Source organism: Peribacillus sp. NPDC101481, assembly GCF_044767165.1.
In the GTDB taxonomy this organism is placed as follows: domain Bacteria; phylum Bacillota; class Bacilli; order Bacillales; family DSM-1321; genus Peribacillus.
The window spans coordinates 1-57114 of the sequence record NZ_JBIWNJ010000009.1 but is presented as its reverse complement, the minus strand read 5'-3'; the positions used below and the strand labels follow the sequence as shown (position 1 = coordinate 57114).

Below are 57114 nucleotides of genomic sequence, written 5' to 3'. Positions count from 1 at the left end.
GAAATGTTTGACTTGCTCATTTGCTTTTTTGATAGTGTGTGCTCACTTAAAATTTAACGTTGGCGCTTTGTTTTGTTCAGTTTTCAAAGAGCAATGTCTTTCGGAACAGCTTATTTATAATAACATTTTCATTACTGCAAGTCAACAACTTTTTTAAAACTTTTTAAAGTTTGTAATCTGTTTGCAACTCGTTCGTAACGACAGATATAAATATAACACCATTACGTTAACTGCGCAATACCTTTTATAAAGTTTTTTTAAGATAATGTTGTTTTTCTTATAAACCCTAGAATCCACTGTATTGAAAGACATGAAATTATAATTAAAAAACAAAAACCGAATTGGACTTACCAGGATCAAGAGCTACGCCCATGATCCCGGCCATCCGAATTCGGCCCTGCAATCAAAACTCATTTTTGCTTATATTAGCGATGTCTCATTAAAGGGAATAACAGGACGTCACGTATAGAAGGAGAATTGGTCAATAGCATAACCAAACGGTCAACACCAATTCCCAGTCCGCCTGTCGGCGGCATTCCGTATTCTAATGCCTCCAAGAAATCTTCATCCATTTCATGAGCTTCATCATTACCTTGCTCTCGTTCTTTCAATTGAGCTTCAAAGCGTTGACGTTGATCAATGGGATCATTAAGTTCAGTGAAGGCATTTGCGTGCTCCCTACCTACAATGAATAACTCAAAACGATCTGTGAAACGGGAATCTTCCGGATTTTTCTTTGCTAAAGGAGAGATTTCCACTGGATGCCCGTAGATGAATGTAGGTTGAATTAACTTATCTTCGACCTTTTGTTCAAAGAATTCATTTACGATATGGCCGAACTCCATGGATTCCTTAACTTCAATCCCATTTTCTTTAGCAAGCTGCTGGGCTTCTTCTTTACTCATTTCAGTCCAGAAGTCCACACCAGTATATTCTTTTACAGCGTCAACCATGTGAAGTCGTTTCCATTCCGGTTTCAACTCTATCTCATACTCCCCATACTGGATGGTCGTCGTCCCAAGAACTTCTTGAGCTATATGGGCAATCAGGTTTTCCGTTAAGCTCATGATATCTTGGTAATCCGCATAAGCTTCGTACAATTCGATCAATGTGAATTCAGGATTGTGCCTTGTGGACACTCCTTCATTTCTGAAAACCCGGCCAATTTCATAAACTTTCTCCAATCCGCCGACAATTAAGCGTTTTAGGTGCAGTTCAATGGCGATCCTTAAATTCAAAGGCATATCCAAGGCATTATGGTGAGTAAGGAAAGGGCGTGCAGCAGCTCCACCAGCAACAGAGTGCAATAGCGGCGTCTCCACTTCAAGGTATCCATGATCGTCCAAATACCGTCTCATGGCTTGTACAATACGACTGCGCATGATCAACGTATTTTTACTTTCCTCATTTGTAATTAAATCGACATAACGTTTACGATAGCGTTCTTCAACGTCCTTCAAGCCATGAAATTTATCAGGTAACGGGCGAAGCGCCTTAGCAAGGAACACATACTCTTTAGCTTTAATGGAAAGTTCCCCGACTTTCGTTTTGAAGATAACGCCAGTTACCCCAACGAGATCACCAAGATCTGTTTGGTTGAAAATTTGGTAAGAATCTTCCCCTATGTTATCCAAACGGACATAGATTTGGATTTGGCCGCTAATATCCTGGATATGGGCAAATCCCGCTTTCCCTTTTCCGCGCTTCGTCATGACACGGCCAGCAATCGTAACTTCAATTTCTTTTTCTTCAAGTTCTTCCTTTTCTAATCCACCATAAGCACTGATTATCTCCTGAGTGTTATGTGTGCGTTCGAATCTGCTCCCGAAAGGGTCTTGTCCATTATCAATCATGGCCTGCATTTTATCGCGCCTTACCTGCAGTTGGTCATTCAATTCTTCATGACTCACGAAAATCATCTCCATCTTTATTAATAAATGCCTTATATAATTAATCAAAAATTCTTTTGCATACATATTTATTCTTACATAAAGTAAAGGAATTCAACAGCTTTTTATCTTAAAACATTGTTTATATACATATAAAAACTGCCAGGATTACTGGCAGTTAAGATAAGCGTATTATAGGAAAATAGGAAGGTAATGTCAAACATCAGACCATTTGGATATTTTGTTGCTTCGCTTCAATATCATCAACAAGTCCATAAAGAAGATTTACAACATCTTCCCTTGTTTCACAAACATTAATTCCTTTGCGAGCCTGAGCATTCCCTTTAACACCCTTTAAATACCAAGAAGCATGCTTACGCATTTCACGAACTGCTACATTTTCATTTTTCAACGCAATCAGTCGATCCATATGAAGCACGCAAACGTCCATCTTTTCACGAACTGAAGGTTCATCCATAAGTTGACCGGTTTCTAGATATTTTACAGTCCTGTAAATCATCCACGGGTTACCTAGGGCTGCACGGCCGATCATGACTCCATCAACACCCGTTTCCTTCAGCATTCTTTCCGCATCCTGTGGAGTTTCCACATCACCGTTACCGATAAGGGGAATATTAATCGACTTCTTCACTTCACGGATGATGTCCCAGTTAGCTTTTCCTTCATACATTTGAACTCGTGTCCTGCCATGCATTGAAACGGCTTTACCGCCTGCGCGTTCAACAGCCTGAGCATTCTGAATCGCAAAAACATGCTCATCATCCCAGCCAATGCGCATTTTAACCGTTACCGGCTTTTCAACGGCATCAACCACCGCTGAAACCATCTCATAAATTTTATTTGGATCGAGAAGCCACTTCGCACCCGCATCACATTTAGTGATTTTAGGAACAGGGCAGCCCATATTGATATCAATGATATCAGCATTTGTATTTTTATCTACAAATTGTGCAGCTTCGACCAAAGATTTCTTTTCACCGCCAAAGATTTGCAAGCTTAACGGCTTTTCTCTTTCATCTATATAAAGCATATTCATCGTTCTAGCATTTTGTAAAACGATTCCTTTATCACTGACCATCTCCGCACAAACAAGACCAGCACCAAATTCCTTGACGGTCAAGCGGAATGCCGAGTTGCAGACTCCCGCCATCGGTGCCAGCACTACTGGATTCTTCATTTCTATATCGCCTATTTTTAACACGTTGACCTCCTATAACATTCTTTCATTTATCGTCAGGTGGCTGAAGCTCCTCAATGGAAACATGAAGAATTTCCGCCACTTCCAGTAAAAATGCTTCTGAAGGGTTGCGGTTCCCTCGTTCAACTTCTCCCAGCAAGGAAACGGAAACACCTATTTCCCTCGCAAACCCTTCCTGGGTATAACCCTTTAACTTTCGAAAAGCGCGAATACGCCTTCCCCATTTTTCACCTTCCATAATCGAACTCCTTCTTTATCCGAAATCTGTTCAAGCAGGTCGCTCAAAGGTGCATCCATTTGCGGAAATGATATATCAGGGTCCACTTCCATTAAAGGCACGATAACAAAAGCCCTCTCGTGCATACGAGGGTGCGGGACTGAAAGAATCTCTGTCTCAATATTTTCTTGATTATATAACAAAATGTCAAGGTCTATAGTCCGGGGACCCCACCTAATTTCCCTTTTTCTTCCTAGATCTTGTTCGATTTTCATACACGCGTTAAGTAAGTCTTCGGGTTCTAAATCGGTTTCCACTTTAAGAACAGCATTTAAAAAACAGTCCTGGTCTTCATATCCTATCGGGTCTGTTTCATATAAAGAAGAGCAGGCCAACATCTTGATATGCGGATTCTCAGACAATAATTGGAAAGCTCTTTGGAATGTTTCAAGGCGATCCCCTAAGTTCGACCCTATTGAAAGGTAAGCAGTATTTATCACAATCAGCGTCCCCTTACAATCTCTATAGCAACCGACTCATAGTGGCCTGCTATCGGGGGATCTGGTTTATAAACCTTCACGGTGCAAGTCTCGATGGAAGAATATTTATTAAGTAGTTCTGAGGCAATTTTTTCAGCGACAGCTTCCACTAACTTAAAAGGTTCTCCCTCAACAACACTTTTACACACTTCATATAACTCGCCATAGTTGATCGAGTCTTCAAGCTTGTCACTCTTCCCAGCCTTGGCTAAATCAGTCTGAACGATTAAGTCCACTTTAAACCGCTGACCAAGCTTCGTTTCTTCCGGAAAAACTCCATGATAACCATAAAACTCCATCTTATTCACATATATCTTATCCATTTCATTCACCTTTTCCTAATAGAGCGTCCATCATCTTTGCAGCCCGGGCCATTTCCTTCACATCATGTACACGAACCATCTGACAGCCTTGTTGAATTCCATGGCAAATTGTAGCGGCAGTGCCTTCCATCCTCTCACTAGGCGGCAGGTCCAGAACATGGCCAATCATGGACTTTCTCGATGTCGCCAGCAGCACGGGATAACCTAATGATACCAGCTTATCAAGATTCCTCATCATTTCCAAATTAAACTTTAAATCTTTCGCAAATCCAATACCTGGATCGAGAATGATGTTTTCATCCTTGACTCCCGCATCCTTTACCAATATGATGCTTTCGAATAAATCTTGAAGTACATCCCGGACAAAATGTCCATACTCCATATTATCCCTGTTATGCATCAAGATAATCGGCACCTTATATTCCGCTGCAACCTTTGACATCAAGGAATCAGCTTTACCTCCCCAAATATCATTTAATATATGGGCTCCTGCCTTTACCGCCTCTTCTGCAACTCTTGATTTATACGTATCGACGGATATTGGAACCTCAATATTACGCGATATCGCCTCAATTATCGGGGCGACTCTCTCTATTTCCTCTTCATCCGATATCCTCTCATAGTTAGGACGGGTTGACTCACCGCCTACATCCAATATATCCGCCCCATCGTTGACCATTCGTTCGGCATGCTTCAAAGCAGCATCTATCCGATTATATTTTCCGCCATCCGAAAAGGAGTCCGGCGTAACATTCAAAATCCCCATGATTAAGGTTTTCTTGCTGTAATCCAATTCAAATGAACCGCATTTTATTTTTGGTGCTCCTGCTAATGACATCCAACGTTCTCCTTCGCCTAAAGAAATCTATATATACGAGTTTACCCATTTACATAGGTATAGTGCAAGCTCCATGAAAATCAGGGATACTTCTGCATACTTTGCCGCAAAAAGAAAAGCAAAGCCCCATAGGAACTTCGCTTCTCATTTAGTGTCTGTCTTACTCAAAGTTATATAATGGTGTACTTAAGTAGCGTTCACCATTACTCGGTATGATGGCAAGGACCTTTTTGCCTTTACCCAGTTTGTCAGCCACTTTAATGGCAGCTGCAATTGCTCCTCCAGAAGAGATACCGCCAAGGATTCCTTCCTCTTTTGCTGCGCGGCGGGCATAATCAAACGATTCCTCTGTATTTACTTGAATGATTTCATCATAGAGATCTGTATTCAAAATGCTAGGAACGAAGCCTGCTCCGATTCCTTGGATTTTATGGGGTCCTGGAGTACCACCCGATAATACTGGAGAGTCCGCAGGTTCAACAGCGTAAATTTTAATGTCAGGGAATTTTTCACGCAGGACTTCACCGGCACCTGTTATGGTTCCGCCAGTACCGATTCCGGCAACGAATGCATCCAGACCTTCATCTCCAAAGGCTTCAACGATTTCAGGGCCTGTAGTGTTCCGATGTACTTCAGGGTTGGCTTCGTTTTCGAATTGCTGTGGAATGAAGTAACCTTTTTCTTTAGACAGCTCAGTCGCCTTTGCGATTGCACCCTTCATTCCTTCAGGCCCAGGAGTAAGAACTAATTCCGCCCCATATGCGCGAAGCAAGTTACGGCGTTCCAAGCTCATCGTCTCCGGCATAACCAGAATTGATTTATAGCCCTTTGCCGCAGCTACCATTGCCAAACCTATTCCCGTATTTCCGCTTGTAGGTTCAATGATCGTATCACCTGGCTTAAGGGTACCATTATTTTCTGCCGCTTCGATCATCGCAAGGGCGATACGGTCTTTTACACTGCTGCCTGGGTTAAAATACTCAAGTTTCAAATAAATATCTGCACTGTTTTCATTTTGAAGCTTGTTTAACTTAACAATAGGTGTTTGTCCAATTAAATCGATTACAGAATTAGCTATACGTGCCATTTTCTCCACTCCCTTATCATTTCAATACCGAGTATGTTTATTGGTTTTATAATTTTAAAGTTACCAGTTTTAATAGTTCATTGTCAATGATTAAATACTATATTCTAAATTTTCTCACACAACCATTGACCTACTTTTCTTCCTTCAATCCATAAAACCATTCTACATCAAATTCGTCCCAGAAAATTTTCCCTGAGACCGGTGCCTGAATCTGTTCAAGAGCTATTTGGCGGTGAATCTTGTCTTTAACTTCTTCATATTCATACTGCTTGCCCTTTATTCTTTCATGCAGGTAGAGAACGGCCCAGCCATCCTCCGTTTGGATTGCATCACTCCACTTTTTCACCTTCAATTTCTCGGCAGCGGCAATGTATTCCTTGGAGACTTGCTCGTTATCCTGGGATATATAACCCATGTCGCCTCCTTGATTGGCAGTGAATTCATCAAGGGACTTCTCCATTGCCAAGACATCAAAGGAGACACCTTTCTCCAGTTCACGTATGACTTGGTCTGCCTGCTTTTTTGTAGAAGTGGTGATATGGGAAATATGGAAAGCAGTAGGAATTCTATAGATATCCTTATTATTATCATAATGACTCCGCATTGCCGATTCGGAAACCGAAACGTCCTTGGTGAGGAGCTTCTCGAGAAGGAGACTCGACTGAATTTCCTGCCTCAGTTGATCGTTACTTTTATTAAGGTTCTGACCGGCAGTCCCATACATCGTTTTCATCATTTTAAGTTCCCGATCAAGCTCTTCATCCGAAGTCTTCACTTTGTATTTTTCAGCTGCCTGTTTCACTACCTCTTTATCGACCATTTCCTCAAGTACATCTTCCCCATATCTTTTTTCGAGCTCATTAATCCATGCTTCCCGGGAAATATCCTTGGATCCAACCTTTGCGGCCGTTTCCTCCCCAATTACGGATTTTGAAATGATAAGTGGTTTTATGACAAAGATAATGATAGTCAATAGGTTCAACAAGGCAAGGCCAGCAATAATCGCCCGAAGCTTTTGTTTTGGCAAACCCTTATCCCCCGTAAATTATTTTTTTGTTTCTGCCTCTAATTTCTCGAGTTCTTCCTTCGAGAATTGGTAGGTCTGATTACAAAAATGACAATGCGCCTCCGCTTGTCCGTCTGTCTCAATGATATCCCGGATCTCAGCTTGCCCTAGGCTAATCAATGCATTCGCAATTCTTTCCCTGGAACATTGACAGGAGAATTGGACATCCATTTTTTCTAGTATATTCACATTGCCCTCACCTAAAATTTCGATTAGGATTTCTTCAGGAGTCATGCCACTTTGAATCATTTTGGAAACAGGAGTTATTGTGCTTAGTCGATTTTCGATTTTGGAAATCGTATCTTCGGATGTACCCGGCATCAACTGAATGATAAATCCACCCGCTGCAAGAATTGAATTATCCGGATTCACGAGAACCCCAACCCCCACAGATGATGGCACCTGTTCGGAAGTAACAAAGTAATAAGTGAAATCTTCACCTAACTCTCCCGATACAAGCGGTACTTGCCCCGAAAAGTAATCACGAAGACCAATGTCTTTAATAACAGTCAGCAATCCATCGGTACCCACCGCTCTCCTTACATCCAGCTTTCCCTGCTCATTCAAATCAAAGTGGGTTTGCGGGTGAGTGACATATCCGCGGACTTCTCCCTTTGCATTGCTGTCGACCAGGATGGAACCAATCGGTCCACCGCCCTCGATTTTAATCGTTAGCTTTTCTTCACCTTTTAACATTCCGCCCATCATAACGCCTGCCGTCATAGCCCGTCCAAGGGCAGCAGAAGCAGTAGGCCATGTATAATGGCGACGCTGCGCTTCTCCTACGGTGTCTGTTGTTGAAACAGCGTAGGCCCGTACCTGTCCTTCATAGCCTAACGCCTTTATTAGATAATCCTTCATTTATTTTGCTCCTTTCAAGCTTTGTATTACTTCTTCACTTGCTCACGATTACGTTTATAAATCAACTGCAGCCCCTTTAAGGTCAAAAATGGCTCCACAACGTCAATAACAGTGGACTCATTGGCAATTAAGGTAGCCAACCCACCTGTCGCTATTACCGTTGGTTCTAGATTACTTTGCGCCTTAATTCGATTAACGATTCCTTCTACCTGCCCAACATATCCATACAAAATGCCAGCCTGCATCGCGGACACCGTATTTTTCCCAATAATCCCTTCCGGCCGGCTGATTTCTATTCTTGGAAGTTTGGCTGCTTTTGAATAAAGTGCTTCCGTAGAAATATTTATACCCGGAGCAATGGCTCCGCCCATGTATTGTTTATCCTCGTTTATGTAGCAATAAGTCGTGGCCGTGCCAAAATCCACGATAATGAGAGGGCTTCCATATTCCTGAATGCCTGCAACCGCATTAACGATTCGGTCAGCTCCCACCTCACGGGGATTTTCGTATTTAATATTCAATCCAGTTTTTATTCCAGGTCCAACTATTAGCGGTTTAATTCCAAAGTATTTTTTGCACATGCGTTCAAGCGCAAACATAATTGGCGGAACTACCGAAGAAATAATGATCCCATCAAATTGATCAAACGAAAGACCCTCATGTTGCAGCAAAGACTTTATGATCATTCCATACTCGTCTTCTGTCTTGTGACGGTTAGTCTCTATTCGCCAATGATATTTTAAAATATCTTCATCGTATACGCCTAATACAGTATTCGTATTCCCAACATCCAATACAAAAATCATCGTTTCATCACTCCGGTAAATTATTCTCCAACATCATAACACACTGTTATTTCCCACGCTATTAGTCGCACTTTTCGAAAGGTACCCCAAAAAACCTTATCATAAAAGTTAAGAAAAGGGTATTTCCGAGGCGGAAATACCCTTTTGAATTAAGTCAACTTAAGACTTTTTATTGTCATCTTCGTTCGGGAAGGAAAGCGGCTGATCTTGAGGTGCACCTTCTTTGATTGGAGGGGTATTCAAACCTTCCTCCGTTATTTCAAGGTCCTCAGGTCCTCTTTTATCCAATGGATCTAATAGGGCCTCTTTTTCTTCCTTCTTCTTATTGATGTTCACCTTGACATTCTCATCAGTGGTTAAATTCCCATTCAGTGCAGTATAATCACGTTCTGGCAATTTACCCTTATGGAATAAACTTTTGATTTGTTCAGCATCAAGTGTTTCCACTTCAAGCAAGGTTTTTGCAACCAAATCAAGTTTTTCACGATTTTCAGTAAGTATCTTCTTACATCTTTCGTAAGCTTCCTTGATGATACGTTGAATTTCAAGATCGATTTCATATGCTATTGCATCTGAATAGTTTTGATCATTGTTGAAATCGCGGCCTAGGAAGACCTGACCTTGGGAATTACCGAATTGAAGCGGTCCAAGCTTACTCATACCATATTCCATAACCATGCTCCGAGCTATGCCCGTTGCACGCTGGAAGTCGTTATGCGCACCGGTGCTCACTTCTCCGAATGTAACTTCTTCGGCTACACGGCCACCCAATAGTCCTACGATTTTATCTTTAAGCTCAGGTTCCGTCATGAAGAAACGATCTTCTTTCGGCAGCATAACTGCATAACCGCCAGCTTGACCACGAGGGACAATCGTAACTTTATGAACGACCTCGGCATCATCCAGAACCAATCCAATAATGGTATGGCCCGCTTCATGCCACGCTACGATATTTCTTTCCTTTTTGGAAATGACACGGTTTTTCTTGGCAGGTCCAGCGATAACACGATCCGAAGCTTCATCCAAATCGGACATGTCGATCTTCTTCTTATCTTGACGGGCAGCTACAAGAGCCGCTTCATTCAGTAAGTTTTCAAGATCGGCACCAGAAAATCCTGGGGTACGCTGAGCGATCGCTTTCAAATCGACCGTTTCTGCTAAAGGTTTATTGCGTGCATGCACTTTAAGCACCTCTTCACGGCCCTTGACATCAGGTCGGCCTACCGTTATTTGACGGTCAAAACGTCCTGGACGCAATAATGCCGGATCCAATACATCAGCACGGTTAGTCGCAGCAATGATTATGATTCCTTCATTACCACCGAAACCATCCATCTCCACCAGGAGTTGGTTCAATGTTTGTTCACGTTCATCGTGACCGCCACCAAGACCTGCGCCACGTTGACGTCCGACTGCATCAATTTCATCGATAAAGATGATACATGGTGCATTCTTCTTAGCATTTTCAAACAAATCACGAACACGGGATGCACCGACACCCACAAACATCTCAACAAAATCAGAACCACTGATTGAGAAGAAAGGAGTTCCGGCTTCACCAGCCACTGCTCGTGCCAGTAAAGTTTTACCTGTACCAGGAGGCCCAACTAAAAGTACCCCTTTAGGAATACGGGCACCAAGCTCGGCATATTTGCGAGGGTCTTTCAAGAATTCGACGACCTCGACAAGTTCCTGCTTTTCTTCGTCCGCTCCGGCAACATCATTGAAGCGCACTTTTTTCTTATCATCATTATACAATTTCGCCTTACTTTTCCCGAAGTTCATGACGCGGCCACCGCCGCCGCCTTGAGCTTGGTTAAGTAAAAAGAAGAAGAGGATAAAAATGATTACAAATGGAATGATGGAAGTGAAAAATGTCACCCAGCCACTTGTCTTTTCTGGAGGTTCGACAGTGATGATGTCTTTATCCAGCTTGGTTACAGCGTCATTGATCCGGCTTTGCGAATACTCACTGAAAGGCACGTACGTCACAAAGAATTTGTTTTCCTCATAACCTTTGAGCTTTCCTGTGATTTCAAATACACTGCTTTCGGGCTGCATCGTAAGTGATGTAACGTCCCCACTCTCCAAATGCTTATAGAATTCATCTTGGGTCAATTTTACGTTTGGTTCATTGTTATTATTAAAAATGCTTACAATCCCAATGATGACCAAAAAGATCAGTAAATAAAATATGGTATTACGGAAGATCCGATTCATCCCTTACCTCCTCCCACGGGTAAACAAACTATAGTAAATACTATCATACAAAATTAATGAATTACAATAATTTAACACCGCTGTTTTTATCTGGTCTTCTCTTTCAAACAGGTACGATTAATTCGAGTAAATTTCAGGCTTCAATATGCCAATATACGGGAGATTACGATATTTTTCCGCAAAATCAAGACCATATCCGACAACAAATGCATCCGGTACGATGAACCCGGCATAGTCCGGAGTGATATCCGCTTTCCTGCCTGTTGGTTTATCCAATAAGGTAACGATTTTAATTGATTTTGCTTTTCGATAACGGAAAAGTTCCGCAAGATAGCTAAGAGTCAAACCGCTGTCGATAATATCTTCGATGATTAAAATATCCCGGCCCTCAACTGATGTATCAAGATCCTTGATGATTTTCACTTCACCGGAAGATACAGTGGAGTTACCATAGCTTGAAACATCCATAAAGTCCATTTCAAGATGTGTATCAACGCGTTTCAGTAAATCTGACATAAATGGCATGGCGCCTTTCAGCACTCCGATGGCCAACGGGAACTTACCTTGGTAATCAGCTTCAATCTGCGCACCCAATTCCCTGATTTTCTTTTGAAGTTCTTCCTCTGTTATTAAAACCTTTTCAATGTCGTTTTGCATGGTCATTGTAATTAATTGCCCCCCATGAAGAATTAAGCTTTTTTATATTCTAAGTAGATTAAAGATTTTTCATCAGAAATTATATCCGGCTCAACATTCGATTTCTTTAAACCAGGCAGCCAAATGACCGTTCCCGTTTGATCGATGATGACCGGCCACACATTTCTTTCTAGCATCGGGATCTTTTCATTAATAAAAATATCCTTTAACTTTTTAGTTCCACCTAATCCCTTGACGGCCATCCGCTCGCCTTCATTCCTGTTTCGGACTGTAAGAGGAAGCTGAACAGCTGATTCGGGAAGTATAAAAGAATGATTTCCTCTAAGTACCGGAATTTCTTCTTTTATATAGTGCGCTTTAATCTTATATCCATTCGGAAGAATAGTCTCACCGGGAATTTGTAATTTATAGGAATATTTTTGGCTTTTTTGCCGGAAAAACCTAAACGTGCAAGTTTGATATGATTTTTCCGCAATAAGGCCCTCCGGAAGATGCAATTCTGCAGATGGTTGAGGATTCAAAAACAAAACTAAAAGTTGGTCAATATGTAATGCCGAAAGCGATGAAGGTCTCTCCAAATAAAGATAGTTTAATATTAGTTGAATCGCCCTTCTTTGTAAAGGTTTAGGCATCGCGAGAACCTTATCAATCTGAATAACCGCTTGATCTTTATCCTGTATGATCCAAACATCGGACATTTTGCTTGAAACCAGGTTCAAAAAAAACTCTTCATCTTCATAAAGCTCTTCACTGAATCGTTGAAAATGCTCATGAACCTTGCCATTTTCTTTCTTTAAAAACGGAAGGACTTCATGTCTAAAACGATTTCTAGCATAGACACCGGTTTCATTGCTCGGATCAAATCTTGGTTCGATATCATGAAGGCCCGCATATTCGATTATTTGGCTTTTCGTGATTTCAAGAAAAGGCCTGATCAGATTTCCGGTATGGAAACGTCTCTTTATAGGAATACCTGCCCTTGCCTTCCCTGTCGCCCCTCTTGTTAAACGCATGAGCATCGTTTCGATTTGATCATCTCCATGATGCCCCAGGACAAGAGTGGAGGCTTGGTGCTTATCCATCATTTCTTCATAAAAGGCAAAACGCAGCTTTCTTGACGTTATTTGTGAACTTTCCCCCGTCTGTTTCATCCGGGCTGGAACATCGATCCTTTTTCCCTCAAATGTAATGCCCCACCGTTCACATATATGCTCGACATATTTATAATCCTCATAGGATTCTTCACCACGAAACATATGGTCAACACTCGCAACAATCATCTCGTAATGAAAAAGAGATTGAATTTCCTTAAGGATATGGAGAAGCACCAATGAATCCGGCCCTCCGGAAACGCCTATTAGCAACTTCGAGTTCTCCTTAATCAATTCGTTTCTATAAATGGTGCTCAGAACTTTTTCCTTTAACATACAATCTTCCTTCTTTATGAACAGGCATTAGTTTTATACGATTCAATCATGAAATGGTTTCAATTATTCCATGGCATTTCACCTAATAACTATATCATAACAACTGTTCATATATGTAAAGAACATAGAGCATCGAAATGATGGCAACCAACAAAAAAGTTTCAAAAAAACCGCCACTTTTCTTTTTTGAATGGTTTTGGGACCTTCTTGCTTGTCTCGTTGCAGGTTGAATTGTTTGTGACTGGCCGGTAGCTGCCTTGGTCGGACCCTTTTTCTTCGAGTGATTTTGCTTACTTAGCACCGTGACCAAATCCTCCCGCATTTGGAGGGCAGAATCATACTGCCCGTGAAGTGCTTTATCCAACATCTTTCTATATGGGTGCAATTCCTTTTTCTGCTTAATCAAGTCGTTAAGCTGTCTATACCCCTCCCCTTGCTTGTGGAAACGTCCAGGATAGGCCGAATTGATTATAATCATCGCCACAGCGAACAAGTCATATTGCGGATCTGCCTTTCTTGATCCAAGACCCCAGTAACCCCTGTCAAAGAACTCGGTGAATTCTTTAACAGATCGCCCAATTAAGGTGGTTCCGCCTACATCCACGCACCTCACCTTATAGGCTGGTGAAGTCACGATCAAATTCTCAGGTTTTAAATCGCCGAACACCCAGCCATTGGTATGCAAGGCAGACAAGCTGGTTAAAAGCTGAAGCATTAAGACTCCAATCCATGATGACCCTTTCTTATCGATGAAACGCAAAAAATCGTGTCCGTGGATATATTCCATGACATAAAAAGGGAGCTGCTTTCCTGTTTTCATGAAATCATCCGCTTCCAAAAAGGAAGGTCCAAGGGTAGACCCCTGGACCTTTGAAAAGGATTTTAGGATATTCATCTCCGAAATAATGGACGTCCCATTATCACTGAGCTTTAAAGCATAATGACGATTTTTGCTTTCAACCAAATAGACGATCCCGTTCGCTCCACACCCCAATTCCTTAATTATTTTGTACTGGTTCTTATTCCATTTTCCAGTGACCAAACTGCCAGGCAGGAGTTTACATTGATTCCTCAAAGTATTGTTCATCATCATGTGATAACAATCCCCTCAATGAACGTTTTTTATTGAAATATGTTAAAGCTTCACGAATGGCTGGACCTGTCGGAGTGAGTCCCCCTGTACTAAGCTTTGGAAAAGTTGCCGTCAGGGCTTCAAGGTTCGGGGTCCAATCCAGCAACTTTTCAACATCATTTCTTTTCCCAGGAAATACGAATACGGAAAAACTGCTGTCACCCATTCTTGCATTCATGCTAAGGGAAAGATCTAATAAGGAATCTTTTACTGTAGGCAGTTTATGTTTCATGCTTGCACTGGTATCAACAAGAATCAGTACTTCGAGCTTGCTCGTTTCCCCAAGCTCATCGACCACCTCCATCACTTCTCCTCGTTTATCCGGCGGAAGATCCTCCATCGTTTTTGAATCTCCAAGTATTTGTTGAAGTTCGCGATTGATAACTCCCTGTATAGTTTGAGTCATTGCCTTTTGTGTCACCATTTGGACGGTTTGTGACAACTGCTGGGAATAGACTATTTGACTTACGCCACCTCCTGAACCAGCAATCTTCTCGATCTCCTTAAGACCCTTTTCATCTATAACATCATTTTCCATGACACCTATGACATTGATTGTTATGCCTTGCTTCCTTGCTAATTCAGCCATGGCAGACGGCTCCTCACCATGATTTGAACATCCGTCAGTTATAAGCAAAATCTGTTTTAATGTTCCTGCTTTCATGATTTGCTCTCCCTTCCTATCAATTTGTTACCATAATTGACTAAAAAGGGGGAATTTATACGCTAAGACATCGCATCAAGTCACATCATGGATTGGAGTGATTGAAAAGTCTCTTTACCTTTTAACCTTCTTCCATTTCACCACCTCATTTTTTTGTTTTATTTATTATATATATAAACGGCCTACTGGGCCTTTTTGCGTTTTGGAGAAACGGGAATGGATGCCCATTTCGGTGTGTTATGCTTGATTTTCGATGTTACCACTGTCATGTCATCATCTATGATCCCTTTTGTTCGGATGACCTCTTCCAATATTAAATCAGAGATTTCCTGCGGATCGTCTGTTTCCATTTCCTTGATTTTCCGTTTAAGCCAGAACTCGATATTTTCAACATGTGAGGGGCCATCGAACACTCCATCGCTCATCATGATTAGTATGTCCCCTGCCTTGAGCTCTTCTGATACAACATCAACATCGAAATCCTGGATGATTCCCATAGGGAGGTTACTTGATTCAATTTTTATTATCCTATCCCCCCTTTTAATGAAACTCGGTATTGAACAGATTTTTAAAAACTTAGCCTTTGCGTCCTGAAGATCAATCATTGCCAAATCAAGAGTCGAAAATATTTCATCGGTAGTGCGTAGAGATAATACGGAGTTTACGGATTTAATGGCTATTTTTTCTTCAATTCCCGATTGTAAAAATTTTTGAAGCAGCTTCAATGTCTCTGTACTTTCAAAATGGGCCCTTTCCCCATTTCCCATTCCATCACTAATGGCTATTGCGAATTTGCCGCAGCCAATTTCCATGGTCGTATGACTATCTCCTGATACAAGCCCTCCCCCCTTGGCAGCATGAGCAACACCCGTTTCGACCGTGAATTTTTTTGCTGACCTAAATATCACCTCACATTGCCCGTTTGGATACGTTGCACACTCTTCTGAATGAACGACTATCGTTTCCCCTAAAATGTCAGAAAGCATAGGTGCAATCAATTTTTCACATTCCCCTCTGCCCTGGCAGTATGGGACACTCATTTCTATATCAACATTCCCTTGTTCTAGACTGTATATTTCTACATACCCTATGTGCAGTCCAAAATCCTGGATGGCTTCCAAAATGGATTCTTCATGTACATGATGATTCTTCCTTTCCCTTTGAATTTCTTTCGCAAAATCATCCATTACTGCCGAAACTCCCCGCAATTGATCCGCAACTAGCTTCCGGCTTTCCTTCACCTGCCTTTTTAATTTTTGGTTGGCTTCAAAATAAGTAAGCTCCTGTGATATCGCCCCAATGACCTGAGGGCCGCGGCTACAATATTTCCCCCATTCCTTCGAAGTCTTTTGGGGAAGCTGACCATTATTTTCACTTAATTGAAGCATAATTTCCTGCATGCCGTCATAGGTTGTATTAAAGTTCTTGGACCAGCACTGTTCCTTTTTAAAACAAAGCTGGCACGTCTTTTCCGTTACATTACTTAAGAAGTAGTCGAATTCTTTCTCATCTTCCTCCAATCTCCCCCTTTCATCCACTTGGGAAAAGCTATTTGAGAGCGCCTCAAATACATGTGAGAATTGCTCCACCCTTTGAGCGGTGACATCCCTCACTTTCCGGGCATACTGCTGCTGTTCATCAGAATTCTCGACTGTTCCTGGTATATGTTTCGCTATTTTGTTGATTATGGATGACGGTGTCAATATAAATAGGGCCACAGCTATAATTGATTCATAGAGGGTCACCATAATATTGCCGGTGCCCTCACCATATAAACCTATCAGTAACGTAGCAATCATGAGGCCCGCGGCAACCCCTATCTTCCTTCCCTCCTTCAACAGACCGCCCAGAAGCCCGGAAAAAGCGAGAAGGCTCATTTGATAGAGACTAGCAATACTTGCCAGGCTGAATATCAATCCAGTAACTACACCTACAGTGGAGCCTATGGCGGCCCCTCCCGCCAGCCCGAAGAGGAGGACCAAGTATCGCGAGAATATATGGTCGAGTGATAAATCGTATATCATCCAGCCTATGGTTCCGGTCATCACCGAAGCCAGCAGGATGATGATGCTGACGATTTCCTCCGTCTTTAATGATTGGGACTTTGTCCGAATGGTCAGCAGCGGGATGGACTGTATGAAGATTAAGGTTAAGATCATTGCGAGTCCCGCCTCTACTCCTATCATCATTAAGTCGTACAGCTGAATCGTTCGGAATACCAGATATTGCTCGGCCAGGTTGACCAGGAATAGTGAAGCAAAAACGTACATCGACATCGTCTTGAATTGTCCTTCCACGGCGGGCTTCTTGATCTTATGAAATAACAGGAGCAGAAACGCCGATGCAAAGATGACTAAACTATTAGAATAGTGAACGGTCAGCCCACCTGCAATCAATCCGAATAAAGCAAGTGGTGCCCTGTCACGTCTCATGAGAAACACGGCTGCGAAAAACGGAAGTCCAAATGGTGCCAGCTGTGAAAGAATTAATGCCCGTCCTAATAAAAAACCAATAATTGCTAAAGAGATACCTTTTTTTATGAATATGTCTTCCGTCTTCATTTGCAGTTGTTGGATCCAATTGATGGCCCCTGCCTTCGCTTCTTTTAACTGAACATCACCAAGAGGTTCCATCATAGGTCTTTCTACTTTTTCCATTTCAACACCCCATTCGTATTAGTGATTTTTATTATATAGAGGGCTTGTTTATTTTTTTGTCAGAATTTTATAAGCGGATAAGAAAAACGTTCGACGAAATTCTTCTTGAACAATCATTTGTATACAGGTTTTTGTGCCTTTTTTTCCAATACAGAAACGGGTGTTCTTTTTTTTTTGAAGAAAAGCAAAGTTTTTAGGTTATTTTTGCGGAAAATAACACGAATAAATAATCAGGAAATGGAAACCGACAAACTTTATTTTTTTTGTTGACATTTATTCTTCACGAATGTAAGATATAACTTGTGCTTCAGTAGCACTTATCATTATGGCGGCGTAGCTCAGCTGGCTAGAGCGTACGGTTCATACCCGTGAGGTCGGGGGTTCGATCCCCTCTGCCGCTATCTTTTTTCATGAAAATAATGGCCCGTTGGTCAAGCGGTTAAGACACCGCCCTTTCACGGCGGTAACACGGGTTCGAATCCCGTACGGGTCATCAAATACAAAAGCGCCTCTTTACACCTATCTCAGTAAGTGTAAAGAGGCGCTTTTTTTATGTTGTTGATAATTAAAAGAAGACAAGCCGGCAAGCTTGCCTTTATCTACACTATGAATAATTTCACAGGAAAAGTTGCTAAACTATTATTTTCAGCAGCAGTTTTATCCGCGTCTTCCTCCTCGACCTCCCCGTTTCGTTTCGGTGCTACGTTTAAGGGTCGTTAAGCGGTCTTCGCTATCTTTTAAGAATTTAGCCATTTTTTGCTCAAAGTTTTCCTTCGGTTGGAAACCATTACCTTTCGAGCGGAAGTCTTTGGAACGGCTGTCATTCCCTCTTCCTTGGCGCGGACGTGGTGTGTATGCAGGTTTTTGCTCAGCTTCAGGACGGTCTATCGCTTTTTTTATGGACAAGCCAATCTTGCCATCTTTAACATTGATGACTTTCACCTCAACTGTATCGCCCACTTTTAAATGATCATTGATATCCTTGACATAGTTATCAGCCACTTCACTGATATGGACAAGACCGGTTGAACCTTGAGGTAGCTCTACAAATGCACCAAAATTAGTTATGCCTGTTACTTTACCTTGTAACTTGCTGCCTACTTCGATTGACATAAAAAAAATGTTCCTCCTTAGAAATGTTAAAAAATCTCTTCACTCTATATTATAACGAAAGTAAAAAAACAGTGTCAATATTAGTCACTATCTTCCTTCCCTTTTGGAAGGGTAAATATGATTTCGCCTTTTTCAGATAAGAAATAATCCCGTCTGGCTATTTTCGCTATATAGTCGTCGTCATTAAGCTTTACGATTTCTTCTTTAAGAAGGGTCTCGTCTTTTTTCAATTCAGCTAACTTTCCCTTCAATTCTTCCTTCTGTTGTACTTTCTCATCCAGTGCAACATTTTGCGTTATGAGGGTGGAAACGGCAAAAATCAAAAAGACAGCGGCGAAAACTGAGTAAAGAGTTAATCTACGCATTAGACCACGCTTCTTTTTTTCTACGGTTTGTACTTTTTTCTCTTGTTGAGCGACGTAGGGATTTTCTATTTTTGCCACTTTCCTTTTACGCAGGCTACTCATTTTTTATCGCTCCTCATTTCTTTTTATTTCTCCATCTATTTAGCGTTCTAAATATAGAATTCTTTATTTTCAATAAAATCCCTTTTCCTTTATTATAAAACTTCCCGACGTTTTTCGTAACAAAAACCGGCAATAAATTCCATATATAGATCAAAATCCATTTTAATGGCCTCCAGAAAATATTCAAAATGAAAAGAAGTATTTTCCCCGCCCATTTTAATAATGCTAAAACGAACTTACATATCCCGAAGATAATGGCTATTACAGATACTATTACCCATTTTATCGGAACAAATATCAGCATGTGAACCGAATTCGTTATAAATCTCGCCAACTTTATCACAAGTATTATCAAAAACTCTAAAAAACGTTGATAGAAACCTTTGAAAAGTGCTTGATAAGCTGAAAAACCGCATAATAAGGCCAAAAATAAATAAAGGCGAAACTCTCCCTCATTCACTAAAAACAAAACATAAAAAATAAGGAGACCCTGAATGATCCAGAAAAGGAAGTCATGGATGAATACAATCCACCTTTTCCTTTCTGATCGTTTCAGGAACCGGCTATACGTATCCAGGGCAGCTCCAAAGCCACTGCCCATGCCTATCATCGCAAGCAACGTATAAAATTGAATCGTTAAGGTCATTTGAACAATTTGCCAAAGAAGCCTTTAGCTTTCTCCCCTGATTGCTCATCTAAATAAACAAGGTCGAAAATCTTTCCCTTAATGGAGACGATGCCTTTATCAACGTCTAAATTCTTCATTTGCAAGTTTTGGCCCCGGATAGATAAGAATCCCATTACAGTTTCGAGCAGAAACTCCTCATTATCAAAACTTTCAACTTGTTTGACACCGGTAATATCAAGCAAACGGCGGCCTTTCATCGTTACATCGTGCTCTTGGGTCGTTCCCTTTGTGTAACCAGCATTCGGATCATTATATTGGCTCATTTTTTCATCCCTCACAGTACCACTGATTTTGTACAAGTGTATGTCCGTAAGAGCGGAATTAGAACCAAGCCTGTCCTTACTCCTCCGCTAGCTTTTCTTCCTTTACGATGGTATACATATCTGCAGCCGCTTCTTTTTTGGTCGTTTCTTGAATTTTATCGACACGTACCGTAACGAGCTTTTGACCGAATCGTACAGTCAATTCATCGCCATCTTTCACATTTGAACTTGCTTTGGCCTGTTGTCCGTTAATCGTGATTCTCCCTTTATCGGCAACCTCTTTCGCAAGTGTGCGGCGCTTGATCAATCTTGAAACTTTTAGGAATTTATCCAATCTCATCGACATTAAAATCTCTCCCTTAATTAAAGTCCTTTAGCTTTTGCTTCATCCCAATATGAATCCAGTTCTTCCAATGTATATTCCTCAAACTTTTTGTCTGCCCTTTGAATGCACTCTTCTATATATGTAAAACGCCGGTGGAATTTCTGGTTTGCTTTGTAGACGGCTTCTTCCGCTTGTATGTCATAATAACGTGAAATGTTGACAAGCGCAAAAAAGAGGTCGCCCAGCTCTGATTTTATTCTTTCGACATCCATTTTCGGGCTTAATATTTCAGCTTCCAATTCCTGCACTTCTTCCCTGACCTTTTTCCAGGCTTCGGAAACCTCATCCCAATCGAATCCAACCTTCGCAGCCCTTTTTTGATACTCTTCGGCCCGAAGTAAGTTTGGCAGCGATTTCTCAATCCCATCAAGTATGGATTGCGATGCTTTTGTTTCGCTCCCTTTTTCATTCTCTTTGATTTTCTGCCAGTTCACTAATACATCTTCCTCGCCGTTCACTTCAACATCTCCGAATACATGAGGGTGGCGTCGAATCATTTTCGCCGTAATGCCTTCAATCACATCGTCTATCGTGAACATGCCCTCATCTTCACCGATTTGTGAATGAAGCATCACTTGAAGCAGGACATCCCCAAGTTCACCAACCATGCCCTCATCGTCCTCTTCATCGATGGAATCAATCAGCTCATATGCCTCTTCTATTAGATATTTCTTCAAGCTTTCATGAGTTTGTTTCTTATCCCAAGGACATCCGTCAGGACCTCTAAGTTCTGCGATGACCTGCCGCAGCTTAGAAAACTCCCTGTATCGTAAAGCTTCTTCCCTAACAGGCGGGACATAAACACTCGTCAAGTTACTTAACTCCATCTGACGGTCGAGCTCGAACAGAGCGCATCTTGTCACTTTTTCCTGACTGCTTCCTGCCGCTGTAACGATATATACCTCGTAGTCATCCGGTAGCTTTTCCATTAAAGTCAGCTTCACATTGGACGCACTGAATGCGTCATACACCTGTCCGATTATCATATGCTGGGTAATGTGCAAATCATCTGGTGAAAGATCTGTTCCATCCAATAGCTGGAACCCTTCGATCGGATCGATTTTAACAGCCTGAAACAAGGGATCAAGGAAACTTTGCCCGCCTTCCAGCTTAATGGCTATTCCAAGAGCCGGACCCTTTTCGAGCAAAAGCTGAACCGTTTTTTCCGCTACCATAGGATGCCCCGGAACTGCATAAAGAACGGAACGGTTTAAAGCCTCCTGTAATAATGTTCCGGCAATTTCTTCATATACCGCTTCAAATTGGTCGTGCTTTTCATATATCCCGTCAAACGCCGTGAAATTGATTCCTTCCTTTTTCAAATCCCCGATAACCGGATGATCAATTGTTCTGATGAAGCATTGTTCTGTTTGCAGCAATTTTTTATAAATTCCTAGTGGAAGCTGATCTAAATCCCCTGCACCAAGGCCTATTATCGTAATCTCATTCATGATTTCGTATACTCCTATTCGTTATAATAAATCGTTTAAGCTTTGAACCTGCAGGTATAAGTGCAAGTTCTTCTTCACCAAATAAGCCTGAACGAATGGCGGTCATCACAAAAACGGCTGCACCGATCCCTACACCGGTCAAAGCTTGAATCGTAGCTAACAACCGGCTCTCGCCTGAGGACATCAATTCGAATAAGCCATTGAATATAACAACCGCCGTACCCATGTAAACCGTACTCTTCAAGATTATTAACACGTGCTTCTTTTCAATTAATGTCTTTTTAATATGTACTCTCAATACCACATAAAATAATACAGACATGATCATAAACGCAAGCACTGTTGCCGAGGCTGCTCCCGCGATTTTGTAATGAGGCACCAGGACAAGGTTCAAAGCCCACTTGCTGACCACACCCACAAGCGTAATGATCACCGGTATGAACGAATAACCTAAGCTTTGAATCACTGCCGCCTCTGCCATTATGACGGATGTGAATAAAATCGATAAAGAGAAAATTGCTAAAGTAATGGTCCCTTTAACATCCGTGAACAGCATATGATTGACAGGCTCCATCGTCACCACCAGCCCGATCGCAGCTGCGAGTCCTATCGTCGCGCTTACACGAAGCGCCAATTTGATTTTATTCAATAATTCATGTTCACTTTTCCTCTGAACGAATCCGGATATTACAGGTACCAGTGCCAATGCAAAAGAATTAGCTACGACTGTACCTAGCTGAAGCAAAGGCTGTCCCCGGTCATATACCCCTTTCCATTCCTTGGCTTCCTTTTCCCCCATCCCCGTTTCCCTTAGTAGGGAATATAGGTGCAGAGAATCGACAAACTGAAACAAGATAAGGATCAAGCCAGTTATACAAAAGGCCAACCCTTGGAAAACCAGGACTTTGGAGATTCTGATGAAATTTACCGGTTTGATTCTCATCCGTAAAAAAAGCTTCCATTCTTCTCTTAAAATAACGAAAGCAATAAGCAGTACCAGGCCGGTCATGCCGCCGGTTATCGAACCGAGGACCGCTCCCTTGCCGACCACATAAGGAGAGTAGCCCTGATTCACGAATATCGTTGAAAGAACCAGTATCGTCAACACACGGATGCATTGTTCAGCGACCTGCGAACTTGCTGTCGGTAACATGTCGTTTATTCCTTGAAAATAACCTCGTAAAACAGATGAAATCGGCATTAATAGATATGAATAGGCAACGATTCTCAGCAGACCGGCTAAACGAGGATCCTTCATCCATCCTGCTATCCAATCAGCGCCAAGGAACAGTGCAGCAAACATCATGACTCCTATCGAACTTAAGACGACGAATGATGTCATTAAAATGTCGTTGACCGCAAAGTTATTTTTGGAAGACTCCCGTTCAGCAATAAGTTTGGATATGACTACCGGAAAGCCGAGTGTTGATAATGTAAAAGCAACACCGTAGAAGGGGTAGACCTGTTGATAGATATAAAACCCGATGTCACCCGCAATGTTCTGATAAGGAATGCGATAGGCCGCACTCAATACTTTTACGATAATCGCAGCTGCGCTCAAAATCAGCGCACCTCGAAAAAGTTCATTTGATGTTTTATTAGGCTTTTCAGCCATTCTTTTTCCCCTTTTCACTCATATGTGGTAGTTATTATAGCATAATTCTAATGGTTATTTTTCAATTCCAGCCATACTGTTAATTAATTTCCATATCCACTTCTTTTTTAGAAATTGCAAAAAGGACAGCGCGATTGCTGCCCTTTCCACCTTTAAAAATATAATGGCATGTCCAAGGTTACTGTTCCATTTGTCTAGCTAGGAAACTTGCTGCTGTTTCAACCGATTTCTGTTCCACTTCACCAATGGTACTATCTTTAGAGAAAATCAAGACGGCACCAATCGGGTCGCCACTCGCAATGATCGGAGCTGCAGTATAAGATTGGACCTCTTCATCATTGGAATCAACGAATGAAATTTGTCCATTTGGAGACTCCAGGACAGGATTTCTTTCTTCCATGATTTTTTCCACTAGTTCACTAACGCTTTTATTTAAGTATTCTTTTTTGGATCCGCCTGCCACTGCAATGTAAGTATCCCTATCACAAATCATAACTGGATTTCCAAGGCTATCATAAAGTGCTTCTGCATATTCCCTAGCAAAATCGCCTAATTCACTAATAGGAGAGTATTTCTTAAGGATGACTTCCCCATCCCTATCCACAAATATTTCCAGTGGATCTCCTTCACGGATACGGAGGGTCCTGCGAATTTCTTTCGGGATGACGACTCTTCCTAAATCATCAATTCGGCGAACGATACCAGTTGCTTTCATCTAATGTTGCCTCACTTTCATCTAATTGATTTGATAAATCCTCATTTTGTAGCAAAATCATCACCAGCTATTGTACTTAGTATTTTTCTAATGGTAAGTTCTATGCACTTTGAAAAAATTTTTCTTTTTGTTGCATTTTTTTACCATGGTACCTAAAAAAATTTCTTCAAGAGGACTATCATTCAATTTCAGTTTTTTGTGGCTTGAGTCTCTTTTTTTACATACTGTAAACCCTTGGTCATCTCAAATAAGATATTAAGCCATTTGCTTTGTTCTACGCCCTTTATGTGCAGGACCAGCTTCATTCTATTGCCGTCCATGCCGAAGCCGACCATACGGCCATACTTCGATCCCAGCTCGAACACCTTTTGTCCATCCACATCGCTGCTGACCTTTTCCCTAAGGATAATGCTGATTTCCTGCTTTAATTGTTTAATGCTTTCAATTCCGGCCTTTTCAGCATATACCTTCATTTCGGCAATCATGAATAAAAAGGAAACTTCGTCTGGATACTCTCCGAAACGATCGATCATTTCATCCTGTAATTCTTCCACTTCTTCAAGCGAAGCAATACCTCTGAACCTTTTATACATTTCTATTTTCTGATGTCCATCCATTATGTAGGCATCAGGGATATAAGCATCCACTTCAACATCAATTTCAAGGGTGTTCTTTTCTTCGGCTGGCTGGTCATTACGTTTCGCATCTACCGCTTCTTTCAGCATTTGTGAATATAGATCAAAACCGACTGAATCGATGAAGCCATGTTGTTGAGCCCCCAAGATGTTTCCAGCTCCCCTGATGGATAAATCACGCATCGCGATTTTGAACCCTGAACCCAATTCTGTAAATTCCTTAATGGATTGAAGACGTTTTTCTGCCACTTCAGTCAACACTTTATCTTTCCTATAAGTGAAGAATGCATATGCCACCCGATTGGATCGTCCTACACGCCCACGCAGCTGATAGAGCTGTGAAAGTCCCATTCTATCCGCTTCATTCACGATAAGCGTATTGACATTCGGGATATCAACACCCGTCTCTATAATGGTTGTACTCACCAAAACATCATATTCGCCTTCTAAAAAGCTGAACATGACGGATTCCAGTTCTTGCTCTGTCATTTGCCCATGAGCATAGGTGACACGGGCATCGGGCACAAGCATGGAAATTTCTTCTGCTTTTCTTGCTATATCCTCTACCCGATTGTAAAGGAAGTAAACCTGACCATCCCTGGCCAATTCCCGTTCTATCGCTTCCGTTACCAACGAGCCATTATACTCCATGACATAAGTTTGGATCGGGAACCGGTTCTCAGGCGGTGTTTCGATGACGGACAAATCCCTCACGCCCAACATGGACATATGAAGGGTTCTTGGAATCGGCGTCGCAGTCAAAGTCAGTACATCCACATTAGTTTTTAACCGTTTGATCTTTTCCTTATGTGTAACGCCAAAGCGCTGTTCTTCATCAATGATTAGCAATCCCAAATCGCGGTACACGATATCTTTGGATAAAATCCTATGCGTACCAACCACAATATCCACCGTGCCGGCCTTCAATCCTTTAATCGTCTCGGTTTGCTGTTTTTTAGTCCGGAAACGGCTCATATGACCAATCGAAATCGGATAATCTTGAAAACGCTCCCTTAATGTTTCATAATGCTGCTGGGCGAGGATTGTGGTCGGAACAAGAAATGCAACTTGCTTGCCATCCATTATGGCTTTAAAAGCGGCCCGGATGGCCACCTCTGTCTTCCCATATCCAACATCACCGCATAATAAACGATCCATCGGCCGTTCACGTTCCATATCCTTTTTGATTTCGACGATGGAACGTAATTGATCTTCCGTTTCGTTATAAGCGAATGATGTTTCGAATTCCCTCTGCATATCACCATCAGGTGAAAAGGCATAGCCCTTTGCCGCTTCTCTTTCTGCGTATAACTTGATTAAATCATCGGCAATATTCTCAACGGATGATTGAACCTTGCTTTTGACACGTTTCCATTCCGTTCCGCCTAGCTTATAAAGCTTCGGTTCCTTTCCTTCAGAACCGACATATTTTTGGACAAGATCAATCTGGTCGACAGGAACATACAATTTGTCATCCGCTTGATAACGAATATTCAGGTAATCTTTATGGACCCCGTTGATCGTAAGGGTCTCAATACCCAAGTATTTACCGATTCCGTGGTTAACATGAACGACATAGTCACCGATCTTCAGTTCGGAATAACTTTTGATTCGCTCCGCATTCGATAGTTTCTGTCTCCGTATTGATTTCTTTGACTTCTTATTGAATAATTCCGTTTCCGTTATGATACTGAATTTTTGCATAGGTAATTCAAAGCCGCTATTCAGACTGCCGCGTAAAATCTGTACTTTACCTGGAAGAATGCTGTCCGCATTAAACAGTTCTGCGGCCTCTATATCATAATCGGCCAAAACCGAATGCAGCTTTTTTACCCGTTCTTCATCCTGTCCAAGTATGACGACTGTGTATTTACCTTTTTTCCAACGTTCCAGTTCAGCTTTGAACACATTCATCTGTCCATGGAAATTTTGCATTTGTTTACTGGCAAAATTCAGGATATTCTGAGGATTCGTATGCGGTACATGCCGTAAAAACAATGAAAGGTATACAAACGGCCTGCTGGATTTCACTATTAATTCCTGCATGGGATGAGCCAATTTTATATCATGGATAATTTGTCCCTGACTTAAAAGGTCTGTGTACCAACCAGCCTCTTCCTTTTCCAAAGAATCATTGATTTCCTGGATTCTACTGATTTCATCTAAGAAAACCAAACCATTTACCGGTAAATAATCTATTAAACTAGCTGGATCCTCATACGCTAAACTTAAGTATTTAAAGATTTTGTCAGGTATATTTCCCATTTTCAGCTGTTCAAGTTCATAACTGATCGTTTGAACCAGCTGTTCCTTAGTTTTCTCGTCTTTAAGTTTTTTCAAGCTTTTACTTAATCCGCTCTCGAGCCTTGTTATAATTCTTTCGATATGCTCTGTCTCTAGCAAAGCCTCACTGACGGGACCAATCGTCACCTTCTTGAGTTTCTCGATGGATCGCTGATCTTCGCTTGAAAAGGTCCTTATTGAATCTATTTCGGTATCGAATAATTCAATTCGTATTGGATTAGGTTCGGTGATCGGATAAATATCGATTATACCGCCCCTGATACTGAATTCACCTGGAGAAGCAACCATTTCAGACCGGTTATAACCCATGGCAATGAATTTATTAAGCGTTGATTCAAGCTCGATGTCTTCCCCTAAATTAAATGCTAGCTGATGCCTCTTCCAAATATCCTTTGGAGGAAGCACACGACGTACCCCTGGAATTGGCGCAATGACAATCCCTTTTTTTCCTTCCGCCCAAAAGTTCAATGCCTCTACACGTTGAGCCCTTAATTCCGGGCTGGCTACACTCAAATCAGCCGCTATCAATTCATTGGCTGGATATATATATAATTCTTCCTCGGGAATGAAACTGGATAAGTCCTCATGGAATTTTTGTGCTTGCAATAAATTATGGGTAACCAATAAAATAGGCCTATTCGTCTTTTCATATACGGAAGCCAGCAATAGTGATCTCGAGGAACCTGTCAGACCAGAGACGATTTGCTCCTTAAGTCCTTCATCGATGCCGGCTATTAACGAATGAACATCATCTTGTTTGGAGAACAAGTTCTGTAATCCATTCATTTTATTTCCCCCCTCTCTTAACGTGCGAAAAACATTTGAATTCTTTGTATTAGAACTTGGCCATTTAACCAAGCGTCCTTTTTATTAAAGGCACTTTTTTGTGCCCTGGATTCCAGACAAACGGAAAAATGCTTTGGATTTTGTCCAAAGCCCTCTCCCGCTAATGAATAATATAATCGTTTTCATATAAATCAGGGTTTCTTTGCAGCGATTCATGACAGTCTTCACATATCGCCCTTACATGCATATCCCCTTCAGAATCATAAACGATCATCTCTTGTCGCTCTTCATCGGTAAGTTGATTAAAACCTAACTGCTCCGTACTCAGTGAGTGTGCCTCGATTGAGCCCAGCTTAGTTCCGCAATGTCGGCATCGATAATGGAGAGCCATTTGGTAACCCCCTATTTTAGTAATAGTGTTAGTATGTACAAAAATAGAGGGGTTTTATTCAGCGAAACAGGAAGATATTATTCTTTACTTATATCTACTCTCTGCTTATTGGTTATATTCGTTCATTACCTGTAGAAATGGTTTTTCCAACCAGGCTTCACAAGAAGCTGCACTTTTTTCGATCGTTGCACCGACATGATCCCATTCTTCAGGCGAAAAGCGCCCTAAGACATAGTCAGATACCGGAATACGGCCAATCGGGCGGCCAATCCCTATTCTGATTCGATTGAATTCTTGCGTACCCAAATGGGCAATTGAAGATTTTATCCCATTATGACCGCCTGCACTTCCTTTTTGACGAAGGCGAAGCTTCCCTGGAGGCAAATCAAGGTCATCATATATAATGACAACATCCGCGATATCCACCTTAAAGAAATGCATGACAGCCGAAATGGATTCTCCTGACAAATTCATGTAGGTTAAGGGTTTAAGCAATAAAACCTTTTCTCCCTTTACCATTCCTGCACCATAGATCCCCTTATGCTTTGCTTGATCAAGTGGGATCGACCATCTTTTGGATAACTCATCTATTACTTCAAATCCGACGTTATGCCGAGTTTTTTCATATTGTTTACCTGGGTTCCCTAACCCTACAATAATTTTCATGATTCACACTCCGTCATTACGGTTATTTAGGGAGTTACGCTGGGACGAAGTTTTTCCAAGATCATTGACCTTAGAAAAATAGTACCCTAATTTCAACCTTGCCTGCAAGCTACCGGAGAACTAATTAGTAAAAACCCTATTAAAGGAGTCGACCACGAAAAAATGGTCCGGCTTAAATGGATGATCCAGAGATTGAAAAGACGTAACTCGTTAAGAGCTACGCCTATTATATCACGATTCACTTGTTTAATCCCGGCATCATGACTCTGGTGATGCCTTGGTTTCCCTGCCTTCTTCATTTTCAGGGATACCGCCATCTTGCTGTTCACCTGTACTTATTTCCTCTTCCTGACGAGGAGCCAGAACAGATGCAACGACTTCTTCACCATCGTTGTCGATTGTAACTTGTTTATTCGTTTGAATATCGGATATGTAGATTGTATCTCCTACCTGAAGTTCGGTAACGTCAACATCGATGGAGTCAGGAATGTCATTAGGTTTAGCTGTAACCGTCACTTCATGAAGAGACTGCTGAAGGACCCCGCCGTCTTTCACGCCTTTACAAACACCTACAAGGTTAACGCGTACTTGTGCCTGTAATTGGGCGGACATATCTACAATTAAAAAGTCTGCATGATAAATGGAGTTCTTTATTGGATCCTTTTGATAGTCAGAGAGCATGACTTTATAATTCTTACCTTCCAAGTCCAAAGAAATGATTCCATTACGGCCTATTTCCTTGATTGTCTTTTGAAGCTCAATATTATTGACTGAAATGGCCGTACTGTCATTTTTATTGCCATATACTATCGCAGGGATTTCGCCGCTTTCTCTCAAATTCCTTAAATTAGAGTGTTTTGAATCCGTACGTTCTTTTGCAGCTAATATATTACTCATACATCCTCCGCCTTCCTGAATATGAATTGCAAGTTTCTCTATATTTAACATTTCCCTAAATGGCGAAGCATTAAACATGAAAGGTAAAATCCAAAGGGAGCAAGAAGGTGATAAACATATGGTAAACATAGGAATTTGCTACAAAAAACTTTTTTCATTTTTTTCTCTGATTCAAGCGTGAATCGCCTTTTTTTCCATTTCCCCCTCAACTTGCATCACCCGGTTAAGGATTTGGGCTGCTAGTGATGAATATTGAATGCTATCCTTTTTCCGCGGTCTCGGCAGATTGATTTCCTTATTCATGACGACTTTGCCTTCTTCGATTAATAAGACACGATCGGCAAGCATTACGGCTTCTTCAACATCATGTGTAACAAGTAAGGCAGTAAAGTCCCTTTTCCTCCATAGTTCCTCAATCAGCCTTTGCATGCCAATTCTAGTCAAAGCATCCAATGCCCCTAACGGCTCATCCAAGAGGAGTATGTCAGGTTGGTTCACCAATGCCCTCGCTAATGCCACCCTTTGTTTCTGCCCCCCAGATAAAACGGACGGCCACTCATTTGCTCGATCGGCAAGGCCCACTTGCTCCAGTAATTCCATAGCACTTGGCTTCCAATCCCCTTTTAAGCCTACACCAATATTTTCAAGGATTTTTTTCCAAGGAAACAGCCTTCCATCCTGAAACATCGTACGTGACGATCTATTTAATCCATTCAAAGGCTTTCCATTCACCAGTATCTGCCCGTCCGTCGGCTTTTCCAGTCCTGCCACAAGACGAAGCAATGTGCTCTTTCCACATCCACTTTTGCCGACAATGGCTACGAATTCCCCTTTTTTAAAGGTGAGGTCCATTCCCTTTAATACTTCAAACTCCCCAAAATTCTTTCTTACACCCTGCAACTCCAACGAATTTCCACTTTTCATGCAAATGACCTCCTCATTGGTATGATGGATGCCACTTTAAGCATCTTTTTTCAATTATTTTGGCCGCAACGTCCGATATTTTTCCCAATAAGGCATATAAGAGAATACTGAGAACAACAATATCCATCCTCATGAATTCCCGGGCATTCATAGCCATATATCCTATTCCGGAATTGGCGGATATAGTTTCTGCTACAATTAATGTGACCCACATGATTCCAAGGGAGAAGCGGATACCCACCAAAATGGAGGGAAAGGCTGCAGGGAGGATCACATTCCAGAATAAAGAAAAACCACTTAGCCCATAAACCCTCGCCGCTTCGATTAATTCCTTATCCACCGATTTCACTCCATGAAATGTATTTAAATAGATAGGAAACAGAACCCCTAGGGCGACAAGGAAGATTTTCGCTTCTTCTTCTATACCAAACCATAGAATAACCAGCGGTATTAAAGCTAAATGCGGAATGTTACGTAACATCTGAAGCGATGTATCGAATAAGGTTTCTGCAATGGATGATAATCCATTTAATAAACCCAGTACAAAACCAATGACACCGCCTATTAAAAAGCCGATGAAGGCACGCTGAGCACTGATGCCGATATAATCAATAAGTTCACCTGTCTCCAATAAAGCAACACCTGCTTGAAATACTTCAGTCGGGGCAGGCAATATCCGATCCGACAAAATCCCCCACAATGACAGCAGCTGCCAAGTTACCAAAAGGAGAATGGGCACAAGCCATGATATGAGGTGGAACCTATTGAACTTTTTGTTTAACTTTTTCTGCATCATCAATTTCACTTCCTTTTGTAGGATAGTGGTCATTAGCCAGTATTTCCCCGAATGGGCTAGTAGCTTTTGAAACGGGAGCTTGCTGCTGTTCAACAGGGAGCAAAGGGAATAATAATTCAGCAACTCTATACGCTTCTTCCAGGTGAGGGTACCCGGATAAAACAAAGGATTCTATTCCGATTTCTTCATATTCCTTCATTCTGGCGGCAACATTTTCAGCACTTCCGACTAGTGCTGTACCGGCGCCCCCGCGCACTAGACCAACACCCGCCCATAAGTTTGGACTGATTTCGAGTGAATCCCTGCTTCCTTTATGAAGTTGCGACATCCTCTTCTGTCCCACTGAATCAAACCGTTCAAAAATCTTTTGTGAATTTTCAATCATTTCATCATCCACATATTTAATGAGTTCGTCCGCTGCCTGCCAAGCTTCTTCTTCCGTTTCTCTTACGATGACATGCATGCGAATGCCGAATCTGACTTCACGTCCGTACTCTGCTGCCTTTTTACGTACCTTTTCAATTTTTTCAGCCACTTGCACCGGCGGCTCACCCCAAGTCAAGTAGACATCAATATGCTTTCCCGATATATCGATGGCTGGATCGGATGAACCTCCGAAATAGAGCGGTGGGTACGGTTTTTGTACAGGTGGCAACAGAATATTTCCACCTTCAACCTTTAAGTGCTCCCCTTCATATTCCACACTCTCACCAGACATTTCCCTTCTCCAGATATCAAGAAATTCATTTGTTTGCTCATAGCGTTCCCCATGATTCAGAAATACGCCATCACCTGCCAATTCGACCGGGTCCCCCCCAGTTACAACATTGATCAAAAGACGGCCATTCGACAACCTGTCGAAGCTTGAAGCCATACGCGCAGCTAAGGTTGGCGACATTAAACCTGGACGGATAGCAACTAAAAATTTCATTCTTTCCGTTGCAGAAATCAATGAAGAACCAACTACCCAAGCATCCTCACAGGATCGTCCCGTTGGAAGCAAAGCCCCTTCAAATCCCAAATGATCAACTGCCTGTGCAATTTGTTTTAAATAAGGAAGTGTAATCGCTCTCCCTCCCTTTGTCGATCCTAAATAGCGACTTTCCCCATGTGATGGCAAAAACCAAAATACTTTCATTTTATTTCCCCCTTAATTTTTTTTAACATCTGCAGATGCATCTAGAACATTAATTTTGCTTGGAATTAATTTAAGATTGTAAAATGTATCGGCAATATTTTGTTGATCATCCAAAACCGTACTGGAAATCTCCTCAAGTCCGTATTCTTTTCTATTTAATGTTTTTTCTAATGCCTCCACACTCATTCCAATTTCCGGAGATAAAAACTCAGCGACATCCCCTGGGTTTTCTTCAATCAATTTATCAACTTTTATCAGTTCTTCTTTGATGATCTTCAAAGCCTCTTCGTTCCGGGCAAATGAATCAGTTGCCAAGAAGAATTCTCGATTCGCAACCAGTCCTTCTCCATCCCGGATCGTTTTCGTTTCAAGCTCCAATTCCGCCGCTGATAAAAATGGATCCCATATTACCCAGGCATCGATTTGGTTTCCTTCAAAAGCAGCTCTCGCATCAGCCGGTGGCAAGTAGACGGGCTGAATGTCATCAAGAGTAAGACCTGCTTCCTCTAACGCTTTGACCAATAGGTAATGAACATTTGAACCTTTATTCAAGCCAACCTTCTTTCCCTTTAACTCTTTCACATTTTTAATGGGTGAATCCTTTTGTACGACTATTGCCTCTCCTGATGGGTTTGCCGGTTGATTGGCAATGTAGACAAGTGGTGCCTTGGCTGCTTGTGCAAATATCGGCGGCGCCTCCCCTGTGTGCCCAAAATCAATGCTGCCGACATTCAAGGCTTCAAGCAGCTGAGGTCCTGCAGGGAATTCAGTCCAATCGACGGTATATCCCACTTCTTTTAAACGTGTTTCCAGATTCCCTTTTGATTTTAAAATATTTAATGTCCCGAATTTTTGATAACCGATTTGGATGGTTTTCTCTGATTCTTTTGCGTCAGCACTTGTGGAGCTGTTCTTTTCCTGCCCACATGCACTCACTATCAGCATGAAGATGCAAAAAATGGATAGGAGCCATATCTTTCGTTTTTTCTTCATATTCTGCACACCCTTCTTAAACTATTTATATAAAAATAAAAGGCTCCTTTCCTTCACCGATAAGACAATAGGCAAAATGATGCCCAATGTTTTATTGGTAAGTGAAAAGGAGCCTTCGGTAGTCCGATCGGCGTTAACCAGTATGTACCTGCGTTAGTACAGTTTTTCATTCCATGAATATGAATTGAATTTGTATAGCTATTTTATTATTACTATTCTCATCTGTCAACTAAGAATTAAGTATTTTCTGAAACTTTTAAACAAAAACACGGCGAGCCCGATGGCTCGCCGTGTTTTTGTTTATTATGTTATCAATCGAATAATGTGCTTACTGATTGTTCCTCATGCACACGAATAATTGCCTCTGCAATCAATGGTGCTACAGAAAGTCCAACAATTTTATCGATTTTCTTATCTTCAGATAGGGCAATCGAGTTAGTCACGACCAATTCCTTGATCGTTGAATTTTGAATCCTTTCGATGGCAGGACCTGAAAGGACTGGGTGTGTACAACAAGCATAAACTGCTTTAGCGCCATTCTCCACAAGGGCATTGGCCGCTAGTGTGATAGTTCCTGCAGTATCGATGATGTCATCAATCAGTATTGCTGTCTTCCCTTCAATATTACCAATGATGTTCATGACTTCAGCCACGTTCGGTCTTGGACGGCGCTTATCGATAATGGCGATCGGCGCTTTTAGGCGATCGGCCATTTTACGGGCACGAGTTACACCGCCATGATCTGGGGAAACGATGACGATATCACTTAAATCTTTTTCCTTGAAGAAATCAGCTAAAATCGGAACAGCAACAAGGTGATCAATCAGAATATCGAAGAAACCTTGAATTTGTGGTGCGTGAAGATCTAATGTGATTACACGGTGGGCACCAGCCGTTTCTAAAAGATTTGCGACAAGTTTAGCTGTAATTGGTTCACGCGCACGCGCTTTACGATCTTGTCGGGCATAACCGTAATATGGCATTACAATATTGATCGTTTTAGCTGAAGCACGTTTAAGAGCATCGATCATAATTAAAAGTTCCATTAAATTTTCATTGACTGGTTGGCTTGTTGATTGGATTACGTATACGTCACAGCCACGAATACTTTCTTCAATATTAATCTGAACTTCACCGTCACTGAAACTTGTTACGCTACATTTTCCAAGTTCAACACCGATTGCAGCAGCAATTTCCTGAGCTAAATCGAAGTTTGAATTTAAAGAGAATACTTTTAAATTAGGATCTAAATACTGATTTGACATGATGACCTCCGTCGGTTATTTATTAAATTTCAAATTCTTTACATAATCTTCTTTGTTAACTTGACGAGCCCGGGCAACGGATAGGGCATCCTGCGGTACATCTTGCGTGATGGTTGACCCAGCAGCTACATATGCTCCTTCTCCTACCGTTACAGGTGCAACCAGATTAGAATTGCAGCCTATGAAAACATTATCTTCAATCTTCGTCAAATATTTATTTTTCCCGTCGTAATTCACGGTAATAGATCCGCAGCCTATATTAACATTCTCCCCAACCTCTGCATCACCAATATAACTCAAATGCGATACCTTGCTTCCTTTGCCAAAAACGGTCTTTTTAATTTCTACAAAATTACCGATCTTAACGGAATCCTTAATATCTGATTGAGGTCTAACATGTGCGAATGGACCGATTTTCACAAAACTTCCAATACTGCTTTCATGTACAACCGATTGGAGGACTTCCGTTCCATCACCAATTTCACAATTACTGATTTCCGTATTCGGGCCAATTAAGCAATCCTGCCCGATAATACTTTTTCCTTTAATGAATGACCCAGGGTTAATGACTGTATCCTGCCCGATTTGTACATCCGCTTCAATGAACGTAGTAAGCGGATCGATGATCGTTACACCATTCCTCATATGCTTTTCATTGATGCGTTTTCTTAAAACCTGCTCAGCCTGTGATAAAGCCACACGGTCATTCACACCCAATGTTTCCTCGAAATCACTGGATTGGAAGGCCGTCACCACTTCGCCTTCCTGTTTTAAGATTTCAATAACATCCGGTAAGTAATATTCTCCCTGGACATTTTCATTTGAAACTTTTTTCAGCGCGTTAAACAATGCTTGATTGTCGAAGCAATATGTACCGGTATTTATTTCCTTAACATATCTTTCTTCATCAGAGGCATCCTTATGCTCTACGATTTTTTCTACAAGTCCGCCTTCACCGCGAAGGACCCTTCCATAGCCAGCAGGGTTATCTGCATATGCTGTTAAGATTGTTGCTTTCGCCTGACTTTGCTCATGCAATGCTATAAGCTCTTTCATCGTTTCCGCTTTAATCAGAGGCGTATCACCGCAAATAACAAGGGTCGTACCACTTTTTACGGATAAAACGCTTTCCGCTTGCATTACAGCATGTGCCGTACCTAATTGCTGTTCTTGTAAGGCATACTTGCATGAATCACCAAGTTGTTCTTGAACTTTTTCAGCTCCATGGCCGATGACTGTTACAATTTCTTCTATTTGAAGTTGATTGACTTGATCGATAACATGTTGTACCATTGGTTTCCCGCAAACAGGGTGCAAAACCTTATAAAGCTTAGATTTCATCCTAGTACCTTGCCCAGCGGCCAATATTATTGCATAGCGATTACTCATAACAGGCCTCCATTTTCACCTTTTTATCCACTAAAAATATTATCTCAAATAGTGATTCTTTTCAAGGTAACAATTAAAAGTACATATAATTGTCAACCGATCAGGTGAAAAAAGTTCGATTTTCGACAAGGTTATAAATGTTATTATTGGACCTTGGAGAATTATTTCACATCATGGTCGATGTCATTTTCATTAACAGCATAATACAGAAACAATGTCCCCTGCCTTTTATAACACCAGCCAACCCCATTATCCCAAAACACTATCACGGCGCTCCATACCCTATGCACAAGCCAGTTGGGCATACTTCACCCTTTGTTAACTCCCATTCCGAAATCAGGTTACCAATTCGTTTCATCTTCAGCCAGATGGCTAGATTAAGTGGCATCCCTTTAATTCCACTTACAGGAATTTCAATATCTGGGTGGACAAAGGTTTAAAAATTAAAAAGGACGGGTACTTAAACTTTTGAAGATAACAACGTAGGTTTATAAATTCATTAGAGTAAATATCTGCATGATGAGCGGACAAGTTCTAAACTTATCCGATTTTGAATAAATAAAAAAGAGCACTACTTATGAAGTAGGCTCTAGATGCACGAATTATAATTTTAAAGTTTAAAAGTAATGTTATTTTAAGAAGCACCTGCTCCAGCTTCCTCTAATTCAGTTTCAAGTTCTCCCAATCGATGATATTCTGTCAAGACAGCTTCTTGAATTTTCCCGCGTGTCGAGGAATTGATTGGATGAGCGATATCCCGGAATTCTCCATCTGGAGTTCGTTTACTTGGCATTGCTACAAATAAACCATTGTTTCCGTCGATCACACGAATATCATGAACCACAAATTCATTATCCAGTGTAATTGATGCGATAGCTCTCATACGACCGTCCGTATTCACACGGCGTAATCTTACGTCAGTTACTTCCATTTAAGCTCACCATCCCTTTTTGTTGTTGTTAAAACTTAAAGTACATATTCAACAAAAAAACGTGAACTCCTTCTATTATCTGTAATTTTTTTAGAAAATTCAGCCTAGTTTTTTAAAATACTAAAAATCACCCTTATATTAAAGGAAAATTACCCATTACGAATTGCCTTTAAAAAAATAAAAAACGCCCGTTTATTTAACGAGCGCTACTACTTCTATTTCCACTAGTGCGTCTTTCGGAAGCCGAGCAACCTCTACACAAGAGCGAGCAGGTTTGTGAGCAGAAAAATATTCTCCGTATACTTCATTAATCGAACCGAAATCGTCCATACTTTTAATGAATACTGTAGCCTTAATGACAGTTTCCAATGAAGCCCCAGCTTCTTTCAATACAGCTTGGAGATTCTTAAAGACCTGGTGTGTTTGTTCCTTGACATCCCCTGTCACCATCTCACCAGAAGCAGTAAGTGGGATCTGTCCTGAACTGAAAAATAACTTATCCACGATCACGCCTTGTGAATATGGTCCGATCGCTGCCGGTGCTTCATCCGTATGTATCGTTTTCATGATATGATTCCCCCTATTCCTTTTTCGTAAAATAATTCCCTCGGCTGACATTGATTTTCTTGTCTCTTTCGACTACCTGCGTCAACTTGATTAATGAAACATAGTCCTCGACAAGACACTCCTCCGTATGTTCGGATTCGACCAGCACCGCAATTCCGGCAACTGTTGCCTTGAATTCATCCAATAGACTGACCATACCGTTGATGGTACCCCCAGCCTTCATGAAATCGTCTACAATTAATACATTCGAACCCTCAACCAAGCTTCTCTTAGAGAGTACCATAGTCTGAATCCTCTTTGAAGAGCCAGAAACATAATTGATGCTCACTGTAGAACCTTCCGTTACTTTATTATTCCTTCTTACAATGACAACTGGAACATTCAAATAATTTGCCACGGCGTATGCTAATGATATCCCTTTGGTTGCCATTGTCATGATGACTGAGACATTTTTCTTGGCATACATTGAGGCGATTATCCTTCCAACCTTATTCACGGTTTGCGGATGTCCTAAAATGTCTGTCATATATAGATAACCGCCAGGAAGCAACCTTTCGGGACTAGCAATCGTATCGCATAATCCGTCAATGAAGGCATTGGCTTCTTCTTCCTTGATGGAAACAATATATTTCACTCCACCGGCCGCACCTGGAACGGTTGTTAAAGATCCTATCCCGCGTTGTTCAAAGGTATCTTTGATGATCGTCAAATCTTCACTGATAGAGGATTTTGCCGAACTATACCTTTCAGCAAAATAAGTCAGCGAAACAAGTTCCCCCGGATGTTCTAATAAATAATTGGTCATATCGACTAGCCTCTCGCTGCGACGAAATTTCATTGAGACACCCCCTTTGTGAATTCCGAATATTATATAGCAACTATACCACTAATGTACGTTTCTATTCAAGGTTGTTTCGATCACCCAGTAAACGGACTGCATAGACTTGATCACAAAATCCGCGAAGTCCATTATAAATTCTTTGCATGCGCGAATCATGTTCCACCAAACCAAAAACGGTCGGACCACTTCCGCTCATCAAGACCGAATCTGCTCCAAATGTCTTCATTTGATCTTTAATGTTCGCAACCTCTGGGTATAACTGCAATGTCACCTGTTCCAGAACATTGCCCAACCCCTCGCATACATCGTGATAATTGTTTTCCATAATAGCCGTAATCATTCCAGGTACATCCGGATGCTCCATTTTTGAAGTTTGGAGCCTTTTATATATATCCGCTGTCGAAACGCCAATCGTCGGTTTGGCCAAGATGACCCAGCATTTTGGCGGTGCAGGAAGATGCGTGATTTTTTCCCCGCGCCCTCTGGCCAATGCCGTACCTCCGTATACACAAAATGAAACATCGGAGCCAATTTCAGCTCCTATTTCCGCAAGTTCATCCATGGAAAGACCTAGCTTCCACAGTCTATTTAAGCCCCTCAATGTAGCTGCGGCATCACTGCTTCCACCAGCAAGCCCTGCGGCTACAGGTATATTTTTCTCTATAGTTATAGAAACACCTTTATTGATTCCAAAACGTTCCTTTAGAATAAATGCGGCTTGATAAGCTAAATTCCGATGATCATCCGGAACAAATCGATTATGGGATAGAATTTGGATATGATTCCCCTTTATTTCCTTTAGTTCAATTCTATCGGCAAGGTCGACTGTCGTCATGATCATTTCCACCTCATGATACCCATCAGGCCGTTTGAAAAGCACATCCAAAGCCAAATTAATCTTAGCCGGGGCTTTTTCCATAAGCTTCAATATGTCCACCTACTTTAACGTTCTTAAAAGTTCTTGTCCTATTCTATCATATTTGTTTATATTCTAAAGGTTTTTTCATCGTAATTTCAATGTAATGAAGCTAAGATTGGCCTTTAGAGGGGAATAGACACATGTAGGCACATGGGAGAGCAGCCACTTCCTGAATCCCAAAAGACTTGCTACATATCCAAATAGCAATTACCGATACATAAAAAAACCAGACTCCTTAACTACAATGTAAGCAAAAATGAATAGAGCTATACATCGCATAAGAAGTCTGGCTACTTTCAACATGACGGCATGATACAATTAAGTGTTTATCTTACTCCTTGTTCACCAATTGACGTTGTGCTTTTTCGATAGCAAGTTTTACCATGTTACCTGCGTCCCTGGCCCGGATTCCTCCCCAGCCTTCTTTCTGGACAACATCGTAAAATCCAAGTTCTTTAGCCAATTCCTCTTTAAGACCATTTGACATAATCCCTTTTTTCCTGCTCAAGCGAAGCAACCCCTTTCACATGCCGTCACATGCCTAGTGTTTGCATCATAAGCTATTTCATTACATCCTTTTTAAGCCTCTATTGGGGCTCACAGGATATTTTATACAAAACAAAAAGCAGCAAACATAGTTGTTCGCTGCCTCGTCTAAGTTAAATCTCTTGTTGTTTGTTTAAAAATGTTAGTTCTACGGTTTCCGTTAAAACATCCGCATAGCTGTAAGATACTCTTTCAAACGCATTTTCATCTTGGTCGAGCTCAATTACAAAAACAGCCGGATAAGTTTCCGCCAAAGTTCCAAATCGTTCTACAGTCTTTCTTCTTCCACCGTTTGCTTTTAAGAGCAATCTTTTACCTAGGTTTGAATCAAGTGCAGTTTTAATATCAGCTAGAGTTTTTGGCATTTTCGGTCCACCTCACTAAGTTAAGTATATCACAATTCACAAATATACGCAAACAAAATAATAAATTATATCAGCACTTAAAAATGTAGTCAATATATTTTTATCTGAAATCCGGCAAAATCGCGAACAATTTTATTATATCCTGGGAAATGAAAAATTATGTAAACGAACTATTTCATTAATTATTAAACCGAATTTTCGTAGTTAAATCCTTACTTAGTGACATTACCAAACAAAAAAACCGTTTTTTTGTGAGGATATCCGAATTCTTCCCCACCAAAAGCAAGCTGCATTCTTTTAAAATGCAGCTCGTTCATTCTTCCTGAAATGGCTTGAAAGGCAACCCGGTCCGTAACACCCCTTTAGTCTCAATTCCCCCCAACCCCTTCTCTCCCGTTAATGTATTCCGAAGGACATCCCAAACATGAATATGATCGGAAAAAGGTGTAAAGCTTATCTTTCCGACGATATATACCGGATCAAGAGCATGTATATTAACACGGGAGGGAGAACTTGCAAAATTAGCCCCCGCTTGGATTAATGATTCAAAATGCGATTGACAAGCCCCGGCAAATATAATCAGTTGATCTAAATGGGAAACCCTCCTTCGTGCTTCTCTAACTGTCTGTACAAAATCCTTTGAGTGACGGTAGGCATTGATATCGGACATCGGTCCTTTTGATTTTGAATAGGCATCATGACCGGTGACAACAAGAATGTCCGGCCGATAATGGTCCAACAACCCCCCGATTCTTTGGGGCATTTCCTTTTCATTGCAATAGATGCCATTGACCGGAATACTGAATTTCTGATATAGTTCCATGCATTTCCTTAAGTAAGACGCATCCCCATCAACATGGAGGACCCTCCCTGGTATCTGAAAATATTCACCGCTATACCGATAGCCATTACTCGATTGATAGCCATTTTTTTGTTGTTGCAGCTCTAGATCTTGTGTTAATAATCGGTAAGATTGTTCTTGAAGTACCTCATTCGATTTTTGTCGATCATTTCTTTCATTATCATTAATGATCATTAAATCTTGAAAAGGTGCATCTGCAATCAGTCGGATATCTTCCCCATAAAGAATAGCTTCACGCCTTCCGTCAATATCACGGATATCGATTACCCGGAACAACACGTCGCATTTATAAGAAACCCGACCGACAATATCGTTTATTTGAATATTCATGGCCTCACCCCATGAGAAGACTTATTTTCAGCCCGCCCTAGTTTATTTTCATTCTTAAGTTATGCGAACCATTCTTGAATGGTGAAAGGTTGGGATTGATTACATTTTTGGGTACGGTTCCATCATGGTATGCCAATATCAAAATAAAAAAAGCCGGAAGCTGGGAGTGACCCCATTCCGACTTTAATCTTTCACATTATCTTTATTTGAAATTCGGCAATAACGCATCACTTAAGCGGCCAAATTCTTTGATGCTCAGTGTTTCTCCTCGTCTGGAAGGATCAACTTCTGCGGCTTCGAGAGCAGCAAGTATGAGCTCTTTTTTCGACTTACCATCCGGCAGCTGACTGATTAGGTTATTTAATATCGTTTTCCGGCGCTGTGCAAAGCTCGCCCGGGTCACAGTGAAGAAGAAGTCCTCATCCAGGACCTCAACGATTGGCTTATCGCGCAAGGTAAGGCGGATTACGGCTGAATCAACATTAGGCTGAGGCATGAATACCGTTTTGGGTACGATCATCACTGTTTCGGCTTCGGTATAATATTGAATCGCAATGGATAAAGAACCATATTCCTTTGTCCCAGGTTTTGCGGCAATTCGATCAGCCACTTCCTTTTGCAGCATGCACACGATGCCTCTAATGGGCAGGTCCTCGGACAATAGCTTTAAAATGATCGGCGTCGTGACATAGTATGGCAGATTTGCAACAACCATCAGGTCCGAGAAGCCAGCGAATTCCTCCTCGATTACCTTCTTGACATCTGCCTTGAGAACATCCCCGTGAATGATGTTTACATTGTTATAGGGAGACAGTGTATCCGATAAGATGGGCAGTAGACGCTGATCAATCTCAAAGGCCGCAACCTTTTTGCTGCTTTTCGCTAGTTGTTCCGTCAATGCCCCGATTCCCGGCCCAATTTCGATGGCGCCGCTTTCCTCTGTCAAATTGGCATGTTCGACAATACGTTTCAAGATATTCGTATCGATTAAAAAGTTTTGTCCTAAGCTCTTTTTAAAGGAGAATCCGTATTTCTTTAATATTTCTTTCGTTCTGACAGGGGTTGCAATATCCTTATTCATTATTTTCCTCCTGAATTATCTGTACCATCGCTTTCTCAAAAGCATCAGTTGATATTTGGAACATTTTTAGTCTCTTATATAACTGTTTACCATTGGTAAACCCGATTTTTAAAATAGATCCAAGTTTTTCCCTTCGTTCCTTGGCACCGGACCCGCCGATTAAACCTGCATCTATTAAATCCTGCTGTGAAATCTCTTCTGAAGCCTCTTCATCCATTAACTGGGCATCCTTTAAAGCATTACGAATCGCCTCAGGAGAAGCATGTTCCACACCAATTCCTCTACCTGACTTAGGAAGGGCTTCCTCCTTCGTTAAAAAGGCGTGTTTACATCCTTTTACTTGTTCTGAAATGATGTTCCTTATTTTTTGACCAGGAAAATCAGGGTCCGTGAAAATGATGGCTCCACGCGTCATTTGTGCAAGCCTCACCTGCTCGATACAGGACTCATTCACCGCGGAACCATTGGTTTCTATTGTATCAGCATTAACAGCCCTTTTTATCGCTACCGTATCGTCTTTTCCTTCTACAACAATAATCTCTTTAATCTTCTTCATGGTTTCCTCCATACAGAAAAGCGTAAGCGCTTTGATTAGCTCTTGGATAAACGTAACCGGTCCCCCGTAAAATTTTTCTGGATAGAGAATCCAGTCAAAATCATTTATGAAAGTTTACACACATAAATTGAAATCTTATGGAATAGTGAGACGTCTATCTTATTAAAACAGTTTTACATAGGGTTTTTCAACAAGTGGAAAATAAAACGCAAAAAACAGGAGACGAATTCATCTCCTGCGAGAGAAACCTTATTAGTCCAATACACGAACCTTTACTCTCTTTACACCCCAACGATAGGCATCATTTTTCGAGGAAAAGAAGACATCAATCCTATTTCCCTTTATTGCTCCGCCTTTGTCAGCAGCTACAGCATAGCCGTATCCATCTACATATACTTTCGACCCCAAAGGAATCACGCTTGGATCGACAGCAATGATCTTTGCACCCGGATTACTCTTAAGATCTACACCTGTAGACGTGACACCGGAACAGCCCTTACAACTGGCAGTATAAGCTGTTGATGATACGTATATTTCTTTTCCACTTGAAGAACTAACGTTAGTTACTCCGCGTGATGCCTGGGCAACTGTCGTTCGAGTTCCGACCGTTACAACTTTATCCTGCTTTTTATTAACTACTCTTTCTGAAAGTAATTCTCTTTTGACCTCTTTGCCATTTTCCTTAACAACTTCATATTTCTTGGAAATGAGTCCGTCTTTTCCTTCTTTGACAATTTTCTCTTTCCCTTTTGATAAAGAGTCATCTTTTTTTGTTATGACAGCAAAGTCAACTGGTTCTTCCACTACATCGGTGACTTTTTCAATTCGAACTACGTTTACCGTATTCTCAGCTTCAACTTTTTCGGTTAATTCTGGCTCAACTCGATCCAAATCATTGAGTTTTACTCCTTGTTGCTTTAAAAAGTCAGCGACAGTAGTCGAAGTTGACCATACCTGCTTTTCGTTTCCACCTACCACTAATTTCAGTGAAAAGGCTTTGTCTATGGCAACTTCCATATTCGCTTTCAGCTTCGTATTTTTTGAAGGGGTGATCTTATCCTGTTCCTTCACACTAAGATCTTGATCCTTTAAAAGATCTTCTACTGTTTCGGCAGTGGACCAGACTTCCTCCGTCTTACCATCCTGTACCATGACGATTTTTTGTGCAGGCTTCCAAACCACCTCTAAATCATCATCAACCTTCGTGGCTCTTGATGGATGGACATAGTCTGCGGCTTGAACGGTAATCTCTAAATCTTCCAACATATCATTTACAGTAGCCGCGTGTGTACGCACTACCTCTTTTTTTCCGTCTAGCATGATTGTTACTGTATCCTTTGTACCTTGATATATTAGTATTCCCAATGCTGTAGAAACAAGAATAGCACTGCAAATGGCAATTGCCATTCTCTTCTTCCCAAAAGGTTTGGGAATAAGGTTTTTCATAGTTTTTAATAGAATGAAAAACTCCTCCTTCCTCCCGGTGATTATATAGACTTAGTTATCAAGCTGTCAACCCATTCACTTCTCATTCAGGAAATTACTACCTATTATGCATATTCCATATTGAAAAGGAAAGGGTGACTTCTCGACATAATAAGCCTATAGTTGGAGCGAGATTTGTAGAAACTTTAAAATAATACGATTTTAGCTAGCGAACCCCGGGAGATATTGTAAAATAAAATGTCAGTTAATGCCGAATAACTTTTTGGCATTTTCTGTTGTCGCCTGGGATACTTCCTCGATTGTAAGTTGTTTGATTTCTGCAATTTGTTCAGCAACAAGCTTCACATACGAAGGTTCATTACGCTTCCCCCTATAAGGATGGGGAGCCAAATATGGACAATCGGTCTCTATCAGTAAACGGTCTAAAGGTACGGCCGCTGCCACTTCCTTTGGTTTTTTTGCATTCTTGAAGGTTACAGGGCCACCCAATGAAATATAAAAATTCATATTAATGCAATCCAAAGCCGTTTCCGCACTTCCGCTAAAGCAATGCATGATGCCTCCAACCCTTGATGCCTCTTCTTCCTTGAGTATGTTCACGATATCCGCGGTCGCTTCCCGATTATGGATGATAATGGGCAGCCCAACCTTTTTTGCCAGACGGATTTGCTTCCTGAATACCTCCATTTGAACATCTTTCGGTGATTTATCCCAATGATAATCCAGGCCCATCTCACCAATGGCCACAACCTTTGGATGGTTGGATAATTCCTCGATCCATTGTAAGTCCTCTTCTGTCATATCTATAGCATCGACAGGATGCCAGCCGACTGCGGCATACATGAAATCATAAGCTTCTATCAATTCCATTGCCCTTATAATAGTAGGCCGGTCAAAACCAACGACAACCATATTATTGACTCCTGCTTCCTTAGCTCTTTCTATTACTTCTTCGAGATCCTCGTTGAATTGTTCCGCATTAACATGTACATGTGTATCAAATAACATTATTTTTCTTCCTTTCTAGCACTATTTTATAAAAAAATGAAAGTTTTATGTTTCACATTTAGGTAACAAACAGATTACAAAGGACCTTATATGCCCAACTAATAATCCAGCACTAAAAACAAAACCTGTATAAAAGTACTTTTTCCAAAAGCATAAAGAAAAAAACATAAAAATGTTTCATATGAAACACCTTTATGTTTTCATCGGTTTATTTCACCTTTGAACCATTTGGAATCGATGAATCTATTGTAGCGACTGAGAGTACACCATCTTGGCTTCCCGCCAAAATCATTCCTTGCGATAGCTCGCCACGAAGTTTAACAGGTTTCAAATTCGTTACGCATATCACCTTTTTGCCCACTAAATCTTCGGGTTTATAATGCTGTGCAATGCCTGAAACGACTTGCCGTTTCTCATAGCCCAAATCAAGCTGAAGTTTAAGAAGCTTATCCGCCTTCTTTACTGGTTCAACTTCCATGACCTGAGCAACACGAAGCTCCACTTTTGTAAAGTCATCAATAGTGATTTCATCAACCTCGGGAATCTCCACTTCCACTTTTTCCTCGGCCTTAGGTGCATCGCCCTGCATTTGTTCTTTAATATATAAAACTTCCTCTTCCATATCCAAACGAGGGAAGATCGGATCTCCCTTCAAAACTTTTGTTTCAGCAGGAATTTGACCGAACTCCGCTAAACTGTCCCAGGATTTCAACACATCATCTTTGATGCTAAGCTGAGCAAAGATTTTTTCCGGTGTTTGCGTCAAGAACGGTTTCAAAAGGATTGCCGTCCTGCGTAATGATTCCGCCAAATGAACCATGACACTAGCAAGGTCCGCTTTCCTTGATTCATCTTTAGCAAGAGTCCATGGCTGGGTTTCATCGATGAATTTGTTAGTTCTGCTCACTAATTGCCAAATGGATGTTAGTGCAACTGAAAATTCCATGTTTTCCATTGCTTCCTCATACTTGCCTACCGTTTCTTGGTTCATTTCAAGCAAAGCCTTTTCGAATTCACCATTGGATCCATCGTAATTTGGAATTACACCATCAAAATACTTATTGACCATTGCAACTGTTCGATTTAATAAATTCCCTAAATCATTTGCCAGGTCAAAATTGATCCGTTCAACAAACCCTTCCGGTGTAAATACTCCATCGGAACCAAATGGAACTTCACGCAATAAATAGTAGCGTAAAGAATCCAAACCGTAACGATCAATCAATGTAACGGGATCCACTACATTTCCTTTTGATTTGGACATTTTACCATCTTTCATGAGAAGCCATCCGTGGGCAAAGACTTTCTTTGGAAGCGGCACATCAAGAGCCATTAACATGATCGGCCAATAGATCGTATGGAAACGCACAATTTCCTTTCCGACCAGATGTACATCGGCCGGCCAATAATTCAAGTATTTAGAATCATTATCCGTTCCGTACCCCAATGCCGTTATATAATTGGTCAATGCATCTATCCAGACATAAATAACATGCTTTGGATCTCCCGGCACCTTGATGCCCCAATCGAAAGTAGTACGTGAAACGGCCAGATCTTCCAATCCAGGCTTGATGAAGTTATTGATCATTTCATTTTTGCGGGATTCCGGTTGAATGAAATCCGGATTTTCCTCATAAAACTCCAGTAACCGATCCGCATATTTACTCATCTTAAAGAAGTAAGATTCCTCTTTCACCTTCTCAACAGGCCTGCCGCAATCAGGACAGTTTCCATTGCTTTCTTCCACCTGACGTTCCGTGAAGAAAGATTCGCAAGGTGTACAATATAGCCCTTCATATTGGTCCAAATATATATCACCCTGGTCCAATAGCCTTTTGAATATCTTGGCTACAACCTCTTTATGGCGATCTTCCGTCGTCCTGATGAAATCATCATATGAAATATCAAGCTTTTCCCAGAGCTCTTTAATCCCTGATACGATATTATCTACATATTGCTGTGGAGTGATTCCTTCCTCAGCCGCTTTACGCTGGATTTTTTGACCATGTTCATCAGTTCCTGTTAAATACATGACATCGAAGCCACGCATCCTTTTATAACGAGCCATGGCATCCCCTGCAACTGTCGTATACGCGTGCCCTATATGTAAATTACCACTCGGATAATATATGGGTGTCGTGATATAGAATGTTTTTAATTTATCTTGCACTACGTTCCCTCCTCATCTTTTGAAAAACCGGCTAAAGGATTGACCCAAGCCATAAGAATATATTTAAGTTATTATCTCTATTTTAACGCTATATGCGACAATAATCACTAATCTAATCATCGTGTTAATAGAATTAAGAAATTATATTTAAAAATAAGTGATCTGGACGTGACTACCCTTATTATGACAGCATTACCTCTTACCTCAACAAAATATACCTAAATTTCTTTTTTTGTGCAACAACTCACATATTCGTAAAGTTTTTCAGAAAATTATCCTTAATTCAGAACTTTTGTTTTGAAACTAAATTATATTAAACATATAATGATGAAGTATGTTTTATATGCACACTTTGTCGAAATCTGGTGAAGTGAGGGGTTCCTTGTAGTCTAGCTATTTCTTTACTTTTAAAGGCATAACCGATTTTTTCTCTTTAAAAGCCTTTTTGTTACACGAAATGAGCCATGCTATTTCTTACAAAAAAATGAAAATAAATCATTGACGAATTTGGGAATGGCTGGTATTATAAATTTATAAAAAAATTTGTCGAAAAATGGCGAAAAAAATAGAAAATAGGGTACTAGATTGTAACTGAGAGGAGAAATTATAAAAATGAAATCTACAGGTATTGTTCGTAAAGTTGATGAGTTAGGCCGGGTGGTTATTCCAATCGAACTTCGTCGTACATTGGGTATCGCTGAGAAAGACGCTCTTGAAATCTATGTTGATGATGAGCGCATCATCTTGAAAAAATACAAACCAAACATGACTTGCCAAGTTACAGGTGAAGTTTCCGATAACAACCTTACACTTGCTAATGGTAAATTGATCCTTAGCCGTGAAGGTGCAGAATTACTTATTCAAGAAATTCAACAAAACTTCACTGCTTCTAAATAAATGATATAAAAAAAACTTCCGACCTTCGGAAGTTTTTTTTATGTTTATTATTCTTGTATATCAATATGATACGCTTGATATACATCCCGTTTTTGCATATTGCGATCTTTTGCGACCTGCTTGATTGCGTCCTTTGAAGTGAATTGCTTGGTTTCCATATAATGATTAACATGACCGACGATGTCAAGGACCATCCACCAAGCTTCTTCAGGTTCCTCCTCCGACCATTGCCCTCCTTCTATTATTAAACAGAACTCTCCGCGAATTTCGGATTCCGTCGCCCATGTCAATGCTTCACTCACAGTCCCTCGAATGAACTCTTCAAATTTCTTGGTCAATTCACGGCATAATACTATACGACGGTCACCTAAAATTTCATGCATATGTTTCAATGTATCTTTCAATCGATGTGGCGATTCATAAACGATCCAAGTCGATTCCAATTTTTTTAATTTTTCCAGCTCCTGCTTTTTTTCTTTTGCTCCCCGCTGTAGAAAGCCATAAAAGTAAAAGGGCTGCGGAATCAGTCCAGATGCGATCAATGCAGTTAATGCAGCATTTGCCCCAGGCAACGGGATGACTTTAAACTGTTCGGCAATGGCTTCTTTGACCAGTTCATATCCCGGATCGGATATCGTCGGCAAGCCCGCATCACTTACCAATGCAATGACCTCTCCAGACCGAAGCCTCTCAAGCATCTGCTTTCCGCTATATTCCTTATTATGTTCATGGTAACTGACGATAGGTGTCGAAATTTCAAAGTAGTTGCATAATTTCTTTGTATTTCGCGTGTCCTCAGCAGCAATGACATCCGCTTCCTTTAAGATTCTTAAAGCCCGGAAACTCATATCCTCAAGGTTTCCTATCGGTGTAGGAACCAGATATAGAGCTGGCTCCAATCCTTCTTTTTCAAAACTCTTTTGCTGCCACATATCATGTATCCTCCTTTGCCATCCACTTTTGCTTTTGTTTTCTGGTTAATTGCTTGAATTTATATTCAGCCTGCATGGCCAATGTCTGTGTTTCGAATATTTCATGATAAATCAGTTCAACCGGGGTCCGGCCACGTGTATACTTTGCACCCCTGCCTTGATTATGAGCATCAATCCTGCGGTCCAAATTATTGGTATACCCAGCATAATAGCTTCCGTCCCTGCATTTTAAAACATAAAAATAATGCTTATTCCTCTCCATATAAAATCCTTCTGATTTCCGGATTATACTCATTTTGATCATTATATACAACAAGCGGAGGAAGAATCTTCAAATCAGGGTTGCCGTCCTTTATCCCTTCAATAAGAATCGTATTCGCTTCTTTTGAACTCTTTGGATAAACGAACTGCAGTCGCTTTGGTTCAATTCTGTACATCCTCATGAAATGGAGGATATCCATCAGACGGCCAGGTCTATGAACGAATGCCGCTTTCCCACCTTGACGCAACAACTGACTTGAAACACGCATGACGTCCTCTAGATTACACATTAATTCATGTCGGGCAATTGCAAAATGCTCATTTTTGTTAATTTCCTCGATAGATGGCGTCGGGAAATAGGGTGGATTGCAAGTAACTACATCATATTTGCTATACCCTATCTGTTTTGGTATTTCCTTTATATCCCCATGAATCATCTCGATCTGCGAGGATACGCCATTATAGTCCATGCTCCTCTGGGCCATATCATATAACCGCTCTTGAATTTCAACACCGGTAATTTGCCCTTTCGTTCTTGTACTCAGCAGCAAAGGTATGACCCCATTCCCTGAGCAAAGATCTACGATTTTCCCTTTTTGGATCGGGACATTTACGAACCTTGATAATAAAACGGCATCTAATGAAAAAGAGAACACCGACGGGCTCTGGATGATCCTTAATTTCTCAGCCAATAGATAATCCAGGCGCTCATCTCCTTTAAGTTCCACCATTGCTGTTACCCTCCTAATCATGTATGGAAAAAGCATGTATAGGGTACATGCTTCGACATAACTATCGTACAAAAAGGGGCCTGACTCATAGTATGCGTCAGACCCCGAATCACTATATATTGTAAACGGTCTATCTATCACGTAAAAGAGATGGAACATCTTTTATATTATTCCATTATCACTTCTTGTTTAAAAAAGATAAACAGAACAAGCAATCTCCTTCTTTTCTTAAACTGCCAAAATGCAGATTGCAAATGTGAAAGCCTTCTTGATAGATACGGGCTAAATTATCATAGCCTTCCCCGATATCCATAACCTTGTCCGCACTTGCAGTACGGTTTTTCACTTTCTGTTTGACCTTTACTGCAGCAGGAGCAGTTTCGACTTCCACAAGGCCCAACCGATGGCGCAAATGCTCGTTCTCCAGCTTGATCGACTGATTTTCCTCAAGGATTTCAGCTAAGTTCTGCTTCAATTCTCCAAGCTGCTTATATAATTGGCCTATCTGGGTTTCCATATTGGTCACCGACTCAAAAATATCTTTCTTATCCACGCTCTCCCACCACCTTAATAATCTGTGGCTTGAATAGAAACGGCTCCCTCTTTAAGAATCTCATCTAGAGTATACTCTAATACTCTTTCTTGCTCGATTAGTTCAATCTGAAGTACGCGTTCTAGAATATTAAGCCCCACTACCTTGCCTTTGCCACCAGGCGTATTAATCATTTCACCTAAATCAGGAAGCATTTCCTTCGCACTTTCATACTCATCATTTTCATATTTCAGACAGCACATCAATCGACCGCATAAACCTGAGATTTTTGTAGGATTTAATGATAAATTCTGATCCTTCGCCATTTTGATGGAAACCGGTTCAAAATCCCCAAGAAATGTGGAGCAACAAAGCATTCTGCCACAAGGTCCGATGCCACCAAGCATCTTTGCCTCATCCCTAACCCCAATTTGGCGCAGTTCTATGCGAGTTCTGAATATGGCAGCTAAATCTTTGACTAAATCACGGAAATCCACGCGACCATCCGCTGTAAAATAAAACACGACTTTATTTCTGTCGAAAGTATATGACACATCAACCAGCTTCATATCCAGTTTATGCTCCACAACCTTTTGACAACATATAGAGTAAGCCTCTTCTGCAGCCGCCTTGTTCTCGTCTACAATCAGCTTATCTTTTGCATCAGCGACCCGAAGTACTTTTTTCAATGGCAGGACAACATCGTTTTCATCTACTTGTTTACGGGCTGTAACGACTCTACCGAATTCAACACCGCGGACAGTCTCCACTATTACAAAATCGTCCTTAGGAATAGTGAATTCACCCGGATCGAAGTAGTATATTTTGCCCGCCTTTTTAAAACGGACACCTACAACATCATACAAATCATGATCCCTCCTGCAAATTCAGCACAAGCTGTTCCATCAACAGCTGTGGATTCGTGTTGGACATCAGCTTCCTTTTTGCTTCCAAAATGCAACCCATATGTTCAGCAAGGCGTCTTGGGGAAAGATGAAGAGCGTGAGTTTCAAATTCCTTCAGTTTATTTTGGAATACAACGAAGTCCTTTTTGTCCAACTGAATGTATAATAAATCCTTATATATAAGAAGTAACAAATCAAGACCTCTGTCAACCTGTTCTCTTTCTTTAAAGTGTGTGGACCAATCCGTCTGAAGGTACAGCAATGCCTTCAAGGAATTGATTTTTAACACTTCATATAATTTTACCACTATTTTTTGAGCTTGTACAAACCATTCATCATGGCTAAGCTCGATTCCAGCTTCCAGATTCTGTGTTATGTGTGCGATGACCGAGGCCAGCTGTGGTTCTAACTCCTGTTCTATCAGCTTCCGTCTCACATTCTCCGGAGATAATGGTTTGAATGAAATCACTTGGCACCTAGATAATATAGTCGGTAGAATCCTCTGAAGCTGTTCGGTCATCAATATTGCTACAGTATCAGCCGAAGGTTCTTCTAAAAATTTCAATAGACTGTTGGCTGCCCCCACCGACATTTTGTCCGCATCGGCAATCATATAAACCTTTCGATCTGCCTCTACGCTTTTTTTCGAAAACTCTTCCTGCAGCCCCTTGATTTGTTCTTTCTTTATTGAGAGACCGTCTTTTTCTATCAAATGGACATCAGGATGATTCCCACTTGAAATCCGTTTGCAATTCCGACAAAGTTCGCATGGCTCATAACCTGCTGTCGGGGCTTCACATAGTAAGCTTTTGGCAAAGGCAATGCTTATCTCTTGCTTACCTGTCCCTTTTTCCCCTTCAAATAAATACGCATGAGCCACCCTGTTCTTCGTTATGCTATTTTGCAGCATCGTCATTACCTGCGGCTGAATTTCACTCATGTCCTGCCATGTTTTATCCAAAACCATCAACTCACTTAAGTATATAAATTAATCAGCAAACCTTTAATCTCGCCAATCATTTCCAATATTTCAAGCGAGCTTTTCTCTTTATTAAGAATTTCCTCGCTTAACTCAACTAATCTTGCATCTATCGTTTCCACGGTTTTCAACGGCCGGCTTTGTCCATATTCGTTCCAGCTCGTAGATTGTTTCAGTTCCAGTCCATATTCAACCGCTTCTTTAACAAACCGTTTCACCAATGCTTTATATTTTGCCAATTCCCTAAAAGTACGTGACCTTACTAAACGCTGACCCGCACCTTCAATATCGCCTATCAAACGGTTTAATGTTTGGATTTGCATCTTTTGATCCTGTGTCTGAACCATTTGTTGAAATCTTCCATTCCCAGTTTGGAACTGTTTGGCATCCTGACGCGATTTATCAAGCTTAATAGGGATATCATGGTTGATTTTCATAATGAACCTCCCTGTAACTAACCGTTAAAATTGTAAAAAGTTTTCAACCGGCAGAACAAAAATGGTCGCACCGCCTACTTGAATCTCCACTGGGTAAGGTACATAGGACTCGGCATTCCCGCCCATCGGTGAAACCGGTGATACTAATTGGGATCGTGACTGACAATTCTGTTTGATTATCTGAATGGCTTGGTCAACGCGTTCATCCTCTGTGCCAATCATAAAAGTCGTATTACCTGATTTTAAAAACCCGCCAGTGCTGGCTAGCTTGGTCGTTCCGAAATTATTTTCCACTAATTGATTCAGCAGGCGATGACTATCCTTGTCTTGAACGACAGCAATGATCATTTTCATTCTCATCATCCTCCGGTTACTCTGAATTTTTACTAACTCCATTATATCAACTAGTCCTTGCCTGGAATAGTATTGGTTGAATAATATGGAAACCTATATATTCAGTTTCCCGTTTTTGCTAAAAAATCCAACAAGCTGGCTTTCGTTTCTTCAAGTACTTCATCTATTGTCCGGCCTGCATCCACGATGATGAAACGGTCTTTCCATCTATTTATAATGAATTGATACCCCTCACAAACTTTTTTATGGAAGTCGAGGGCTTCAAGATCCAGCCGGTTCACTTCCCTTTCCCCATTGGACTGGATACGTCTTAATCCCTCTTCTGGGTCGATATCAAAAAAGAGCGTGGCATCTGGCATCATATCTCCAATTGCGAATTTATTGATATTGTAAACTTCTTCTATATCCAAACCCCTTGCATGGCCCTGATAGGCTAACGAGCTGTCTATAAATCTGTCACAGAGGACAATTCCCCCTCGTTCCAACTCAGGAATGACCACTTCCACTAAATGCTGACGCCTTGCTGCTGCGTATAATAAAGCCTCTGTTCTCGCGTCCATGGCTGTATTATCTTTATTAAGGATCACTTCCCTAATTTGTTCCGAAATGGGTACTCCACCTGGCTCACGCGTTAATAGTACTTGGTAGCCTTCTTGTTGCAGAGCCTTGCCAAGCATTTGGGTAATTGTTGTTTTCCCGGCACCCTCAGGCCCTTCCATTGTTATAAAAATACCACGTTTCATCGATGTACCTCCAAGGTTCTTTGTTTGTAGTATAACATTTTAACCAGTCTGCCCGCTTTCATAAACGATCAATTCTCCGTTTGAAAGGGAGGAACCGCCATGAAACCTTGATCCCAGTTCTAGCAGGCTTCTCAAAATGGATATATGTTCAGGAGTAATCATTTCCCCGGACATAATCAAAGGGATCCCTGGTGGATAAGGAATGACCATCTCGGCAGATACCTCACCCACTGCTTTGTGTAATGCGACAGGTATTGATTTACTATGCTTCATGACGGAGTATGGCATTTCAAGTCCTGTCATCGACCTTCGTTCAGGCAAGCTTTCCCCAAGATTCTCTTCCTTGAATCCAATTCTGCCTTCAGTGGCACTTTTTATAGTTTGAACGATTTCATGAAAAGGAAATTCGGCATCCATTTTTAATAAGGGTAAAATCAGTAATAAATTATCACGATCAGCCAATTCCGTAAAAATGCCTTCGGCTTCACATAGCTGCTGTAACTCAAACCCGCTTAAACCATTTTTTGATTGAATGACCACTTTCAACGGGTCCGCCGCGATGCCTAGTGGCGCCTCCAGCACCCTTACTGTATCCAGGGCACCTAATTCGCTTCTGAAATCTAATATCTTTTCAATAAGGGAACTTTTATCTTCTGATGTAAAAGCGGCTAAGTAGGACCTGGCCAAGTCGAGCGATCCCATAATCGGGTAAGATGGACTGCTCGACTGAAGCATTTGTAAATAGAAGGCTACTTGATCGACATCAACTAAGGATGAATTCACATGAAGAAATGACCCCATCGTCATGGCCGGAAGTGTTTTATGCGCAGAATGGACAACTGCATCTGCCCCTGCCAATATGGCCGGCTTTGGAAACGGGCTTCCTAACTGAAAATGAGCGCCATGTGCCTCGTCCACCAGCACCGGAATCCCCTTTTGATGTGCGAGTCTTACCATTTCCGTCAAGTCTTCACCAAGACCATAATAATTAGGATAGGTAACAATGATCGCTTTTACATCTGGATGTACACTCAAGGCTTCTTCAATTAATTTTGAACTTACACCGCCAGCAATGCCCCATTTCTCATAATAAACCGGTTGTAAAAAGATCGGTTGTACATTCGCTAACATCAATCCATGTAAAATTGATTTATGGCAGTTTCTTTGGACAAGGACCTTATCGCCTTCCCTGCAGGTAGCAAGAATCATGGCAATGTTGCCTACGGTTGACCCATTAACGAGAAAATAACTCCGCTTTACCCCATATAGGTCAGCGAGTAGTTGCTCGGACTTTAAAATGGCGCCCTCTGGAGCATGCAGGTCATCTAAACCACTTAACTCCGTGGCATCAATACCAAGCAGGGAGTTATATAAAGCTTGGCCCTTTTTACTAAACACCCATCCATTTTTATGTCCTGGGACATGCAGGGATATTGGGTTTTTTTTTTGAAATGCACTCATTGCATCGAACAATGGTGTCTGAGATTGATTCATTTTTCTCTTCCCTCACGTCATAGTATTTTTTCATTTTATCAAATAAGTTCAATTTTATCTCATATTACGACAATAGGAAGGCGATTATGTATCCCCGAACAGTCTGGTTGCAGCTTGAAGCGTGTTGGCAAGCATTCTTCTAAAGTACCAAAAAAAGAATCAGAGACTAAAGAAACACACCATTTCTTTTTTCTCTGACTCTTTAACTTTCCACAAACTATTTTTTCATGATAATATTTCAGGATTAGTGATTTTTCTTAATTTCTTTAAGTAATATTGGTACTTGGGGTCGTTCGTATCCGTCCCGATCATATCCCTTTCGCATTCCTCGCAAATAAAAGTCGTATATAGATGTATACCCATCCCTTTTATTTCTTCACAAACCGCGCATGTTTCCCCTGCCGTTGTTTTGGTTGTTGTTGTCCCCAACATCTCCACCTCCATACCTGCATTCTCCCCAAAAACCATTGTTCGCATACATTAATTTAAATAGTTTAAGAGAACCGGGGATGCTTTTTACAATGTATGATGAAGAATTTCATTACGTGTATGTCTTTATAAAAGTTTCCATAATTGATAATCCCTTTATATCCAATGATTTTTCTTAGCATTATGCAAAAAAAAGACCAGCCGGATGGCTGATCTTTTGAAATGGCTTGGCGGCGTCCTACTCTCACAGGGGGAAACCCCCAACTACCATCGGCGCTGAAGAGCTTAACTGCCGTGTTCGGAATGGGAACGGGT

Annotated in this window: 58 protein-coding genes, 2 tRNA genes and 1 rRNA gene; 3 read left to right on the top strand and 58 right to left on the bottom strand. The window is 41.1% G+C overall.

The window, feature by feature from the left end:
- Positions 1-425: 425 nt before the first annotated feature.
- The 16 genes from lysS to spoIIE form a co-directional block, all read right to left on the bottom strand.
- The gene (gene lysS, locus ACIROD_RS25840) at positions 426-1925 is read right to left on the bottom strand and encodes a lysine--tRNA ligase (protein WP_202190663.1); all 1500 of its coding nucleotides are present in this window, start codon (positions 1923-1925) and stop codon (positions 426-428) included.
- A 187-nt stretch (positions 1926-2112) separates the two neighbouring features.
- Positions 2113-3111 (bottom strand): tRNA dihydrouridine synthase DusB, encoded by a 999-nt coding sequence (dusB, locus tag ACIROD_RS25835; RefSeq protein ID WP_101225932.1) that lies wholly within the window; start codon positions 3109-3111, stop codon positions 2113-2115.
- Between the two features lie 22 nt (positions 3112-3133).
- Positions 3134-3346 carry a helix-turn-helix domain-containing protein gene (locus ACIROD_RS25830; protein ID WP_101225931.1) on the bottom strand — a complete coding sequence of 71 codons (213 nt, stop codon included), beginning with the start codon at positions 3344-3346 and terminating at the stop codon, positions 3134-3136.
- On the bottom strand, positions 3298-3825 hold the full coding sequence (folK, locus tag ACIROD_RS25825) for a 2-amino-4-hydroxy-6-hydroxymethyldihydropteridine diphosphokinase (protein ID WP_402945565.1): 528 nt from the start codon (positions 3823-3825) through the stop codon (positions 3298-3300). The genes ACIROD_RS25830 and folK overlap by 49 nt, the downstream gene beginning before the upstream one ends.
- A gap of 2 nt (positions 3826-3827) precedes the next feature.
- Positions 3828-4187: a dihydroneopterin aldolase gene (gene folB / locus ACIROD_RS25820; protein WP_101225929.1), complete on the bottom strand. Its 360-nt coding sequence runs from the start codon at positions 4185-4187 to the stop codon at positions 3828-3830.
- A 1-nt stretch (position 4188) separates the two neighbouring features.
- Positions 4189-5025, bottom strand: coding sequence for a dihydropteroate synthase (folP, locus tag ACIROD_RS25815; protein WP_230178771.1), 837 nt, complete (start codon positions 5023-5025; stop codon positions 4189-4191).
- 160 nt (positions 5026-5185) lie between these two features.
- Positions 5186-6112 carry a cysteine synthase A gene (gene cysK / locus ACIROD_RS25810; RefSeq protein WP_402945560.1) on the bottom strand — a complete coding sequence of 309 codons (927 nt, stop codon included), beginning with the start codon at positions 6110-6112 and terminating at the stop codon, positions 5186-5188.
- Between the two features lie 130 nt (positions 6113-6242).
- Entirely contained in the window at positions 6243-7139 is an 897-nt protein-coding gene (locus tag ACIROD_RS25805; protein ID WP_230178769.1) for a peptidyl-prolyl cis-trans isomerase, read from the bottom strand.
- 18 nt (positions 7140-7157) lie between these two features.
- The gene (gene hslO, locus ACIROD_RS25800; RefSeq protein ID WP_101225926.1) at positions 7158-8039 is read right to left on the bottom strand and encodes an Hsp33 family molecular chaperone HslO; all 882 of its coding nucleotides are present in this window, start codon (positions 8037-8039) and stop codon (positions 7158-7160) included.
- A 26-nt stretch (positions 8040-8065) separates the two neighbouring features.
- Positions 8066-8845 (bottom strand): type III pantothenate kinase, encoded by a 780-nt coding sequence (locus tag ACIROD_RS25795; RefSeq protein ID WP_101225925.1) that lies wholly within the window; start codon positions 8843-8845, stop codon positions 8066-8068.
- 159 nt (positions 8846-9004) lie between these two features.
- The gene (gene ftsH / locus ACIROD_RS25790) at positions 9005-11065 is read right to left on the bottom strand and encodes an ATP-dependent zinc metalloprotease FtsH (RefSeq protein WP_101225924.1); all 2061 of its coding nucleotides are present in this window, start codon (positions 11063-11065) and stop codon (positions 9005-9007) included.
- A 117-nt stretch (positions 11066-11182) separates the two neighbouring features.
- Positions 11183-11722 (bottom strand): hypoxanthine phosphoribosyltransferase, encoded by a 540-nt coding sequence (gene hpt / locus ACIROD_RS25785; RefSeq protein ID WP_101225937.1) that lies wholly within the window; start codon positions 11720-11722, stop codon positions 11183-11185.
- A 32-nt stretch (positions 11723-11754) separates the two neighbouring features.
- Positions 11755-13149, bottom strand: coding sequence for a tRNA lysidine(34) synthetase TilS (gene tilS / locus ACIROD_RS25780; RefSeq protein WP_402945553.1), 1395 nt, complete (start codon positions 13147-13149; stop codon positions 11755-11757).
- Positions 13150-13243: 94 nt separating this feature from the next.
- The gene (locus ACIROD_RS25775; protein ID WP_311735959.1) at positions 13244-14242 is read right to left on the bottom strand and encodes a protein kinase domain-containing protein; all 999 of its coding nucleotides are present in this window, start codon (positions 14240-14242) and stop codon (positions 13244-13246) included.
- Positions 14208-14945 (bottom strand): VWA domain-containing protein, encoded by a 738-nt coding sequence (locus tag ACIROD_RS25770; RefSeq protein WP_101225922.1) that lies wholly within the window; start codon positions 14943-14945, stop codon positions 14208-14210. Before ACIROD_RS25770 ends, ACIROD_RS25775 begins: the two co-directional genes overlap by 35 nt.
- Positions 14946-15127: 182 nt before the next feature.
- Positions 15128-17602, bottom strand: coding sequence for a stage II sporulation protein E (spoIIE, locus tag ACIROD_RS25765; RefSeq protein ID WP_101225921.1), 2475 nt, complete (start codon positions 17600-17602; stop codon positions 15128-15130).
- A gap of 327 nt (positions 17603-17929) precedes the next feature.
- Here spoIIE and ACIROD_RS25760 point away from each other — a divergent pair.
- Both ACIROD_RS25760 and ACIROD_RS25755 read left to right on the top strand, forming a co-directional pair.
- Positions 17930-18003, top strand: a tRNA-Met gene (locus tag ACIROD_RS25760).
- 20 nt (positions 18004-18023) lie between these two features.
- Positions 18024-18095, top strand: a tRNA-Glu gene (locus ACIROD_RS25755).
- A 164-nt stretch (positions 18096-18259) separates the two neighbouring features.
- On the opposite strand, the gene ACIROD_RS25750 is transcribed toward ACIROD_RS25755, so the two are convergent.
- The 30 genes from ACIROD_RS25750 to metG all read right to left on the bottom strand — a co-directional run bounded on the left by ACIROD_RS25750 (position 18260) and on the right by metG (position 48105).
- Positions 18260-18715, bottom strand: coding sequence for a S1 domain-containing RNA-binding protein (locus tag ACIROD_RS25750; RefSeq protein WP_101225920.1), 456 nt, complete (start codon positions 18713-18715; stop codon positions 18260-18262).
- Positions 18716-18795: 80 nt separating this feature from the next.
- Positions 18796-19182 (bottom strand): FtsB family cell division protein, encoded by a 387-nt coding sequence (locus ACIROD_RS25745; RefSeq protein ID WP_101225919.1) that lies wholly within the window; start codon positions 19180-19182, stop codon positions 18796-18798.
- A gap of 13 nt (positions 19183-19195) precedes the next feature.
- Positions 19196-19828: a spore cortex biosynthesis protein YabQ gene (gene yabQ, locus ACIROD_RS25740; RefSeq protein ID WP_101225918.1), complete on the bottom strand. Its 633-nt coding sequence runs from the start codon at positions 19826-19828 to the stop codon at positions 19196-19198.
- Complete coding sequence (yabP, locus tag ACIROD_RS25735; RefSeq protein WP_101225917.1) at positions 19825-20133, bottom strand: sporulation protein YabP; 309 nt, start codon at positions 20131-20133, stop codon at positions 19825-19827. The genes yabQ and yabP overlap by 4 nt, the downstream gene beginning before the upstream one ends.
- 76 nt (positions 20134-20209) lie before the next feature.
- The gene (locus ACIROD_RS25730) at positions 20210-20473 is read right to left on the bottom strand and encodes an RNA-binding S4 domain-containing protein (protein ID WP_034316386.1); all 264 of its coding nucleotides are present in this window, start codon (positions 20471-20473) and stop codon (positions 20210-20212) included.
- Between the two features lie 23 nt (positions 20474-20496).
- Entirely contained in the window at positions 20497-21969 is a 1473-nt protein-coding gene (gene yabN / locus ACIROD_RS25725) for a bifunctional methyltransferase/pyrophosphohydrolase YabN (protein ID WP_402945547.1), read from the bottom strand.
- Complete coding sequence (locus ACIROD_RS25720) at positions 21962-23584, bottom strand: putative polysaccharide biosynthesis protein (RefSeq protein ID WP_402945544.1); 1623 nt, start codon at positions 23582-23584, stop codon at positions 21962-21964. Before ACIROD_RS25720 ends, yabN begins: the two co-directional genes overlap by 8 nt.
- 178 nt (positions 23585-23762) lie before the next feature.
- Positions 23763-24299 carry a stage V sporulation protein T gene (gene spoVT / locus ACIROD_RS25715; RefSeq protein ID WP_063235918.1) on the bottom strand — a complete coding sequence of 179 codons (537 nt, stop codon included), beginning with the start codon at positions 24297-24299 and terminating at the stop codon, positions 23763-23765.
- A 188-nt stretch (positions 24300-24487) separates the two neighbouring features.
- A complete protein-coding gene (mfd, locus tag ACIROD_RS25710; protein WP_230178761.1) occupies positions 24488-28024 on the bottom strand; it encodes a transcription-repair coupling factor in 3537 nt (1178 codons plus the stop codon).
- Between the two features lie 160 nt (positions 28025-28184).
- Positions 28185-28415 carry an anti-sigma-F factor Fin gene (fin, locus tag ACIROD_RS25705; protein WP_034316319.1) on the bottom strand — a complete coding sequence of 77 codons (231 nt, stop codon included), beginning with the start codon at positions 28413-28415 and terminating at the stop codon, positions 28185-28187.
- 105 nt (positions 28416-28520) lie between these two features.
- Positions 28521-29081, bottom strand: a complete 561-nt coding sequence (pth, locus tag ACIROD_RS25700) for an aminoacyl-tRNA hydrolase (RefSeq protein ID WP_101225913.1) — start codon at positions 29079-29081, stop codon at positions 28521-28523.
- 258 nt (positions 29082-29339) lie between these two features.
- Positions 29340-29978: a 50S ribosomal protein L25/general stress protein Ctc gene (locus ACIROD_RS25695; protein WP_101225935.1), complete on the bottom strand. Its 639-nt coding sequence runs from the start codon at positions 29976-29978 to the stop codon at positions 29340-29342.
- A gap of 171 nt (positions 29979-30149) precedes the next feature.
- A complete protein-coding gene (locus tag ACIROD_RS25690; RefSeq protein WP_402945537.1) occupies positions 30150-30902 on the bottom strand; it encodes an ATP-binding cassette domain-containing protein in 753 nt (250 codons plus the stop codon).
- Positions 30903-30915: 13 nt separating this feature from the next.
- Positions 30916-31698, bottom strand: a complete 783-nt coding sequence (ssuC, locus tag ACIROD_RS25685; protein ID WP_230178759.1) for an aliphatic sulfonate ABC transporter permease SsuC — start codon at positions 31696-31698, stop codon at positions 30916-30918.
- A complete protein-coding gene (ssuD, locus tag ACIROD_RS25680; protein WP_230178758.1) occupies positions 31664-32836 on the bottom strand; it encodes an FMNH2-dependent alkanesulfonate monooxygenase in 1173 nt (390 codons plus the stop codon). Before ssuD ends, ssuC begins: the two co-directional genes overlap by 35 nt.
- Before the next feature lie 12 nt (positions 32837-32848).
- Positions 32849-33829, bottom strand: coding sequence for a sulfonate ABC transporter substrate-binding protein (locus ACIROD_RS25675; RefSeq protein WP_402945532.1), 981 nt, complete (start codon positions 33827-33829; stop codon positions 32849-32851).
- A 311-nt stretch (positions 33830-34140) separates the two neighbouring features.
- On the bottom strand, positions 34141-35094 hold the full coding sequence (locus tag ACIROD_RS25670) for a ribose-phosphate diphosphokinase (RefSeq protein ID WP_061440331.1): 954 nt from the start codon (positions 35092-35094) through the stop codon (positions 34141-34143).
- A gap of 15 nt (positions 35095-35109) precedes the next feature.
- Positions 35110-36483 carry a bifunctional UDP-N-acetylglucosamine diphosphorylase/glucosamine-1-phosphate N-acetyltransferase GlmU gene (glmU, locus tag ACIROD_RS25665; protein WP_101225909.1) on the bottom strand — a complete coding sequence of 458 codons (1374 nt, stop codon included), beginning with the start codon at positions 36481-36483 and terminating at the stop codon, positions 35110-35112.
- A gap of 634 nt (positions 36484-37117) precedes the next feature.
- Positions 37118-37414, bottom strand: a complete 297-nt coding sequence (spoVG, locus tag ACIROD_RS25660; protein ID WP_034316332.1) for a septation regulator SpoVG — start codon at positions 37412-37414, stop codon at positions 37118-37120.
- 192 nt (positions 37415-37606) lie between these two features.
- On the bottom strand, positions 37607-37984 hold the full coding sequence (locus tag ACIROD_RS25655) for a RidA family protein (RefSeq protein ID WP_202190662.1): 378 nt from the start codon (positions 37982-37984) through the stop codon (positions 37607-37609).
- 10 nt (positions 37985-37994) lie between these two features.
- A complete protein-coding gene (gene purR / locus ACIROD_RS25650; RefSeq protein ID WP_101225907.1) occupies positions 37995-38819 on the bottom strand; it encodes a pur operon repressor in 825 nt (274 codons plus the stop codon).
- 61 nt (positions 38820-38880) lie between these two features.
- Positions 38881-39750, bottom strand: coding sequence for a 4-(cytidine 5'-diphospho)-2-C-methyl-D-erythritol kinase (gene ispE / locus ACIROD_RS25645; RefSeq protein WP_101225906.1), 870 nt, complete (start codon positions 39748-39750; stop codon positions 38881-38883).
- A gap of 322 nt (positions 39751-40072) precedes the next feature.
- Positions 40073-40249, bottom strand: a complete 177-nt coding sequence (locus ACIROD_RS25640) for a small, acid-soluble spore protein, alpha/beta type (protein ID WP_101225905.1) — start codon at positions 40247-40249, stop codon at positions 40073-40075.
- 151 nt (positions 40250-40400) lie between these two features.
- Positions 40401-40652, bottom strand: a complete 252-nt coding sequence (veg, locus tag ACIROD_RS25635) for a biofilm formation stimulator Veg (protein ID WP_061440325.1) — start codon at positions 40650-40652, stop codon at positions 40401-40403.
- A gap of 313 nt (positions 40653-40965) precedes the next feature.
- Positions 40966-41844 (bottom strand): sporulation peptidase YabG, encoded by an 879-nt coding sequence (gene yabG / locus ACIROD_RS25630; protein WP_101225904.1) that lies wholly within the window; start codon positions 41842-41844, stop codon positions 40966-40968.
- 202 nt (positions 41845-42046) lie between these two features.
- Positions 42047-42925 carry a 16S rRNA (adenine(1518)-N(6)/adenine(1519)-N(6))-dimethyltransferase RsmA gene (gene rsmA / locus ACIROD_RS25625; protein ID WP_101225903.1) on the bottom strand — a complete coding sequence of 293 codons (879 nt, stop codon included), beginning with the start codon at positions 42923-42925 and terminating at the stop codon, positions 42047-42049.
- A complete protein-coding gene (gene rnmV / locus ACIROD_RS25620; protein WP_402945526.1) occupies positions 42918-43481 on the bottom strand; it encodes a ribonuclease M5 in 564 nt (187 codons plus the stop codon). Before rnmV ends, rsmA begins: the two co-directional genes overlap by 8 nt.
- A 252-nt stretch (positions 43482-43733) precedes the next feature.
- Positions 43734-44888, bottom strand: a complete 1155-nt coding sequence (locus ACIROD_RS25615) for a G5 and 3D domain-containing protein (protein WP_230178756.1) — start codon at positions 44886-44888, stop codon at positions 43734-43736.
- A gap of 279 nt (positions 44889-45167) precedes the next feature.
- Positions 45168-45935: a TatD family hydrolase gene (locus tag ACIROD_RS25610; RefSeq protein WP_402945522.1), complete on the bottom strand. Its 768-nt coding sequence runs from the start codon at positions 45933-45935 to the stop codon at positions 45168-45170.
- Positions 45936-46143: 208 nt separating this feature from the next.
- Entirely contained in the window at positions 46144-48105 is a 1962-nt protein-coding gene (gene metG, locus ACIROD_RS25605) for a methionine--tRNA ligase (protein ID WP_101225899.1), read from the bottom strand.
- Between the two features lie 612 nt (positions 48106-48717).
- Here metG and ACIROD_RS25600 point away from each other — a divergent pair.
- The gene (locus ACIROD_RS25600) at positions 48718-49002 is read left to right on the top strand and encodes a transition state genes transcriptional regulator AbrB (RefSeq protein ID WP_048689982.1); all 285 of its coding nucleotides are present in this window, start codon (positions 48718-48720) and stop codon (positions 49000-49002) included.
- Positions 49003-49049: 47 nt separating this feature from the next.
- Here the strand turns inward: ACIROD_RS25600 and rsmI are convergent, their stop codons facing one another.
- From rsmI to rrf, 12 genes are all read right to left on the bottom strand, one after another.
- On the bottom strand, positions 49050-49934 hold the full coding sequence (gene rsmI, locus ACIROD_RS25595; RefSeq protein ID WP_101225898.1) for a 16S rRNA (cytidine(1402)-2'-O)-methyltransferase: 885 nt from the start codon (positions 49932-49934) through the stop codon (positions 49050-49052).
- A 1-nt stretch (position 49935) separates the two neighbouring features.
- Positions 49936-50196, bottom strand: a complete 261-nt coding sequence (locus tag ACIROD_RS25590; RefSeq protein WP_101225897.1) for a GIY-YIG nuclease family protein — start codon at positions 50194-50196, stop codon at positions 49936-49938.
- Entirely contained in the window at positions 50183-50926 is a 744-nt protein-coding gene (locus ACIROD_RS25585) for a tRNA1(Val) (adenine(37)-N6)-methyltransferase (protein ID WP_101225896.1), read from the bottom strand. The genes ACIROD_RS25590 and ACIROD_RS25585 overlap by 14 nt, the downstream gene beginning before the upstream one ends.
- 178 nt (positions 50927-51104) lie before the next feature.
- A complete protein-coding gene (gene yabA / locus ACIROD_RS25580) occupies positions 51105-51443 on the bottom strand; it encodes a DNA replication initiation control protein YabA (protein WP_397315131.1) in 339 nt (112 codons plus the stop codon).
- 50 nt (positions 51444-51493) lie between these two features.
- Positions 51494-52324: a PSP1 domain-containing protein gene (locus ACIROD_RS25575; RefSeq protein ID WP_101225894.1), complete on the bottom strand. Its 831-nt coding sequence runs from the start codon at positions 52322-52324 to the stop codon at positions 51494-51496.
- A 1-nt stretch (position 52325) separates the two neighbouring features.
- Positions 52326-53324 carry a DNA polymerase III subunit delta' gene (holB, locus tag ACIROD_RS25570; RefSeq protein ID WP_101225933.1) on the bottom strand — a complete coding sequence of 333 codons (999 nt, stop codon included), beginning with the start codon at positions 53322-53324 and terminating at the stop codon, positions 52326-52328.
- Between the two features lie 14 nt (positions 53325-53338).
- The gene (locus ACIROD_RS25565) at positions 53339-53779 is read right to left on the bottom strand and encodes a YaaR family protein (protein ID WP_350300832.1); all 441 of its coding nucleotides are present in this window, start codon (positions 53777-53779) and stop codon (positions 53339-53341) included.
- Between the two features lie 24 nt (positions 53780-53803).
- Positions 53804-54133, bottom strand: coding sequence for a cyclic-di-AMP receptor (locus ACIROD_RS25560; protein WP_034316369.1), 330 nt, complete (start codon positions 54131-54133; stop codon positions 53804-53806).
- Between the two features lie 101 nt (positions 54134-54234).
- A complete protein-coding gene (tmk, locus tag ACIROD_RS25555; protein ID WP_230178754.1) occupies positions 54235-54876 on the bottom strand; it encodes a dTMP kinase in 642 nt (213 codons plus the stop codon).
- Positions 54877-54915: 39 nt separating this feature from the next.
- Positions 54916-56370, bottom strand: a complete 1455-nt coding sequence (locus ACIROD_RS25550; protein ID WP_402945515.1) for an aminotransferase class I/II-fold pyridoxal phosphate-dependent enzyme — start codon at positions 56368-56370, stop codon at positions 54916-54918.
- A gap of 225 nt (positions 56371-56595) precedes the next feature.
- Positions 56596-56814 carry a sigma factor G inhibitor Gin gene (locus ACIROD_RS25545; protein ID WP_101225890.1) on the bottom strand — a complete coding sequence of 73 codons (219 nt, stop codon included), beginning with the start codon at positions 56812-56814 and terminating at the stop codon, positions 56596-56598.
- 210 nt (positions 56815-57024) lie between these two features.
- Positions 57025-57114: ribosomal RNA gene (gene rrf / locus ACIROD_RS25540) — 5S ribosomal RNA — on the bottom strand; the annotation flags it as partial.

Coding starts and splice junctions, on each gene's coding strand:
- ACIROD_RS25795 (WP_101225925.1), bottom strand. CDS start 8,845: ATGATTTTTGTATTGGATGTTGGGAATACGAATACTGTATTAGGCGTA.
- ACIROD_RS25690 (WP_402945537.1), bottom strand. CDS start 30,902: ATGAAAAGTGGAAATTCGTTGGAGTTGCAGGGTGTAAGAAAGAATTTT.
- rnmV (WP_402945526.1), bottom strand. CDS start 43,481: ATGAAGAAGATTAAAGAGATTATTGTTGTAGAAGGAAAAGACGATACG.
- ACIROD_RS25720 (WP_402945544.1), bottom strand. CDS start 23,584: ATGGCTGAAAAGCCTAATAAAACATCAAATGAACTTTTTCGAGGTGCG.
- ACIROD_RS25745 (WP_101225919.1), bottom strand. CDS start 19,182: ATGAGTAGCCTGCGTAAAAGGAAAGTGGCAAAAATAGAAAATCCCTAC.
- hslO (WP_101225926.1), bottom strand. CDS start 8,039: ATGAAGGATTATCTAATAAAGGCGTTAGGCTATGAAGGACAGGTACGG.
- folB (WP_101225929.1), bottom strand. CDS start 4,187: ATGGATAAGATATATGTGAATAAGATGGAGTTTTATGGTTATCATGGA.
- spoVG (WP_034316332.1), bottom strand. CDS start 37,414: ATGGAAGTAACTGACGTAAGATTACGCCGTGTGAATACGGACGGTCGT.
- ftsH (WP_101225924.1), bottom strand. CDS start 11,065: ATGAATCGGATCTTCCGTAATACCATATTTTATTTACTGATCTTTTTG.
- ACIROD_RS25585 (WP_101225896.1), bottom strand. CDS start 50,926: ATGGTGGAACTTAAAGGAGATGAGCGCCTGGATTATCTATTGGCTGAG.
- ssuC (WP_230178759.1), bottom strand. CDS start 31,698: ATGATGCAGAAAAAGTTAAACAAAAAGTTCAATAGGTTCCACCTCATA.
- ACIROD_RS25770 (WP_101225922.1), bottom strand. CDS start 14,945: ATGAAAGCAGGAACATTAAAACAGATTTTGCTTATAACTGACGGATGT.
- ACIROD_RS25600 (WP_048689982.1), top strand. CDS start 48,718: ATGAAATCTACAGGTATTGTTCGTAAAGTTGATGAGTTAGGCCGGGTG.
- ACIROD_RS25730 (WP_034316386.1), bottom strand. CDS start 20,473: ATGAGATTGGATAAATTCCTAAAAGTTTCAAGATTGATCAAGCGCCGC.
- folP (WP_230178771.1), bottom strand. CDS start 5,025: ATGTCATTAGCAGGAGCACCAAAAATAAAATGCGGTTCATTTGAATTG.
- purR (WP_101225907.1), bottom strand. CDS start 38,819: ATGAAATTTCGTCGCAGCGAGAGGCTAGTCGATATGACCAATTATTTA.
- ACIROD_RS25675 (WP_402945532.1), bottom strand. CDS start 33,829: ATGAAGAAAAAACGAAAGATATGGCTCCTATCCATTTTTTGCATCTTC.
- yabA (WP_397315131.1), bottom strand. CDS start 51,443: ATGGAAACCCAGATAGGCCAATTATATAAGCAGCTTGGAGAATTGAAG.
- spoVT (WP_063235918.1), bottom strand. CDS start 24,299: ATGAAAGCAACTGGTATCGTTCGCCGAATTGATGATTTAGGAAGAGTC.
- spoIIE (WP_101225921.1), bottom strand. CDS start 17,602: ATGGAAAAAGTAGAAAGACCTATGATGGAACCTCTTGGTGATGTTCAG.
- rsmA (WP_101225903.1), bottom strand. CDS start 42,925: ATGAATAAGGATATTGCAACCCCTGTCAGAACGAAAGAAATATTAAAG.
- ACIROD_RS25830 (WP_101225931.1), bottom strand. CDS start 3,346: ATGGAAGGTGAAAAATGGGGAAGGCGTATTCGCGCTTTTCGAAAGTTA.
- ACIROD_RS25775 (WP_311735959.1), bottom strand. CDS start 14,242: ATGATGATGAACAATACTTTGAGGAATCAATGTAAACTCCTGCCTGGC.
- pth (WP_101225913.1), bottom strand. CDS start 29,081: ATGAAAATTATTGTAGGGTTAGGGAACCCAGGTAAACAATATGAAAAA.
- ACIROD_RS25610 (WP_402945522.1), bottom strand. CDS start 45,935: ATGTTATTTGATACACATGTACATGTTAATGCGGAACAATTCAACGAG.
- ssuD (WP_230178758.1), bottom strand. CDS start 32,836: ATGAAAGTATTTTGGTTTTTGCCATCACATGGGGAAAGTCGCTATTTA.
- mfd (WP_230178761.1), bottom strand. CDS start 28,024: ATGAATGGATTACAGAACTTGTTCTCCAAACAAGATGATGTTCATTCG.
- ACIROD_RS25750 (WP_101225920.1), bottom strand. CDS start 18,715: ATGTCAATCGAAGTAGGCAGCAAGTTACAAGGTAAAGTAACAGGCATA.
- yabN (WP_402945547.1), bottom strand. CDS start 21,969: ATGAATGAGATTACGATAATAGGCCTTGGTGCAGGGGATTTAGATCAG.
- ACIROD_RS25565 (WP_350300832.1), bottom strand. CDS start 53,779: ATGAAAATCAACCATGATATCCCTATTAAGCTTGATAAATCGCGTCAG.
- ACIROD_RS25560 (WP_034316369.1), bottom strand. CDS start 54,133: ATGAAAATGATCATTGCTGTCGTTCAAGACAAGGATAGTCATCGCCTG.
- fin (WP_034316319.1), bottom strand. CDS start 28,415: ATGGCTCTCCATTATCGATGCCGACATTGCGGAACTAAGCTGGGCTCA.
- ACIROD_RS25695 (WP_101225935.1), bottom strand. CDS start 29,978: ATGAGTAATATATTAGCTGCAAAAGAACGTACGGATTCAAAACACTCT.
- yabP (WP_101225917.1), bottom strand. CDS start 20,133: ATGAGCCAATATAATGATCCGAATGCTGGTTACACAAAGGGAACGACC.
- tilS (WP_402945553.1), bottom strand. CDS start 13,149: ATGTTAAAGGAAAAAGTTCTGAGCACCATTTATAGAAACGAATTGATT.
- glmU (WP_101225909.1), bottom strand. CDS start 36,483: ATGAGTAATCGCTATGCAATAATATTGGCCGCTGGGCAAGGTACTAGG.
- rsmI (WP_101225898.1), bottom strand. CDS start 49,934: ATGTGGCAGCAAAAGAGTTTTGAAAAAGAAGGATTGGAGCCAGCTCTA.
- cysK (WP_402945560.1), bottom strand. CDS start 6,112: ATGGCACGTATAGCTAATTCTGTAATCGATTTAATTGGACAAACACCT.
- tmk (WP_230178754.1), bottom strand. CDS start 54,876: ATGAAACGTGGTATTTTTATAACAATGGAAGGGCCTGAGGGTGCCGGG.
- yabQ (WP_101225918.1), bottom strand. CDS start 19,828: ATGACCTTAACGATTCAATTTTATACGTTGCTTGCGATGATAGGCATG.
- veg (WP_061440325.1), bottom strand. CDS start 40,652: ATGCCAAAAACTCTAGCTGATATTAAAACTGCACTTGATTCAAACCTA.
- yabG (WP_101225904.1), bottom strand. CDS start 41,844: ATGAATATTCAAATAAACGATATTGTCGGTCGGGTTTCTTATAAATGC.
- hpt (WP_101225937.1), bottom strand. CDS start 11,722: ATGCAAAACGACATTGAAAAGGTTTTAATAACAGAGGAAGAACTTCAA.
- ACIROD_RS25550 (WP_402945515.1), bottom strand. CDS start 56,370: ATGAATCAATCTCAGACACCATTGTTCGATGCAATGAGTGCATTTCAA.
- lysS (WP_202190663.1), bottom strand. CDS start 1,925: ATGGAGATGATTTTCGTGAGTCATGAAGAATTGAATGACCAACTGCAG.
- ACIROD_RS25590 (WP_101225897.1), bottom strand. CDS start 50,196: ATGGAGAGGAATAAGCATTATTTTTATGTTTTAAAATGCAGGGACGGA.
- ACIROD_RS25615 (WP_230178756.1), bottom strand. CDS start 44,888: ATGGCAATTGCCATTTGCAGTGCTATTCTTGTTTCTACAGCATTGGGA.
- ACIROD_RS25670 (WP_061440331.1), bottom strand. CDS start 35,094: ATGTCAAATCAGTATTTAGATCCTAATTTAAAAGTATTCTCTTTAAAT.
- ACIROD_RS25545 (WP_101225890.1), bottom strand. CDS start 56,814: ATGGAGGTGGAGATGTTGGGGACAACAACAACCAAAACAACGGCAGGG.